Annotated in this window: 53 protein-coding genes (1 of these 53 cut by a window edge); 27 read left to right on the top strand and 26 right to left on the bottom strand. The window is 65.1% G+C overall.

What is annotated here, in order from left to right:
- Nucleotides 1-1,079, top strand: partial view of an FAD-binding oxidoreductase gene (locus tag ACP159_RS07775; protein WP_425099099.1) — the 3' portion only. Its footprint begins 340 nt before the window's first position; 1,079 of the gene's 1,419 nt are visible here — the last part of the coding sequence; its start codon lies beyond the left edge, outside the window; the stop codon is at nucleotides 1,077-1,079.
- Nucleotides 1,080-1,141: 62 nt separating this feature from the next.
- On the opposite strand, the gene ACP159_RS07770 is transcribed toward ACP159_RS07775, so the two are convergent.
- Complete coding sequence (locus tag ACP159_RS07770) at nucleotides 1,142-1,876, bottom strand: glutamine amidotransferase (RefSeq protein ID WP_425099098.1); 735 nt, start codon at nucleotides 1,874-1,876, stop codon at nucleotides 1,142-1,144.
- A gap of 120 nt (nucleotides 1,877-1,996) precedes the next feature.
- Between ACP159_RS07770 and ACP159_RS07765 the strand changes: the two genes are divergently transcribed.
- Complete coding sequence (locus ACP159_RS07765; protein WP_425099097.1) at nucleotides 1,997-2,746, top strand: YebC/PmpR family DNA-binding transcriptional regulator; 750 nt, start codon at nucleotides 1,997-1,999, stop codon at nucleotides 2,744-2,746.
- 57 nt (nucleotides 2,747-2,803) lie between these two features.
- On the opposite strand, the gene ACP159_RS07760 is transcribed toward ACP159_RS07765, so the two are convergent.
- From ACP159_RS07760 to ACP159_RS07695, 14 genes are all read right to left on the bottom strand, one after another.
- A complete protein-coding gene (locus tag ACP159_RS07760) occupies nucleotides 2,804-3,172 on the bottom strand; it encodes a hypothetical protein (RefSeq protein ID WP_425099096.1) in 369 nt (122 codons plus the stop codon).
- Entirely contained in the window at nucleotides 3,120-4,091 is a 972-nt protein-coding gene (locus tag ACP159_RS07755; RefSeq protein ID WP_425099095.1) for a hypothetical protein, read from the bottom strand. Before ACP159_RS07755 ends, ACP159_RS07760 begins: the two co-directional genes overlap by 53 nt.
- A gap of 145 nt (nucleotides 4,092-4,236) precedes the next feature.
- Nucleotides 4,237-5,466: a hypothetical protein gene (locus ACP159_RS07750; RefSeq protein ID WP_425099094.1), complete on the bottom strand. Its 1,230-nt coding sequence runs from the start codon at nucleotides 5,464-5,466 to the stop codon at nucleotides 4,237-4,239.
- Nucleotides 5,467-5,596: 130 nt separating this feature from the next.
- Nucleotides 5,597-6,802, bottom strand: a complete 1,206-nt coding sequence (locus ACP159_RS07745; protein WP_425099093.1) for a hypothetical protein — start codon at nucleotides 6,800-6,802, stop codon at nucleotides 5,597-5,599.
- 112 nt (nucleotides 6,803-6,914) lie between these two features.
- Entirely contained in the window at nucleotides 6,915-8,243 is a 1,329-nt protein-coding gene (locus ACP159_RS07740) for a hypothetical protein (protein WP_425099092.1), read from the bottom strand.
- A 139-nt stretch (nucleotides 8,244-8,382) separates the two neighbouring features.
- Nucleotides 8,383-9,639, bottom strand: a complete 1,257-nt coding sequence (locus ACP159_RS07735) for a hypothetical protein (RefSeq protein ID WP_425099091.1) — start codon at nucleotides 9,637-9,639, stop codon at nucleotides 8,383-8,385.
- Between the two features lie 87 nt (nucleotides 9,640-9,726).
- Nucleotides 9,727-10,911 (bottom strand): hypothetical protein, encoded by a 1,185-nt coding sequence (locus ACP159_RS07730; protein WP_425099090.1) that lies wholly within the window; start codon nucleotides 10,909-10,911, stop codon nucleotides 9,727-9,729.
- A 337-nt stretch (nucleotides 10,912-11,248) separates the two neighbouring features.
- A complete protein-coding gene (locus ACP159_RS07725; RefSeq protein WP_425099089.1) occupies nucleotides 11,249-12,460 on the bottom strand; it encodes a hypothetical protein in 1,212 nt (403 codons plus the stop codon).
- 141 nt (nucleotides 12,461-12,601) lie between these two features.
- Nucleotides 12,602-13,819 carry a hypothetical protein gene (locus ACP159_RS07720; RefSeq protein ID WP_425099088.1) on the bottom strand — a complete coding sequence of 406 codons (1,218 nt, stop codon included), beginning with the start codon at nucleotides 13,817-13,819 and terminating at the stop codon, nucleotides 12,602-12,604.
- 286 nt (nucleotides 13,820-14,105) lie between these two features.
- Complete coding sequence (locus tag ACP159_RS07715; protein ID WP_425099087.1) at nucleotides 14,106-14,438, bottom strand: hypothetical protein; 333 nt, start codon at nucleotides 14,436-14,438, stop codon at nucleotides 14,106-14,108.
- Nucleotides 14,439-14,581: 143 nt separating this feature from the next.
- Entirely contained in the window at nucleotides 14,582-15,283 is a 702-nt protein-coding gene (locus tag ACP159_RS07710) for a hypothetical protein (RefSeq protein WP_425099086.1), read from the bottom strand.
- On the bottom strand, nucleotides 15,280-16,572 hold the full coding sequence (serS, locus tag ACP159_RS07705; protein ID WP_425099085.1) for a serine--tRNA ligase: 1,293 nt from the start codon (nucleotides 16,570-16,572) through the stop codon (nucleotides 15,280-15,282). Before serS ends, ACP159_RS07710 begins: the two co-directional genes overlap by 4 nt.
- Before the next feature lie 83 nt (nucleotides 16,573-16,655).
- On the bottom strand, nucleotides 16,656-17,285 hold the full coding sequence (locus ACP159_RS07700) for a trypsin-like serine peptidase (protein ID WP_425099084.1): 630 nt from the start codon (nucleotides 17,283-17,285) through the stop codon (nucleotides 16,656-16,658).
- A gap of 264 nt (nucleotides 17,286-17,549) precedes the next feature.
- Nucleotides 17,550-18,269: a DUF6073 family protein gene (locus ACP159_RS07695; protein WP_425099083.1), complete on the bottom strand. Its 720-nt coding sequence runs from the start codon at nucleotides 18,267-18,269 to the stop codon at nucleotides 17,550-17,552.
- 472 nt (nucleotides 18,270-18,741) lie between these two features.
- Between ACP159_RS07695 and yajC the strand changes: the two genes are divergently transcribed.
- The 11 genes from yajC (at nucleotide 18,742) to ACP159_RS07640 (ending at nucleotide 26,802) form a co-directional block, all read left to right on the top strand.
- Entirely contained in the window at nucleotides 18,742-19,029 is a 288-nt protein-coding gene (gene yajC, locus ACP159_RS07690; protein WP_425099082.1) for a preprotein translocase subunit YajC, read from the top strand.
- Nucleotides 19,030-19,035: 6 nt separating this feature from the next.
- On the top strand, nucleotides 19,036-20,697 hold the full coding sequence (gene secD / locus ACP159_RS07685) for a protein translocase subunit SecD (RefSeq protein WP_425099081.1): 1,662 nt from the start codon (nucleotides 19,036-19,038) through the stop codon (nucleotides 20,695-20,697).
- Between the two features lie 10 nt (nucleotides 20,698-20,707).
- A complete protein-coding gene (gene secF / locus ACP159_RS07680; protein WP_425099080.1) occupies nucleotides 20,708-21,682 on the top strand; it encodes a protein translocase subunit SecF in 975 nt (324 codons plus the stop codon).
- Nucleotides 21,675-22,427 carry a TSUP family transporter gene (locus ACP159_RS07675; protein WP_425099079.1) on the top strand — a complete coding sequence of 251 codons (753 nt, stop codon included), beginning with the start codon at nucleotides 21,675-21,677 and terminating at the stop codon, nucleotides 22,425-22,427. The genes secF and ACP159_RS07675 overlap by 8 nt, the downstream gene beginning before the upstream one ends.
- 10 nt (nucleotides 22,428-22,437) lie before the next feature.
- Entirely contained in the window at nucleotides 22,438-22,791 is a 354-nt protein-coding gene (locus tag ACP159_RS07670) for an Mth938-like domain-containing protein (RefSeq protein WP_425099078.1), read from the top strand.
- A 154-nt stretch (nucleotides 22,792-22,945) separates the two neighbouring features.
- Entirely contained in the window at nucleotides 22,946-23,560 is a 615-nt protein-coding gene (ccmA, locus tag ACP159_RS07665; RefSeq protein ID WP_425099077.1) for a heme ABC exporter ATP-binding protein CcmA, read from the top strand.
- A complete protein-coding gene (gene ccmB, locus ACP159_RS07660; RefSeq protein ID WP_425099076.1) occupies nucleotides 23,557-24,213 on the top strand; it encodes a heme exporter protein CcmB in 657 nt (218 codons plus the stop codon). The genes ccmA and ccmB overlap by 4 nt, the downstream gene beginning before the upstream one ends.
- Before the next feature lie 34 nt (nucleotides 24,214-24,247).
- On the top strand, nucleotides 24,248-25,309 hold the full coding sequence (amrS, locus tag ACP159_RS07655) for an AmmeMemoRadiSam system radical SAM enzyme (protein WP_425099075.1): 1,062 nt from the start codon (nucleotides 24,248-24,250) through the stop codon (nucleotides 25,307-25,309).
- Between the two features lie 67 nt (nucleotides 25,310-25,376).
- Nucleotides 25,377-26,105: a heme ABC transporter permease gene (locus ACP159_RS07650; protein ID WP_425099074.1), complete on the top strand. Its 729-nt coding sequence runs from the start codon at nucleotides 25,377-25,379 to the stop codon at nucleotides 26,103-26,105.
- A complete protein-coding gene (gene ccmD, locus ACP159_RS07645) occupies nucleotides 26,102-26,254 on the top strand; it encodes a heme exporter protein CcmD (protein ID WP_425099363.1) in 153 nt (50 codons plus the stop codon). The genes ACP159_RS07650 and ccmD overlap by 4 nt, the downstream gene beginning before the upstream one ends.
- 26 nt (nucleotides 26,255-26,280) lie before the next feature.
- Entirely contained in the window at nucleotides 26,281-26,802 is a 522-nt protein-coding gene (locus ACP159_RS07640) for a DsbE family thiol:disulfide interchange protein (protein ID WP_425099362.1), read from the top strand.
- 163 nt (nucleotides 26,803-26,965) lie between these two features.
- Here ACP159_RS07640 and purB read toward each other — a convergent pair whose 3' ends face one another.
- Entirely contained in the window at nucleotides 26,966-28,273 is a 1,308-nt protein-coding gene (purB, locus tag ACP159_RS07635) for an adenylosuccinate lyase (RefSeq protein ID WP_425099073.1), read from the bottom strand.
- Between the two features lie 102 nt (nucleotides 28,274-28,375).
- Between purB and ACP159_RS07630 the strand changes: the two genes are divergently transcribed.
- Together ACP159_RS07630 and ACP159_RS07625 are read left to right on the top strand one after the other, a co-directional pair.
- Nucleotides 28,376-28,780 (top strand): DUF6314 family protein, encoded by a 405-nt coding sequence (locus tag ACP159_RS07630; protein ID WP_425099072.1) that lies wholly within the window; start codon nucleotides 28,376-28,378, stop codon nucleotides 28,778-28,780.
- 143 nt (nucleotides 28,781-28,923) lie between these two features.
- A complete protein-coding gene (locus ACP159_RS07625; protein ID WP_425099071.1) occupies nucleotides 28,924-30,225 on the top strand; it encodes a DUF3422 family protein in 1,302 nt (433 codons plus the stop codon).
- A 126-nt stretch (nucleotides 30,226-30,351) separates the two neighbouring features.
- Here ACP159_RS07625 and ACP159_RS07620 read toward each other — a convergent pair whose 3' ends face one another.
- From ACP159_RS07620 to ACP159_RS07605, 4 genes are all read right to left on the bottom strand, one after another.
- A complete protein-coding gene (locus ACP159_RS07620) occupies nucleotides 30,352-31,395 on the bottom strand; it encodes a YeeE/YedE family protein (RefSeq protein WP_425099070.1) in 1,044 nt (347 codons plus the stop codon).
- 206 nt (nucleotides 31,396-31,601) lie between these two features.
- On the bottom strand, nucleotides 31,602-32,582 hold the full coding sequence (locus tag ACP159_RS07615; protein ID WP_425099069.1) for an ABC transporter permease: 981 nt from the start codon (nucleotides 32,580-32,582) through the stop codon (nucleotides 31,602-31,604).
- Nucleotides 32,575-33,582 carry an ABC transporter permease gene (locus ACP159_RS07610; protein WP_425099068.1) on the bottom strand — a complete coding sequence of 336 codons (1,008 nt, stop codon included), beginning with the start codon at nucleotides 33,580-33,582 and terminating at the stop codon, nucleotides 32,575-32,577. The genes ACP159_RS07615 and ACP159_RS07610 overlap by 8 nt, the downstream gene beginning before the upstream one ends.
- 118 nt (nucleotides 33,583-33,700) lie before the next feature.
- The gene (locus ACP159_RS07605; protein ID WP_425099067.1) at nucleotides 33,701-35,401 is read right to left on the bottom strand and encodes a peptide ABC transporter substrate-binding protein; all 1,701 of its coding nucleotides are present in this window, start codon (nucleotides 35,399-35,401) and stop codon (nucleotides 33,701-33,703) included.
- Between the two features lie 258 nt (nucleotides 35,402-35,659).
- Here ACP159_RS07605 and ACP159_RS07600 point away from each other — a divergent pair, with 258 nt between their 5' ends.
- The 4 genes from ACP159_RS07600 (at nucleotide 35,660) to ACP159_RS07585 (ending at nucleotide 41,540) form a co-directional block, all read left to right on the top strand.
- Nucleotides 35,660-37,492, top strand: coding sequence for a dipeptide ABC transporter ATP-binding protein (locus tag ACP159_RS07600; protein ID WP_425099066.1), 1,833 nt, complete (start codon nucleotides 35,660-35,662; stop codon nucleotides 37,490-37,492).
- A 3-nt stretch (nucleotides 37,493-37,495) separates the two neighbouring features.
- The gene (argE, locus tag ACP159_RS07595) at nucleotides 37,496-38,650 is read left to right on the top strand and encodes an acetylornithine deacetylase (protein WP_425099065.1); all 1,155 of its coding nucleotides are present in this window, start codon (nucleotides 37,496-37,498) and stop codon (nucleotides 38,648-38,650) included.
- A complete protein-coding gene (locus ACP159_RS07590; RefSeq protein ID WP_425099064.1) occupies nucleotides 38,647-39,990 on the top strand; it encodes an NAD(P)/FAD-dependent oxidoreductase in 1,344 nt (447 codons plus the stop codon). The genes argE and ACP159_RS07590 overlap by 4 nt, the downstream gene beginning before the upstream one ends.
- A 389-nt stretch (nucleotides 39,991-40,379) precedes the next feature.
- Nucleotides 40,380-41,540: a M20 aminoacylase family protein gene (locus tag ACP159_RS07585; RefSeq protein WP_425099063.1), complete on the top strand. Its 1,161-nt coding sequence runs from the start codon at nucleotides 40,380-40,382 to the stop codon at nucleotides 41,538-41,540.
- A gap of 165 nt (nucleotides 41,541-41,705) precedes the next feature.
- Here ACP159_RS07585 and rsgA read toward each other — a convergent pair whose 3' ends face one another.
- Together rsgA and ACP159_RS07575 are read right to left on the bottom strand one after the other, a co-directional pair.
- Nucleotides 41,706-42,722 (bottom strand): ribosome small subunit-dependent GTPase A, encoded by a 1,017-nt coding sequence (rsgA, locus tag ACP159_RS07580; protein WP_425099062.1) that lies wholly within the window; start codon nucleotides 42,720-42,722, stop codon nucleotides 41,706-41,708.
- A gap of 420 nt (nucleotides 42,723-43,142) precedes the next feature.
- Nucleotides 43,143-43,556 carry a hypothetical protein gene (locus tag ACP159_RS07575; RefSeq protein ID WP_425099061.1) on the bottom strand — a complete coding sequence of 138 codons (414 nt, stop codon included), beginning with the start codon at nucleotides 43,554-43,556 and terminating at the stop codon, nucleotides 43,143-43,145.
- A gap of 47 nt (nucleotides 43,557-43,603) precedes the next feature.
- On the opposite strand from ACP159_RS07575, the gene ACP159_RS07570 reads away from it, so the two are divergent.
- The 4 genes from ACP159_RS07570 (at nucleotide 43,604) to mltG (ending at nucleotide 47,838) form a co-directional block, all read left to right on the top strand.
- Nucleotides 43,604-44,404: a glycosyl transferase gene (locus tag ACP159_RS07570; RefSeq protein WP_425099060.1), complete on the top strand. Its 801-nt coding sequence runs from the start codon at nucleotides 43,604-43,606 to the stop codon at nucleotides 44,402-44,404.
- A gap of 124 nt (nucleotides 44,405-44,528) precedes the next feature.
- Complete coding sequence (locus ACP159_RS07565) at nucleotides 44,529-45,245, top strand: VPLPA-CTERM sorting domain-containing protein (RefSeq protein ID WP_425099059.1); 717 nt, start codon at nucleotides 44,529-44,531, stop codon at nucleotides 45,243-45,245.
- Nucleotides 45,246-45,422: 177 nt separating this feature from the next.
- Complete coding sequence (fabF, locus tag ACP159_RS07560; protein ID WP_425099058.1) at nucleotides 45,423-46,685, top strand: beta-ketoacyl-ACP synthase II; 1,263 nt, start codon at nucleotides 45,423-45,425, stop codon at nucleotides 46,683-46,685.
- Nucleotides 46,686-46,689: 4 nt separating this feature from the next.
- On the top strand, nucleotides 46,690-47,838 hold the full coding sequence (gene mltG, locus ACP159_RS07555) for an endolytic transglycosylase MltG (RefSeq protein ID WP_425099057.1): 1,149 nt from the start codon (nucleotides 46,690-46,692) through the stop codon (nucleotides 47,836-47,838).
- Nucleotides 47,839-48,187: 349 nt separating this feature from the next.
- Here the strand turns inward: mltG and ACP159_RS07550 are convergent, their stop codons facing one another.
- Nucleotides 48,188-48,532 (bottom strand): MmcQ/YjbR family DNA-binding protein, encoded by a 345-nt coding sequence (locus ACP159_RS07550; protein WP_425099056.1) that lies wholly within the window; start codon nucleotides 48,530-48,532, stop codon nucleotides 48,188-48,190.
- A 222-nt stretch (nucleotides 48,533-48,754) separates the two neighbouring features.
- Between ACP159_RS07550 and cysS the strand changes: the two genes are divergently transcribed.
- The 4 genes from cysS to ACP159_RS07530 are packed head-to-tail and all read left to right on the top strand — an operon-like array spanning nucleotide 48,755 to nucleotide 53,334.
- Nucleotides 48,755-50,209 carry a cysteine--tRNA ligase gene (gene cysS / locus ACP159_RS07545; protein ID WP_425099055.1) on the top strand — a complete coding sequence of 485 codons (1,455 nt, stop codon included), beginning with the start codon at nucleotides 48,755-48,757 and terminating at the stop codon, nucleotides 50,207-50,209.
- The gene (cimA, locus tag ACP159_RS07540; RefSeq protein WP_425099054.1) at nucleotides 50,206-51,831 is read left to right on the top strand and encodes a citramalate synthase; all 1,626 of its coding nucleotides are present in this window, start codon (nucleotides 50,206-50,208) and stop codon (nucleotides 51,829-51,831) included. The genes cysS and cimA overlap by 4 nt, the downstream gene beginning before the upstream one ends.
- Nucleotides 51,832-51,844: 13 nt before the next feature.
- Entirely contained in the window at nucleotides 51,845-52,564 is a 720-nt protein-coding gene (locus ACP159_RS07535) for an SAM-dependent methyltransferase (protein ID WP_425099053.1), read from the top strand.
- Complete coding sequence (locus tag ACP159_RS07530) at nucleotides 52,561-53,334, top strand: squalene/phytoene synthase family protein (protein ID WP_425099052.1); 774 nt, start codon at nucleotides 52,561-52,563, stop codon at nucleotides 53,332-53,334. Before ACP159_RS07535 ends, ACP159_RS07530 begins: the two co-directional genes overlap by 4 nt.
- Here ACP159_RS07530 and ACP159_RS07525 read toward each other — a convergent pair.
- From ACP159_RS07525 to ACP159_RS07515, 3 genes are all read right to left on the bottom strand, one after another.
- The gene (locus tag ACP159_RS07525; protein ID WP_425099051.1) at nucleotides 53,331-54,023 is read right to left on the bottom strand and encodes a VPLPA-CTERM sorting domain-containing protein; all 693 of its coding nucleotides are present in this window, start codon (nucleotides 54,021-54,023) and stop codon (nucleotides 53,331-53,333) included. The two genes, ACP159_RS07530 and ACP159_RS07525, sit on opposite strands and share 4 nt — an antisense overlap.
- 182 nt (nucleotides 54,024-54,205) lie before the next feature.
- On the bottom strand, nucleotides 54,206-54,547 hold the full coding sequence (locus ACP159_RS07520) for a DUF427 domain-containing protein (RefSeq protein WP_425099361.1): 342 nt from the start codon (nucleotides 54,545-54,547) through the stop codon (nucleotides 54,206-54,208).
- Nucleotides 54,548-54,649: 102 nt separating this feature from the next.
- A complete protein-coding gene (locus ACP159_RS07515; RefSeq protein ID WP_425099050.1) occupies nucleotides 54,650-56,419 on the bottom strand; it encodes an aminopeptidase P family protein in 1,770 nt (589 codons plus the stop codon).
- Nucleotides 56,420-56,587 lie beyond the last annotated feature (168 nt).

The raw sequence follows: 56,587 nt of genomic DNA, 5'->3' as shown, positions 1-56,587 counted from the left end.
CGGGCTGCATCCTTGCGGATGTGCAGGTCGCGGCGGACGGCGCGGGCAAGCTGTTTCCCCTGTCGCTCGCCTCCGAAGGCTCGGCCCGGATTGGCGGTCTGCTTTCGACCAACGCCGGCGGCGTGAACGTGCTGCGCTACGGCAACACGCGCGATCTGGTGCTCGGGGTGGAGGCGGTGCTGCCGGACGGGCAGGTCTTCCACGGGCTGAAACGGCTCCGGAAGGACAATACCGGCTATGACCTGCGGCATCTGCTGATCGGCGCGGAGGGCACGCTCGGGGTGATCACGGCGGCCTCGCTGAAGCTCTCTCCGAGACCGGCAGAGATCGGCACCGCGCTGCTCACAGTCCCGGGGCCGGCGGCGGCGCTGTCGCTGCTGTCGATGGCACAGGACCGGATCGGCGAGGGGGTGAGCGCGTTCGAACTGATGCACCGGACCGGCTTCGACTTCCTGCGCGAGACGCTGCCGGAGATTCGCTTGCCTTGGGAGGACGCGCCGGAGTGGTGCGTGCTGATCGAACTGGGCTTCTCCGCCGGGCAGGACCCGCAAGCCGCTCTGGAAGGGCTGTTCGAAGCGGGGTTCGAGGCCGGGCTGGTGACGGACGGGCTGATCGCGCAATCGCTGCAACAGGGGCAGGACTTCTGGAACCTGCGCGAGCATTTTCCGGAGGCGAACAAGCGCATCGGCGCGGTGGCGAGCCACGATATTTCCCTGCCCCTGTCGGAGGTTGCGGGGTTCATCGCGGAGGCAACACAAGTCTTGGGGCAAATCGGCGACTGGCGGATCAACTGCTTTGGCCACCTGGGTGACGGCAACCTGCATTTCAACGTCTTCCCGCCCGCGGGCGTGGCGAAGGCGGCGTTGAAAGGGCGCAGCGCGGAGGTGACGGCGCTGGTGCACGATCTTGCGGACGCGCGCGGCGGCTCGGTCAGTGCGGAGCATGGCATCGGGCGGCACAAGGTCGGCGACCTGGAGCGCTACGGCGATCCGGCGAAACTGTGGGCGATGCGGGCGATCAAGGATGCGCTCGATCCTTGCGGCATCATGAACCCCGGGGCGGTGCTGCGCGAGCGGTGAGGCGGGAGCGATTTCTTGAAAAGAAATCGGATCGGAAACTTTGCAAGTTTCCGGGCCTGTCCTCACCGATACCGCTGAACGAAGCCTTCGAGGATCCGCGCGGGCCAGGTCACATCCGCGGCGCGGCACATGGCGATCAGGTCGTCTGCGGTTTCCGGCGGAAAATAGCCTTTGTCCTTGTAGATCCGGATGCGCGTTTCGAACCCCGCCGCGTCCGCTTCCGGATGGAACTGCGTGGCATAGACGTTCTCGCCGTGGCGGATCATCTGGAACGGGCAGGCCTCCGACGACAGCAGGTGCACCGCGCCTTCCGGCAGGACTTGCAGCGCCTCCTTGTGGCCGACGAAGGCGTCGAAGCGCTCCGGAAGGCCCGCCAGCAGCAGATCGGCCAAACCGGCCTCCGTCTTGACGCAGGTCGATGGGCCGACCGGCTCGCCGAACCGGGCCTTGGACACCTCCGCCCCGAGGTGGTGGCCCAGAATGCCGATGCCGTAGCAACAGCCCATGAACGGAACGTCATGCGCCGTGATCGCGGGCATCAGCGACAGGCACGCCGCCTCGATCCTTGCCTCAACCGGCGTCTTGTCCCGCGGCGCGTCGGACACACAGCCTGGACCGCCACCGACGATCACCCCCGCGTAATCCAGCGGCGAGAGCCCGTCTGGCAGGTCCTCGCAATCGAGCCGGAGACGATGCACCTCGGCCTCGCGCAGCCCGCCCTTGGCAAGGATCGCGCGGTATTCATCATCGCTGGCCTCGGGTTCGGGACGCAGCTGGAGGAGGAGGAAACGGGCCATGGCCAAGGCTTAGGCATGCGCGCGACGAAAGCCAAGCCCACCCTTGGCAAACGCCCCCCGCATGACCTATAGAGACGCAGATTTTTCCACACCGAGACCACCCGAGAAGAGGCATTCACCATGGCCGGCCACAGTAAATGGGCAAACATCCAGCACCGCAAGGGCCGTCAGGACAAACTGCGGGCCAAGCTGTTCTCCAAGCTTTCCAAGGAGATCACCATCGCTGCGAAGATGGGCGATCCCGATCCGGACAAGAACCCGCGCCTGCGCCTCGCGGTGAAGGAAGCACGCGGCCAGTCCATGCCGAAGGACAACATCGAACGCGCCATCAAGAAGGCCGTCGGCGGTGAGGGCGAGGATTACGAGGAAATCCGCTACGAGGGCTATGGCCCGAACGGCGTCGCGGTGATCGTCGAGGCGATGACCGACAACCGCAACCGCACCGCGTCCAACGTGCGCTCCACCTTCACCAAGAACGGCGGTAACCTCGGCGAGACCGGCTCCGTCGGCTTCATGTTCGAGCGCAAGGGCGAGATCATCTATCCGGCTTCCGTGGGCGATGCCGACACCGTCATGATGGCGGCGATCGAGGCCGGGGCGGAGGATGTGGAATCGTCCGAAGAGGGCCACGTGGTCTACTGCGCCGATACCGACCTCGGCGAGGTCTCCTCGGCGCTGGAGGCGGCCCTTGGCGAAAGCGAGAGCACCAAGCTGATCTGGAAGCCGACCACCACGACGGAACTCGACCTCGAAGGTCTGCAAGGGCTGATGAAGCTGGTGGACGCGCTGGAAGACGACGACGACGTGCAGCGCGTGACGACCAACTTCGAGGCCTCCGACGCCGTCATGGAACAGTTCGACGCCGCCTGAGTTCGGAAGCATGATGCGATGTAAAACGCCCGGCGGGAGACCGCCGGGCGTTTTGTTTTACTGCGTGAGGCTCTCGACCAGCGCTTCGAGCTTCGCCAGCCGGGCGGCGAGGGCGGCGTTCTCGGTCTTCGCGTCCCGCGCTTCGGCGCTCAAACTGGCCAGCGCCTGCGCCTGCGCAGCGTTTTCCTCATGCAGCTGACCGATATAAAGGTGCGCCTTCTCCAGTTCATTGAGCATCCCGCCGGTCATGGCGGTCAGGTTGAACGGCCCATCCTCCGGCGTCGGACCGACATTCGGCAGGTGCTTGAGCGTCTTCATCAGCGCCGCCTGTTCCGCAATGCTCGGCAGCGGGTAGTCCTCGTCGAACACCCGGTCACAGCCCGCCGAGCAGCTTCCGGCGGTGAAGAGCTGGCCTTCGATGGTCATGTTCCCCGCCGGGTCCAGCGCCATCTGCCGCCCGCCACTGGAATGGTTGACGAAGAACCGCCCCGCCGCGGCGTTCTCGTGGACGAAGTGCGAGGGTGAAATAGCTGCCGCCGTTGTTCGACATCTTGAACATCTCGCGCGGGGCAGCGGGGCTTGCGGCAGTGTTTTCCACGAGAACACGAGCGGTGCCATTCGTGCGGCTGACGTGCAAGGGGGCGAGGGGGACGCTGACACCCGCGCCGATGTTGCCGCTGCCGTCGACGAGCAGTGCTCCATCGGGCGCGGCGACATCGACGATCAGGGGGTAATCCAGCGTATCCGCATTGCCGAGATAGAAGGCCTCTTCGTTTCCGGACAGCGTCCAGCGCTGGTTCCCGTTGGAGCCGACCTGGTCGAACAGGATACCGGGGCTGTCGGCGGCGACCATGTGTATCCGGTTCTGCGGAATGGAGGTGCCTAGGCCAAGCCTGCCCTGGCTGTCGAGCCAGAAGGAATTCGCCGGCGCTCCGCCGACGATGCTGAACGGGATGACTTCGTCGGAGTTTTCCCAATCGGTGCCTTCGTCCATGATCATGAAGACGCGCGCCGAGCCGCTGCGCGCCGGCCCGATCCGCCAGTCGCGGTCGTTGAAGGTGGCGCTGCTGGTATCGTCCATGATGATCTGCGGCTCGGACCACTTCAGCTTGATGGCCGGGTTGCCGAGTCCGTTGGCCTCGGTTGTAAGGCAGCTGTTGCCCACGCACATGGAGCCATTGAAGGACGAATAGCTGCCTTCGAAGTAATTCGTGCTCGTCCCGTTCTGCGTGATCTTGCCCGTCAGGGTCAGGTTGGCGCCGCTGATATCCTGCGCCAGTGCCGGAGACAGGAGGCCGGTGAAAAGGCAGGTCAGGGCTGTGGCGGAGGCTGTCGGAAATTGCATGGCATGTCTCTCGTCTGGACTGAAAAAATCTGGATGAAGCGCGCAAAGCGTAGCCGGAAATGGTCAAGCGGTCCATCTCCCGGACAGTGTCGGCGGGTCCACGGATGGCCAGCCGCCCCGACCCGCCGCGCACGACCGCTTCGGGCTATTGCAGACTCAGCGCCGCCTCGATCCGGTTGATGCGCTCCAGGAGCGCCGCGTTCAGACGCTTCTGTTCAGCCAGGTCTTCGCCTTGCGCCTGCAACGCGCCGTGCAACTGCTCGATATAAAGATGCGCCTTTTCCAGTTCATTGAGCATCCCGCCGGTCATGGCGGTCAGGTTGAACGGCCCATCCTCCGGGGTCGGTCCGACGTTCGGTAGATGTTTCATCTCCCGTATCATCGCCGCCTGCTCAGCAATCGTCGGCAGCGGGTAGTCCGCGTCGAACACCCGGTCACAGCCCGCCGAACAGCTTCCGGCGGTGAAGAGCTGGCCTTCGATGGTCATGTTCCCCGCCGGGTCCAGCGCCATCTGCCGCCCGCCACTGGAATGGTTGACGAAGAACCGCCCCGCCGCGGCGTTCTCGTGGACGAAGTACCAGTCCTTGCCGCTCGCCGTGTTGGCGAGGGTGAAGTAGGAGCCGCCGTTGTTCGACATCTTGAACATCTCGCGCGGGGCGGCGGGGCTGGCGGCGGTGTTTTCCACGACCACCGATGCGCTGCCGTCATCGCGCTGGATGTGCAGCGGCGCGACGGGCGAGGGCAGGCCGAGACCCAGGTTTCCGGTGTTTTCTTCAAGCACGAAAGAGCGGGTTGGCACGTTCCCGCGGACCTCGAAGGGGATGGTGCTCTGCGTCACGTCATAGATGTAGAACCCCCCCTCGTTGCCGCGCAGATCCCAAGTATAGGGCACGCCGCCGGTGTCCTGAAACCGGATGGCTGCCTCCCCGGCTTCGACGATGTGCAAGTTCTTCTGCGGCAAGGAGGTGCCCAGGCCCAGATCGCCGTTGGCGGCCAGGTAGAAGGCATTGGTCGGCGCGCCGCCCCGGATCAGGAACGGCACCGTCCCGGCGCTTTCGTCCGAGATGGCGAAATACTCGAGGCCGCCGCCGGCGATGCTGAGACTGGGTTCATTGAACTCGATTCCCCAGTTCGTGTTAGGAAAGCTGCTGGTCGACGCGTCGATATAGTCGATCCGGCCGCGAAAATCGCGCAGTTCGAGTCCGGTGCCGTCGACATCGGCCACGAAATTCGGCGAAGGGTCGTCGGCGCATGAGCCGCCGAGGCAGAGCCGGTTGCGGATGGTGGCGTCGGAGCTGGCTTCTAGCACCTGCGCGTAGGCGCCGGAGGCGGGGCCGAGCAGGAGCAGGGTGAGAAGGGCGAAGGGTCTGGTCATGGTATCCTCCAATGGAGACGGGTTGCGCCGGGTCCTGGCGAGGTGATCCTGTTGACCAGTGTACGAACGGCCGGGTTTTCGGCAAGGCCGGTCGACGGCGGTTGTCCCCGTCCCTGTCCGGGAAGCCGGCTCAGCGGCCCTCCAGCGCCTCCAGCCGCGCGACGATCCCGGGGAGCTCGGCCAGTTCCGCACGCAGGGCCGCGATCTCCGCCGCCTGCGCGGCGTTTTCCTCGTGCAGCTGTCCGATATACAGATGTGCCTTCTCCAGTTCATTGAGCATCCCGCCGGTCATGGCGGTGAGGTTGAACGGGCCATCCTCTGGCGTCGGCCCGACGTTCGGCAGATGCTTGTTCGCCTTCATCGACGCCGCCTGTTCCGCGATGCTCGGCAGCGGGTAATCCGCGTCGAACACCCGGTCGCAGCCCGCCGAACAGCTTCCGGCGGTGAAGAGCTGGCCTTCGATGGTCATGTTCCCCGCCGGGTCCAGCGCCATCTGCCGCCCGCCGTCCGAATGGTTGATGAAGAAACGCCCCGCCGCCGCGTTCTCGTGGACGAAATACCAGTCCTTGTTGCTTTGAGAATTGGCCAGCGTGAAGTAACTCCCGCCATAATTGTCCATCCTGAACATCTCCCGCGCGGCCTGCCCGCTGGCGGCGGTGTTCTCGACCCTGATCGTCGCAGTCCCGTCCGTGCGCAACAGGTGCATGGCATAAAATGGCAAGGAGGTACCGAACCCGATATTGCCGTTGCTCCCAATGGTCATGGCATTGCTCGGTGCAGACATGGACATTCTGAGCACGGCGTTTCCCAGGTCAAAATCCGAGAAAAGCAACGCCGACCCCGTGTAGCTCATCAGCATCTTGGAAACACTCGGAACGTCCGCCTGCAAGACCAGACTGACGGTTCTGCTTACCGGATCAACGATATGCAGTTCGCCTTGCGGGATGGTCGTGCCGATCCCGACGTACCCGTTGCTGCCCACGTAAACCGCCGACTCCGGTGCGCCACCGGCGATCTGGAACGGTTTGGCGCCCGTTGTCTCATCCTCGATCACGAACTCTTCGGAAGAGGTCAGGTTGGTCTGGATCGACCAGTCCCGATCCGCGGCCGTCGATGCCGAAGTGTCGTCGAAGAGCACCTTGAGAAAGGTCGACTTCAGCGTGAGCGTGTCGTCGTCATAGGCCTCGGTGCCATTGCATCCGGTCCCGACGCAGAGCTCGTCGTTGATGTAGGAGTCGGTGGACGACAGTTGCGTCACCTGCGCCGCCGCTTGCGCCGCCAGCAGCATCAGTCCCGCTGCCAAACCAACCCCGAGCATGCCGCTCCGGTCTGTCATTCGATTGAAGATCATTGAAACTCATCCTTTTCCTGAAATTGGACCGCCGGACGGCGACGGCCGAGCGGATGACACCGCATTGTTATCCAAAAGGCAGGCCCGCCGCCTCGCCTCACTTCTCCGGCAAGAGCGCCTCCAGCGCCGCTTCAAGCCGGGCGAGACGGGCCTCCATCGCGGCGTTCTGCCGGCGAAGGCTGGCCACATCCTGCGCCCGCGCAGTATCGCGCTCTTCCAGCTCGGCAATATACAGATGCGCCTTTTCCAGCTCGTTCAGCATCCCGCCGGTCATGGCGGTCAGGTTGAACGGACCGTCCTCCGGAGTCGGCCCGACACTCGGCAGGTGTTTCAGCGCCCTTATCTGCGCCGCCTGCTCGGCAATGGTCGGCAAAGGGTAATCCGCGTCGAACACCCGGTCACAGCCGGCCGCGCAGCTTCCGGCAGTGAAGAGTTGCCCCTGGATGGTCAGGTTCCCCTCCGCCGTCAGCGTCATCTCCGGCCCGTCGGCCACGCCATCGGTGATGATGAAGCGGTTGGGCGCGGCTTGCTCATGGGTGAAATACCAGGTCGTGCCGCTCTGGGTGTTGGCGAGGGTGAAGTAGCTGCCGCCCTTGTTGGTCATGTTGAACATCTCGCGCACGCCGGTGGGACTGGCGGTGGTGTTCTCGACCTTGATCCTGGCATTGCCGTCGGTGCGCTGGACGTGCAACTGCGAGTCCGGAAAGAATGTCCCGAGGCCCACATACCCGAACTGTCCGTTGACATAGAGCGCATAGGGATCGGAGAAGCTCTTGACCGTGAAGTCTGCCGCCGTGCTGTAGGCGTTCACGGTCACACCCAGTTGGGATATGTCGACGCCGCCCGTCATCGCGTCCTTGTGGATCATGAAGTTGGCGACACCGTCCACTCGCTGGCTGATGGCGAGGGTTCCGTCCTGGTAGATCAGGAGGTTGTAGAACGTGCTGCTGACATCGGTGTTCGACCGGTTCAGGCGCAGCGCATAGCCATCGTTGGCTTCTACGGAGACTTTCCCTCCCGGCAGCGTGGTCCCGAAACCGACACGGCCATCCGACGCGACGTAGAGCGAATTTGCGGGCGCATCGCGGTCGAGCCGCAGGATCGTCCGGTCCGCGTCGGCGTTGCGGATGGCGAAATACTCCGGCCCGGTGCCTGGATCGTTGGCCCGAAGTTCCCAGTCGGTCGTCGCGACGCCGGTGATCGTGGAGGTGTCCTCGAACAGCAGGCGCGGATCGGACTCCTTGATCTTCAGATCGGCGTCTCCGGGGAAGGTTTCGGACGAGGTGCAGTGAAAGCCGACGCAGAGCGCGCCATCGACGCTGTGATCGCCGGCGAGCACGGTGGTCTGGGCATGGGCCGCAGTAGAGAAAGACATGACGAGGAAGGCCATCGGAACGGAGAAGGCGCGGGGCGCGGATCGGGTCATGGGAAGCTCCGGACAGGGAACGGGTTCAATAGGTGCTGTGTGCAAAATGGTCTCGGGAAAGACGGCGCAGTCTTTTCCGGTCACGCGGTTCCGTCAAGACCCCGGTTCTACCTGCGCCGCCTTCGCCCGATCGCTGCCGTCACTGGTCCGAGGCAGCGGACCGGGCCTGAACGAGGTCGCGCAGCGCCGCCAGGTCCTGTCTCAGTGCGGCGATCTCGGACGATTGCGCCGCGAGCGCCGCTGTCTGCGCCCGCACAGTCGCGGCCTGGGCATCGTGAGCGGTCTGCAACTGGTCGATGTAGAGATAGGCCTTCTCCAACTCGTTCAGAATGCCGCCGGTCATGGCGGTGAGGTTGAACGGACCGTCCTCGTCGGTCGGGCCGACGTTGGGCAAGTGCCCCGCCTCGCGGATCGCGGCCATCTGTTCGGGCAGGCTGGGCAGCGGGTAATCCGCGTCGAACACCCGGTCACAGCCCGCCGAACAGCTCCCGGCGGTGAACAACTCGCCTTCGATGGTCATGTTCCCGGCCGCATCCAGCGCCATCTGTCGCCCGCCGCCCGAGTGGTTGATGAAGAACCGCCCCGCCGCGGCGTTCTCGTGGACGAAGAACCAGTCCTTGCCGGATGCGGTGTTGGCGAGGGTGAAGTAGGAGCCGCCGTTGTTCTCCATCCGGAACATCTCGCGGGCGGCGGCGGGGCTTTCGGACGTGTTCTGGACAAGCACACTCGCGGTGCCGTCCCTGCGCAGGATGTGCAGGGAGGCGGCGAGGCTTTCGTCGATACCCAATCCCACCGCGCCGGTCTCGGACACGGCAAACGCATTGTCGGGGGCGCCTCCCTTGATCTCGAAGGGGATACGGACAATATCGGGGCTCGGCACTTCGCGCACGTAAAAGCCTACGTCGTTGGCCGCAACCTTCCACAGACTCTCATTACCTGTCCGTGCATCCTCAAGATAGAATTCCGGCGTGTGGCTCGAGTCCACGAGGTGCAGCGCCCCCCTCGGGATGGTCGTGTTCAGACCGACATAGCCGCTATCCGTGACAAACAGGCTGTTGGCCGGAGCGCCCGCTTCGAGTTGGAGGATATTGTTGCCGGTGTCCTGGTCGATGATGGCGAAATAGTCGCCGGAGGAGGGACTCTCGCCATTGGCCTCGAGCAGCCAGTCGTTGGCCGGGAAGCCGCTGGTGGTGGAGTTGTCTTCAAAGAGAATGCGCGTATTGTTCGCTTTCAGCTTCAACGGGCCTTCGGGGTAGCTCTCGGCGTCGCCGCAGCCGCCGCCGACGCACAGGGTGCCAGAGACGCTGTGATCGCCGGTCAACACGGTCTGAGCGCCAACAGCAGGCGGCAGAGCGCATAGCGCGAGTACGGCAAGGGCGCGGAAGGGACGGGTCATGGAGTTCCTCATCGAAAGGGAGCTTGAATCAATCCGAAAAGGTTAACGCGGCCCGCCCCGTTCACCAAGCCGTTTCCGCCCGGCCTCTCACCGCGCCGCCTGCGCCGCCTCCAATCGGGCCAGACGGGCCTCCAGCGCCCGGTTCGTCGCTTCGAGATCCAACGTGTAGAGCGTCAGCTCCTCCACCTTCCGCAAGAGCCGCATCTGCATGTCGGTCATGTCGAGGCCCGTGTCCGCGATCTCGGCCGCCGAGGGGATGTCCGGCAGGTGACGGTTCTCGGCGATGAAGTCCCTGACCTCGGTCAGCGGGCGCAGGGCGTACTCCGGGCCGAACACGTAATCGGGCACGTTCAGCGTGGTGCTGCCCGAGATGAAACGTCCCTGCACGGTCAGATCCCCGTCCGCCGTCAGAGTCATCTCCGGCCCGTCCGCCACGCCATCGGTGATGATGAAGCGGTTGGGCGCGGCCTGTTCGTGGGTGAAGTACCAGGTCGTACCGCTGTCGGTGTTGGCGAGGGTGAAGTAGGAGCCGCCTTTGTTGCTCATGTTCAACATTTCGCGCACGGCGGAGGTAGACGCGCTGGTATTCTCCACCTTGATCGCGGCGGTGCCGTCGGTACGCCGCACGTGCAGCGCGGCGCCCGGACTGCTCGTGCCGAGTCCGGCGTTGCCGGTGCCGCTCTCCAGAACCAGGGAATGCTCCGGTGCGCCATTTTCGAAAATCACGACTTTGGGCCTTGTGACGGTCTGACCATATGTCGTCGAGTAGTCCAGGAACTGGAGGCCGAGGGAGCTTTGCCAGAGGTCCCATCGCCGCGCACCATTGGGATCGTCGATGGCGAGCCCCGGCACCGAGCCAACCAGATGCAGGTTTCTTTGCGGGAACTGGGTCTGCGCACCGATGTAGCCATTGTTATCGACGTAAAGAGCGAAAGGCGGGGCCTCGCCTTCGATCTTGAACACGGTGTTGCTCGCCGTCTCGTCCCGGATCGCGAAATACTCGCTGCCCGAGGACGAGGGATCGTTGAGAATGATGGACCAGTCGCGCTGTGGGACATCCACCGCGGTCGAGGTGTCGTCGAACTTCAGGCGCACGTTGTTGTCCTTGAGCCGCAGCACCGCGGTGTCGGTGAAGGTTTCGGTGCTGGTGCAGGATTCCCCGACGCACAGATTGCCTTCGATGCTGCGGTCTCCGGAGAGAAAGGTGGTTTGAGAGAAAGCCGGCAAAGGCGCAAGCAGCGCAAGGGCGAAGGCGGAGGAGCGCAGGGACACGGAGAGATTCCTTTTGGGCAGGATGGATTGACAAACAGTGGCTTGACACAATGGCGAAACGATATGGCCACGCCCGGTTCCGATCAAGCGCGCCCGATGCCGGGCAACCGGGCGTTGGGCAGGGGATCACCTGCGGGTCCGCCCACCGTTCCCGGCGCGATCTGCAGGAACGCCAGCCCGCCGCGCCGGATGAAACCTGGAAACGCATGCCCGCCGTCAAGGCGGGCTGCAATGTTCCATGGCCTTTGCGGTTTGCATTGGACCAAGTGCATCACCCATGTCTTTGATGCGCAGAGCGCGGCGGAGCATGGGTGATCCTCCTATAGCTGGAAAGCCTTTATCGGTCGGCTGGTGCCGCGAGAAGGACCTGCATCGCGGCAACAGTCTCGCGCATCGTTGCCATCTCCGCTTCGAGCCGGGTCAGGCTCTCGGCACGCAGCCGGTCACGCTCTTCCAGTTCGGCAATGTAGAGATGCGCCTTCTCCAATTCATTGAGCATCCCGCCGGTCATTTTCGTCAGGTTGAACGGGCCGTTCTCGGGTGTCGGTCCGACGTTGGGCAGATGCTTCAGCGTCTTCATCAGCGCCGCCTGTTCTGGGATGCTGGGCAGCGGATAATCCGCATCGAACACCCGGTCGCAACCCGCCGAACAACTCCCGGCGGTGAAGAGCTCACCCATCAGAGTCATGTTCCCCGCCGCATCCAGCGCCATCTGCCGCCCGCCATCGGAATGGTTGATAAAGAACCGCCCCGCCGCGGCGTTCTCGTGGACGAAGAACCAGTCCTTGCCGGATGCGGTGTTGGCGAGAGTGAAGTAGGAGCCGCCGTTGTTCACCATCCGGAACATCTCGCGGGCGGCGGCGGGGCTGGCGGCGGTGTTCTCGACCCGGAGGGAAGCGGTGCCGTCCGCACGCCGGACATGCAGCGGCGCGGAGGGGGTGTCCGTGCCCATGCCGATGTTCCCGGAGGCGACAATCGTGAGGGACGTGTCCGGCGCTCCGTTGCGGATGTCGACGGGAATGGTACCGCTGCCGGACGCGGAGCTGAAGAAGTACAGGCCAACCGAGTCCGCCGCGACATCCCATTTCCGGGCTGAGTTGGTCACCTCCAGCCGGACCGCCGAGACGAGGGGCCTCGCGATGTGCAGGTCCTTCTCGGGCAGGAAGGTCCCGAGGCCGATGTTGCCGGTGGCGCCGATCACGAGGCTGTTCTGCGGCGCGCCGCCCATGACGAAGAAGGGGCGCAGTCCGCTGTCCGCATCGCGGATGGCAAAGTAATCGCTGCCGAAGGAGGCGTTGTCATTGATGTCTATGGCCCAGTCCCGTGTCGGGATGTTTGCCGAAATGGAGCTGTCTTCGAACAGCATCCGGACGTCCTGATCCTTGACCTTGAGGTCGAGACTGCCGGTGAAATTCTCGACGCCGGTACAGCTCAACCCCACGCAGAGAGAGCCGTTGATGCTGTGGTTGCCGTTCAGGAGAACCTGAGCGAAGGCGGGGGCGGCGACCGGGAGCAGGAGAAGGGACAGGCGCAGGGCAGAGATGAGCATGGCAATGCAACTCGTGGGGCGGGCGCGGGGCGGGTCCGCGCGGGCCGGTGAGCCTTGAAACAATGCCTGCCGCCCGACCCCGCCCGGCGGCATGTCGCCACTGTTCTGTGACGGGCAAGACCTGTCAAGCGCCTGATTTTCCTACTGCGCCGACGCCGCGAGCAGCGCCTCCATCCGGGCCATCCGCTCGGTCAGCGCCGCCAGCGCTTGCGCCTGCGCGGCGTTTTCCTCGTGCAACTCGGCGATATAGAGATGCGCCTTTTCCAGCTCGTTCAGCATCCCGCCGGTCATGGCGGTGAGGTTGAAGGGGCCGTTCTCGGGTGTCGGTCCGACGTTGGGCAAATGCTTGTTCGCTTTCATCAATGCCGCTTGCTCGGGGATGCTCGGCAGCGGGTAATCCTCATCGAACACTCGGTCACAACCCGCCGAACAGCTTCCGGCGGTCATCAGTTGCCCTTCGATGGTCATGTTCCCGGCCGCATCCAGCGCCATCTGCCGCCCGCCATCGGAATGGTTGATGAAAAACCGCCCCGCCGCGGCGTTCTCGTGCACGAAGAACCAGTCCTTGCCGGATGCGGTGTTGGCGAGGGTGAAGTAGGAGCCGCCGTTGTTCACCATCCGGAACATCTCGCGGGCGGCGGCGGGGCTGGCGGCGGTGTTCTCGACCCGGAGGGCAGCGGTGCCGTCCTCGCGCTTGACGTGCAGCGGCACATCCGGATTGCCGCCAAGGCCGAGGCCCCCGGTCGAGATGAGGTTGAACGCGTTGTCCGGCGCGTCGACCGAGAAGCGGACCGGAAAGGTGCCGGTGTTGCGATGCAGGTAGAAATTGCTGAGCCCGAACCCCGTGGAGAATTCCAGCGTACCGGTCTTGACCTCGGTTGCATTGAGGAAGCTGAAGGTGGCTTCCATCTTGATCTGGGACCGGCCGCCATTGACTGCGCTGTCGCGGATGTCCAGCTCCGCCGTCGGGATCGAGGTGCCGAGCCCGATCGCGCCGGTGTCGTCCACCAGCAGCGCCGAGGTCCGCGCTCCGCCGTTCACCCGGAACGGCTCGGTCGATGCGGCCACGTCACGGAACTTGATATAGGGCTCACCGCCCGCACTGGTGTCGTTGAACTGGATGATCCAGGGATTGGTAACGTAATTCGGGTCCGTGGTCGTGTCGATGTACTCGATGGCCGCGTTCCGCGACTTCAGGCGAAGCAGGCGCAGATCGGAGGCATAGGTCTCGACCGCCTGACAATCGGCGCCGATGCACAGGCGGTCATGGATCGAGGTGTTCTGCGAGATCAGGTTCTGCGCCAGGGCCGGAGAGGCCATCAGCAACAGGGCGGCAGCAAGGCCGGTGAAATGGGTCATGGTATGTTCCGAAGCAAGACAGGTCGGGAATCCGGACGTGTCCGCCCGGCACGTTGCGCTCTCCCGCCGAAATTCACCGGGTGGGCGAAGAAAAACGGTACAGGCATTCGGAAAATTGTTAAGACGGAATCCGTGGCGTCGTTTGAAAATCTGTGCGGCCGGGGAAGGTGCGGGGCGCGTGGTCGCGGTCTTCACAAGGCGCCCGGAGGCATGATCCGCGCCCGGACGGACGCCATTGCCGCTAAGACAGAGCGTGCCAGCGCAGGCGCCGAACGCGCCCCGGGTCTTACTCCGGCGTCGCCTTCTCCAGCGCCAGCCCGTCGGCCCAGGTGCCGTGCAGCGTGCCGTCCGGCATGGTGACATAGACCACAGGCGCCTGTCCGGGCGCCCAGTTGATCGTCAGCACCCGGCCTTCGAGCGGGCCATAGCCGGAATAGGCGGTGCCACCCACGAGCCAGTCCGCCGCCACGGTATCGCCTTGCTGCATCAGCGTCAGCCGACCATCATAGGCGGAGCCATCGGCATTGCGGCCCTGCACGTAGTAGGTGCCGGTGACATCGGCGAGGCTGGCGAAGGGCAGGGTGCTCAGGACAAGCGCGGACAGCGGGCGGTGGAACATGGCGGGACCTTCAAAGGGTTTCGGGGAAATCGGCCGCGGGCAGCCTAGAGCGAAGGGGAAGCGGCTGGCAATTGGTATTCGCAGCGGGGCGGGCGCGGTCTGGACGGGACGGCGTCACACCAGGGTCCCCTTTTGCGTGCGCCCTATTCCGTGTCGGTGCCCCGCAGCCCCAGGATCGTCACGATCCCCAGCGCTGCGAGCCCGGCCACCGCCGCGTTGAGCGGCGAGGAGTTCGCCACGATCACCCCGACCAGCGCCCAGATCACCGTGATGCCGTATTCCGGGGCCCGGTGCAGGCGGTACTGCACCACCACCGCGATCACCAGCGCCAGCGCCAGCGAGACCAGCGCCGCCGGGGTCGGCGGCAACCAGCCATAGCCGCCAAGCACCACGCCGAGCCCGACGCAGGCCGCCGCCGTCAGCCAGCCGGCATAGATCGCCACCGGCGCCTGCTGCAGCCAGCGGTCGGTGTCTCCGGTGCGGAAGACCGCGACGAGCGCGCCCGCGAGCATGACGAAGATCATGACGGTCGCCGCGACCGGGTAGACGGAGGCCACGGGCAGCCAGTTGATGCCGACCGCGAGGCTGACGAAGAGCGGCAGGCGGGCCGGGGTCCAGTCCGGATCGTCGCTGCGCCGGACCATGCCGAAACCGGTCCCGATCACCAGCCAGGCAAAGATCAGCCCCCAGATCGAGAAGGCATAGCCCGCCGGCTGCACCGGCGGCTCCTCGATCAGGACGGGGAACTGCCCGGCTTCATAGCCGTTGAAGCCGGGCGCGAGCAGCGGCGAGGCGGCAAAGGCCACCGCTGCCAGGAAGCACAGGATCGCCCAGAGGCGCGTCATGCCAGCACGCCCTCCGCGGTCAGCGTGGTCTTGCCCCCGAGCCAGGGATGCAGCGCCTCGGGCAGGGTGACCGAGCCATCGGCGTTCTGGCCGTTCTCCAGCACCGCGATCAGGCAGCGCCCGACCGCAAGGCCGGAGCCGTTCAGCGTGTGGACAAACTGCGGTTTGCCACCATCCACCGGCTTGAACCGCGCGTTCATCCGCCGCGCCTGGAAATCGCCGCAGGTCGAGACCGAGGAGATCTCGCGATAGGTGTTCTGCCCCGGCAGCCAGACCTCGATGTCATGGGTCTTCACCGCGCCAAAGCCGATGTCGCCCGAGCACAGCACCACCGTCCGGTACGGCAGCCCCAGCTTCTGCAGGATGGCCTCGGCGCAGCCGGTCATCCGGTCATGCTCTTCCATCGAACAGTCCGGATGCACAACCGAGACCATCTCGACCTTCTCGAACTGGTGCTGGCGCAGCATCCCGGCGGTGTCCTTGCCCGCGCTGCCCGCCTCCGAGCGGAAACACTGGGTGTGCGCGACATAGCGGCGGGGCAGGCTGACCTCCTCCACCGTCTCGCCATGCACGATGTTCGTCAGCGTCACCTCCGCCGTCGGCACCAGCCACCAGCCATTGGTGGTCTGATAGGAATCCTCGCCGAACTTCGGCAACTGGCCCGTGCCGAGCATCATCTCTTCCTTGACCAGCACCGGTGTCCAGGTCTCCCGCAGCCCGTGCTCGCCCACATGCGTGTCGAGCATGAACTGCGCCAGCGCCCGGTGCAGCCGCGCCACGCCGCCGCCCAGCACGACGAAACGCGAGCCGGACAGCTTCGCCGCCGTCTCGAAATCGAGCCCGTCCTGCACCGCCGCCAGCTGGTAATGCTCGCGCGGCGCGAAATCGAAGCTGCGCGGCTCGCCCCACCGGCGGATCTCCACGTTGCCGGTCTCATCCGCGCCATCCGGCACATCGCGATGCATCACGTTCGGCAGCGTCATCAGCACGTTCGTCAGCTCGGCATCCAGCGCCTTCGCCTTCGCCTGCATCTCCGCAACTTCGGCCTTCTTCGCAGCCACGATGCCGCGCAGCCGCTCGAACTCCGCCTCGTCGCCGCTGGCCTTCGCCTTGCCGACATCCTTCGCGGCGCGGTTCTGCTCCGCCTGCGCGGTCTCGGCGGTCTGGATCGCGGCGCGGCGGGCCTCGTCCAGTGCGAGAATAGACGGCGACTGCGCCTCCATCCCACGGCGGGCCATCGCCGCGTCGAAAGCGGCGGGATTGTCGCGGATGGTGCGGATGTCGTGCATCGTATCCTCCTGATAACACGGTTGAGAAAGACCTGAGTCGGAGGCCTTATGCCCGATCTTGGTAAAGGAGTGTAGACCGGCTCTTACGGCTTCTCCACCTCGGCCGCGCCAACCGCCTCCGGCGCCGCCATCACCCAGTCGTCCACCGGCAGCGCCAGCGCCAGCCCGCCCTGCCGCGCCACGATCACCGCGACCAGCGCCTCGCCGCTCAGCACCGCGCCGCCCGATTGCCCCGATGTGACCCGGCAGCCCAGCCGCCAGAACGGCAGCGCCTCCGAGCCGTAACAGAAATCCTGCCGCACCTGCGCCTCCGGGGCCTCGCGCCGGTAACTGACGAAACTCAGCGGCCCGCCCGGTCCGGCCTCCGCCAGCGCCACAGGCGCGGCGTCCAGAGGGCTGTCCAGCATCGCCAGCGCCATGTCCTGCCCGGGGCTCAGCCGCGTGCCGAGGGGGCGAATGCCCGGATGCAGCACGACACGCCCGATGGCCGAAACGCCCACCTCCGGCAGGACAAAGACCTGCCCCTCCAGCACCCGGATTCCGGCCCCCTCGGCTTTCGCCACACAATGCGCGGCGGTTAGCACGAGGTCGGGGGAGATGAGCGTGCCGGAGCAATGGCCGCCGTCGGGCTGACTGGCCGAGGTGATCCGCCCGACGCTCTGCGCATGGGCGGGCAGGGCGAGAAGGCCCAGCAAGACTAAAACTGCTCTCATGCCGGTCATCCCCTTCGCCGGCTCGTCCCCCGTGGGTCAGGAAACCCCGGAAAGGGGTGGCGGGTCAAGGGGTTGGGTCGGTTTCAGAGGAGGGATTGTCCGGATCGAAGCCGATGGAGGCCTGCCAGTCGCGGATTTGAAACCGGACAGTTCCGAAAGGGCGGCGACCAGACGGCCAACGGCGATCGGTCCCATCTGCGGGCGCTCCGCCGTGCCGCGATCGTCCGGACCGCTGCCGCAGCCGGTTTCGGGTTATCCCGCGGTCTACATCCGAAGCCCGCGTTCGGCAGAGAGTGCTTTGAATTCACTCATCTTCGTTGCCTCACGCATGGTTTCGACTTCCAATTCCCGGGCGTAATCCAGTACCTGATAATTCAGCTCTTCGACATAGCCAAACAACTCACCGTTGGGACGCTCCCAATCGTAAAGCGGGAGGGACGCGACATGCGCCTGGCCGCCTTCGCCGATGGTGGGTATGCCCTGCACGTCTTCGTTCATCAACTGGATGGGCGTCTTGTTGAAGAACGTCTTCCCGAGACGCTCGACGTGGAAGCGGGCCGCGACGTTGATCCGGCAAGCAACCGTTTCGCGCCTTCCGGGAAAGGTGTTTCCGGCGCTGACGACATTGGGATTGAGATCAACGGAAATCTCCCCGAGCTGGTCATGTTCTCCGAAAAGTTTGAGTTCCAGAAAGTTGACGTAAACGGTCGCGGTCTTCCAGTCTTCTGTGCTTGGATCGCTACGGATGACTTTGAAGAACCCGGAAAAGTCGACGTCGAATTCTCCCATGCCGGGTATCCGGAATACATCCGTTGTCTTCAGCCGCATGTGGTCAATCCCGGCGGGCGGGTGGATGCCCCGCACGTGCCGGGCAGGTGCCCCGGAGTCTTTGAACAGGTCTGCCTTGTTCACAGGAGACAAGACGCGCCCCCAGGCTTCCTTGCCAAGAGGTTTCATGTCGGTGTCGAGAATATCGTCAATCATGCAATGGCTCCCTTTTGGAAAATCTCTGGTTAAAGGTGGTGGCAAAAAGTGTGACACAACCGACGGGAAAGATGCTTCTCGAAAATTTCAGCCCGTTCTGATTGCCTGTCTTCGCCTCGTTAACCAAAATAAACCGAAATTAACCGGAATTTTCGGGGCCGGAGCCTGCGCCAGGGCAAATCTGTACGAAACTCGGCCCGAATCGTACCAAACGCCAAAATCGCCCCCGCCGGAGCCCTCCCGGCGGGGGGTAATCTGCACGAAAATCGGCCCTTTTTGTACCGAACTTCGGGCTTCACACCCCTTGCGGGGCTGATCCGGGGGGCGGGACTGTGCGTTAACGCCACCGGACGCTGCTTTTGTTGACAGTGACGCAGGACCGTCGCCTTGCATCCCGCCCCCGCCGCGCATAGGTTCCGCGCAATCAAAAATCCGGCGGGTGCCCCGCCATGAGAATGACAGGAGCATCCCGATGGACCCCGCACAGCTTGGCCAGTTTCTTCCGCTGATTTTGATCTTTGCGATCATGTATTTCCTGCTGATCCGGCCGCAGCAGAAGAAGATGAAGGAACACCAGAAGATGGTCGAGGCGCTGCGCCGGGGCGACCAGGTGGTGACCCAGGGCGGCCTCATCGGCAAGGTGTCGAAGGTCAAGGAAGGCAATGAAATCGAAGTGGAAATTGCCGAAGGCGTGAAGGTCCGCGTGGTCCGCGCGACGATTGCGCAGGTGCTCTCTAAGACCGAACCGGCAGAGAGCTGATCCCTGATGTTGCAGATCGAAACATGGAAGCGCGTGCTGATCTGGGCGGTGCTTGCGCTCGGTATCGTGCTGTCGCTACCCAACGCCTTCTACACCCGGGTCGAACAGCATAACGATGCTGTGGCGGCCATCGAGAAGGGCGCGGACACCGAGGAAAATCAGGGGCTTGCGGCGCAGTGGCCGGATTTCCTGCCGTCGGGTCTCGTCAACCTCGGTCTCGATCTGCGCGGCGGTGCGCATCTGCTCGCCGAGGTCAAGGTGGCCGACGTCTACGCCGCCCGGATGGAGGCGCTCTGGCCCGACGTGCGCGACGTGCTGCGCCCGGAACGCGAGACCGTCGGCACCATCCGCCTGCTGCCTTCCGAGCCGGGCGAGCTGCGCGTGCGCATCTCCGAACCCGCGGGCATGCCGCGGGCGCTGGAACTGGTGCGCGGGCTGGCCCAGCCGGTGGTCTCGCTGACCGGCGCGGGCTCCACCGACATCCAGGTGCGTGCCGAGGGCGATCAGATCGTGGTGACGCTTTCGGAGGCCGAGCAACTGGCCACCGACGAGCGGACCATGCAGCAAAGCCTTGAAATCATTCGTCGCCGTATCGACGAAGTCGGCACCCGCGAGCCGACGATCCAGCGCCAGGGCGAGGACCGCATCCTGATCCAGGTGCCGGGCATCGGCTCCGCGCAGGAGCTCAAGGACATCATCGGCACCACGGCCCAGCTGACCTTCCAGCCGGTCGTCGGCAGCACCGACAACCCGGACACCGCGCCGGGTGTCGGCAACGAGATCCTGCCGTACCTGGACCGCGAGGGGACCTACGCGATCCTCGAACAGGCGCCGGTGGTGACCGGCGAGGAACTGGTGGACGCGCAGCCGTCCTTCGACCAGAACGGCCGCCCGGCGGTCAACTTCCGCTTCAACCCGGCAGGCGCGCGCAAGTTCGGCGACTACACCGCCGACAACATCGGCTCGCCCTTCGCCATCGTGCTCGACGGCGAGGTCATCTCCGCGCCGGTCATCCAGAGCCATATCGCGGGCGGGTCCGGCATCATCACAGGCAATTTCACCATCGAGGAAAGCACCAACCTCGCGGTTCTGCTGCGGGCCGGGGCGTTGCCGGCGGGGATGAATTTCCTGGAAGAACGGACCATCGGGCCGGAACTGGGGCAGGACAGCATCGACGCGGGCAAGGTGGCGGCCACGGTCGCCATGGTCGCGGTGGTGCTCTTCGTCATCGCCAGTTACGGCTTCTTCGGTTTCGTGGCATCGGTCGCGCTGACCTTCAACATGCTGCTCATCATCGCGATCCTCTCGCTGATCGGTGCGACGCTGACGTTGCCGGGCATCGCGGGCATCGTGCTGACCATCGGCATGGCGGTCGACGCCAACGTGCTGGTCTTCGAACGCATCCGCGAGGAAGCGCGCACCGCCAAGGGCCCGGCGAGGGCAATCGAACTGGGCTACGACCGCGCCATGTCGGCGATTGTCGACGCCAACATCACCACCTTCTTCGGGGCGGCGATCCTGTTCATGCTGGGTTCCGGCCCGGTGCGCGGCTTTGCGGTCGTGCTGATGATCGGCATCGTCACTTCGGTGTTCACCGCGATCTACGTGACGCGGCTGTTCATCGTGATGTGGTTCGAGCGCAAGCGTCCGCGCAGCATCGAGATCTGAGGGGAAGACCATGGCATTCAGACTGAAACTCGTCCCCGACCACACGGAAATCGACTTTTTCCGCTGGCAGTCGGTGACCTTCGGCGGCTCCATCGCGGTCGTTGTCGCCTCGATCCTGCTGACGATCTTCATGGGGCTGAACTTCGGCATCGACTTCCGGGGTGGCACCACGATCCGCACCGAGAGCCCGCAGCCGGTTGACGTGGGCGCGTACCGTCAGGCGATCCAGCCTCTGGGGCTCGGCGACATGCTGATAACAGAGGTCTTCGATCCGACCTTCGGGCCGGACAAGAACGTCGCGATGATCCGCGTCGAGGCACAGGACGGCGAGGAGGCGATCACACCGGAAGTGATCCGCTCCATCGAGACGGCGCTGCAGACCGCTGACCCGAGCATCGCCTTCACCTCCGTCGAATCCGTCGGTCCCAAGGTGTCCGGCGAGTTGATCTGGTCCGCCGTCATGGCGATCGGCGCGGCGAGCCTCGCCATCGTGGTCTACATCTGGCTGCGGTTCGAATGGCAGTTTGCGCTCGGGGCCGTCGTGGCGCTGATCCACGACATCGCCATCACCATCGGCATTTTTGCGCTGTTCCAGATCAAGTTCGACCTGTCGATCATCGCGGCACTGCTGACCATTCTCGGCTATTCGATCAACGATACCGTGGTGGTCTTCGACCGGCTCCGCGAGAACCTGATCAAGTTCAAGTCCACGCCGCTGCGGGACCTGTGCAACCTTTCGGTGAACGAGACGCTGAGCCGCACGGTGATGACCTCCGGCACCACGCTGATTGCACTGATCGCGCTGCTGGTGCTGGGCGGGGACGTGATCCGGGGCTTCGTCTTTGCCATGACCCTCGGCGTCGTGGTCGGCACCTATTCGTCGGTCTACGTGGCGAAGAACGTGGTCCTGCTGCTCGGAACCAAGCGCGACTGGTCCAAGCCGAGCGGAACCACGGGCACCCAATTCGGCGACGTGGATGCCTGACATCATCGCCGGGGTCCTCGCTACCGAGGGCCTCGGCTGGATCGTCTTCGCGGCGTTTCTGGGCGGGCTGGTCCGGGGCTTTGCAGGCTTCGGGACAGCCCTTGTCTTTCTGCCCTTCGCGGCGCAGGTCCTGACGCCGTTCCAGTCGATCCTCGCCCTGACCTTCATGGACCTGATCGGCCCCTTGCCGATTTTGCGAAAGGCCTGGCCGAAAGTGGAACAGGGCGACCTCTGGCGGTTGCTGCTGGGCACAGCGGTCATGCTGCCGGTGGGGCTTGGCGTGTTGACGCTGGTGGCGCCGGAGGTGTTCCGCTACGCGGTGAGCGTTCTTGCGCTGGGGATGCTGGCGGTGCTGGCCGGCGGCCTGCGCTATCCCGGAGCGGTGACGCGGCGCATGGTGCTGGGGATCGGCGGTGCGGCGGGGTTCCTCGGCGGTGTCGCCGGGTTGCCGGGGCCGCCGGTGATCCTGTTCTACATGGCCCGCCCGCTGGAAGCGGCAGTGATCCGGGCGACGACGCTGTATTTCCTGTTTGCCTTCGACGTGATGATCATTCTCGGCATGGGGTTGTTCGGGCGCTGGGAAAGCGGGGCGACGCTGATCGGCCTCGGTATCGCGCTACCCTGCATGGCGGGAAACTGGCTCGGTGGGTGGATGTTCAGACCAGCGCTGGAAAAACCCTATCGGGCGGTTGCCTATACGCTGATCGGATTGTCGGCCTTGTCGGGCCTGCCGCTCTGGGGTTAGAAGGGCCTCCATGCGGATCAACGAGATACCCTTTACCGATGCGGTGCCGGTGGATGGCTATGGTCCCGGGTATTTCCGGGTGCAGGGTCAGGTGCATTCCGGCCCGATGCTGATGGCCGGGGGCGGCGCGATGGCTTGGGACGGGCTGTCCGATACGGCTGCGCTGCTCGACCTGGCGGGGCGGGTGGACGTGCTGTTCGTCGGCACGGGCGCCGAGATCTTTCACCTGCCTGCGGAGTTGCGGACCGAACTGGAGGCGGCGGGGCTGGGGGTCGAAGTGATGAACTCTCCCTCTGCCTGCCGGACCTACAACATCCTTCTGAGCGAGGGGCGACGCGTCGCATTGGCGGCATTGCCAGTGTGACGGGGACGGCGCTCGTCCTTCGGACATCGCCCCGCCCACCGTCCCGTCTCGCCCGGCTTCGCCGGGTCTGCCTCCGGCGGGGATATTTGAGGCAATTGGAAGACGTGCGGTTTTGCCGCTTTTCCGCCGTCGCGGCACGGGGTAAGCCTCCGGCATGAATTTGACTGTGACCGATCTTGCGGTGGCCCGGGGCGGCGTGCCGGTTCTGGAAGGCCTTGGCTTTGCGCTGGTCCCGGGGCGGGCGCTGGTGCTGCGCGGGCCGAACGGGTCGGGCAAGACGACGTTGCTCAGGACGGTGGCAGGGCTGCAGCCTGCGTTTTCTGGCACCGTGGAGGGCGCCGGAGACCGGATCGCCTATGCCGCCCATGCGGATGGGCTGAAGTCCATGCTGAGCGTTGCGGAGAACCTGCGGTTCTGGGCTCAGGCCTTTGGCACATCCGACATTTCGGCGGCTCTGGCGGGTTTCAACCTCGAGGGTTTGCAGGGGCGGCTGGCGGGGACGCTTTCCGCCGGGCAGAAGCGGCGGCTTGGGCTGGCCCGGCTGATGGTCACCGGACGGCCGGTCTGGGTGCTGGATGAGCCGACGGTCTCTTTGGATGCGGCTTCGGTGCAGCTGTTTGCGGAAGCTGTGCGCGGGCATCTGGCCGGTGGCGGCAGTGCTCTGATGGCGACGCATATCGACCTCGGGCTGGCGGATGCGGATGTCCTTGACGTGACGCCGTTCAAGGCCGTGCCAAGGGTCTCCACCGCCGACGAGGCCTTCCTGTGATCGCGCTCCTGATCCGGGACCTGCGGCTGGCGGTGCGGGCTGGCGGCGGCTTCGGCCTTGGGCTGGCGTTTTTCCTGATCGTCACGGTGCTGGTGCCGTTCGGGGTCGGGCCGGAGACCGGGCTTCTGGCCCGGATCGCGCCTGGGGTGCTGTGGATCGGGGCGCTCCTGGCCTGCCTTTTGTCGCTGGACCGGATTTTTGCGCTCGACTGGGAGGATGGCTCGCTCGACCTGCTGGCCACGGCGCCGCTGCCGATGGAAGGCATCGTCAGCGTCAAGGCGCTGGCGCATTGGATCACCACGGGCTTGCCGCTGGTGCTGGCCGCCCCGGCGCTCGGCGTGCTGCTGAGCCTGCCGCCGGGGGGCTACCTCTGGGTCGTCGTCAGCCTGGCGCTTGGCACACCCGCGCTGAGCGTCATTGGCACCTTTGGTGCAGCGCTCACCGTCGGGCTGAAACGCGGCGGGCTGCTGCTGTCGCTGCTTGTCCTGCCGCTCTACGTGCCCACGCTCATTTTCGGCGCGGAGGTGGCGCGGCGCGGGGCCGAGGGGCTGGCGGTGCAGACGTCGCTTCTGATGCTGGCGGGTATCAGTTTCGGAGCCATGGCCCTGCTGCCGTTCGCCTCCGCGGCGGTGCTCCGGATCAACCTTCGGTAACGCATCCGCAAGGAAAATGGTGCATGATCGCGCCATGACACACCCGGCCCGCTATTGGGAAGGATCGGGCGACGGCCGAATCCTCTGTACGCTCTGCCCGCGCCTGTGCGCGCTGCGCGAGGGGCAACGCGGGATGTGCTTTGTCCGCAAGCGCGAGGGCGACGCCCTTGTGCTCGACACCTGGGGCCGGTCCTCGGGCTTCTGTGTCGATCCGATCGAGAAGAAACCGCTGAACCATTTCTACCCGGGGACACCGGTGCTGAGTTTCGGTACCGCCGGATGCAATCTTGCCTGCAAGTTCTGCCAGAACCACGACATCTCGAAATCACGTGACATGGACCGGATCGCGGTGGAGGCGACGCCGGAGCGCATTGCGGAAAAGGCGGAGGCGCTTGGCTGCACGTCCGTGGCCTTTACCTACAACGATCCGGTGATCTTCATCGAATATGCCGTGGATGTGGCGGCGGCGGTGCGGGCGCGGGGGATGAAGACCGTCGGTGTGACCGCCGGATACCTGACCCCCCGGGCGCGGGCCGAGTTCTTCGGCGCGATGGATGCGGTGAACATCGACCTCAAGGGGTTCACGGATCGGTTCTACCAGAAGCTCACCGGCTCGCGGCTCGCCCCGGTGCTCGACAGCATCACCTTCGCCGTGCATGACGCGGCCTGCTGGGTGGAGCTGACGACGCTGGTGATCCCCGGCGAGAACGACAGTGCGGCGGAGCTGCGCGCGCTGGCGTCCTGGGTGCGGTGCAACTGTGGGCCCGACGTTCCGCTGCATTTCACGGCGTTCCACCCGCAATTCCGCATGATGGAGACACCGAAGACCTCCCTCGCGGCGCTGCTCAGGGCGCGGGACATCGCGCGGGGGGCGGGGCTGAATCACGTCTATGTCGGCAACGTCCACCATGAAGCCGGGCAATCCACATACTGTTCCGGCTGCCGTACGAAGGTGATCGGGCGCGACTGGTACGCGCTCGGCGACTGGCACCTCGACGAGAAGGGCCATTGCCTGACCTGCGGCACGGCGCTGCCGGGGCGCATCAGCGGCCCGCCCGGCACCTGGGGGCGCAAGCGGCAGCCTGTCGCGCTCTGACCCCCACGTATTGCGCCCCACGCATATTTGATGTGTAAAGCGCCTGAAACGGAGGTAGCCACGCGTCATGTCGATCTGGGAATACGCCAATCCGGTCAGGTTCATCCGGACCACGGACCGCCTGCTGCCCTGGCTCAGCGCGGGCGCAGTGGTCTGCCTGATCGTGGGCCTCGTCTGGGGGTTCTTCTTCACGCCGGAGGATTACCGGCAGGGCAGCACGGTGAAGATCATCTACCTGCATGTGCCCTCGGCGCTGATGGCGATCAACGCCTGGATGATGATGCTGGTCGCCTCGCTGATCTGGATCGTGCGCCGCCACCACGTCAGCGCCCTGGCCGCGCGCGCCGCAGCCCCCGTGGGCGCGACCATGACGGTGATCGCTCTGGCGACCGGCGCGATCTGGGGCCAACCGATGTGGGGCACCTGGTGGGCCTGGGACCCGCGGCTGACGTCCTTCCTGATCCTCTTCCTGTTCTACCTTGGCTACATGGCGCTCTGGTCGGCGATCGAAAACGATGACACGGCGGCGGATTTGACCTCGATCCTCTGCCTCGTCGGATCGGTCTTCGCGCTGCTGTCCCGCTACGCCGTGAACTTCTGGAACCAGGGCCTGCACCAGGGGGCCTCCCTGTCGCTCGACAAGGAAGAGAACGTCGCGGACGTCTTCTACTTCCCGCTGCTGGTCTGCATCGGCGGGTTCGTACTCCTGTTCATCGCGCTGGTCTTCCTGCGCACCCAGACGGAAATCCGGGCCCGCCGGGCACGGGCGCTGCTCGCGCGGGAGAGGGTGGTCTGATGCCGGATCTCGGGAAATACGCCCAGGCGGTGCTGTCGTCCTACGCGGTGTCGATCCTGCTGATCGTGGCGCTGGTCGCGATCTCCATCCTGCGTGCGCGGCGGGTCAAGGCGGAGCTGCACCAGATCGAGGAAAGGTTGAAGAAGTGAGCGAACGCAAGGGCATATCGCCACTGATGCTGCTGCCGCCGGTGATCTTTCTGGCGCTCGGGACGATGTTCTTCTTCGGCCTCTGGCGCGAGGGGGCAAACGAGCTGGAATCGAAATTCACCGGCAAGCCGCACCCGGCCATGACCGCGGAGGCGCTGCCGGGGTACGACGCGGTGACGCCGGAGATGCTGGCGGCCGGTGAGGTCACACTCGTCAACTTCTGGGCCAGCTGGTGTCCTCCGTGCCGGGCCGAACATCCGCGTCTGCTGGAGATGCAGGCGCAGGGGGTGCGGATCGTCGGCGTGAACTTCAAGGATCAGGAAAAGCAGGCACTCAAATACCTCGAAGAGGAAAGCAGCCCGTTCCTTGCGGTGGCTTTCGACCCGGCGGGGCGCACCGCGATCGACTGGGGCGTGACCGGTCCGCCCGAGACCTTCATCCTCGACGGTGACGGGGTGGTGGTCTTCAAATTCGTCGGCCCGCTCGTGGGTTCCGACTACGAACAGCGCTTCCTGCCGGCACTCGAAGCGGCCCTGGCGGCGCAATAATCGCCCGTCAGGCCGGAGAGAAAGCCGTCTTTCCCGAGCCCGCGCCTTTGCTTCTTTGGTCCCCAAATACCCTCGGGGGAGCCCTGACAGGGCGTGGGGGCAGAGCCCCCAACCGTGGCGCAGCCACGGGCGAGTCGCCCCGGCGCAGCCGGGGCGAAATCCCTCAGTCCTCGTGGAACACCCGGGCAAAGATCGTGTCGACATGCTTGGTGTGGTAGCCGAGGTCGAACTTCTCGTTGATCTCCTCCTCGGACAGCGCCGCCCGCACTTCCTCATCCGCCAGCAGCTCCTCGCGGAAATCGGTCCGATGATCCCAGACCTTCATGGCGTTGCGCTGCACCAGCCGGTAGGCATCCTCGCGGCTCACGCCCGCCTGCGTCAGCGCCAGCAGCACGCGCTGCGACATAACCAGTCCGGGGAACTTGTTCATGTTGTCGAGCATGTTCTGCGGGTAGACCAGCAGCTTGTCGATCACCGAGGTCAGGCGGGACAAGGCGAAGTCCAGCGTGATCGTGGTGTCCGGCCCGATGTTCCGCTCCACTGAGGAATGCGAGATGTCCCGCTCGTGCCACAGCGCGACGTTCTCCATCGCGGGGATCACCGCCATGCGGACAAGGCGGGCAAGGCCGGTGAGGTTTTCGGTCAGCACCGGGTTTTTCTTGTGCGGCATGGCGGAGGAGCCTTTCTGCCCCATGGAGAAGAATTCCGCCGCTTCCAGCACCTCGGTGCGCTGCATGTGGCGGATCTCGATGGCGATGTTCTCGATCGAGGAGGCGATCACGCCAAGGGTGGCGAAGAACGCCGCGTGGCGGTCACGCGGGATCACCTGCGTGGAGATCGGCTCGGGCACGAGGCCGAGCTTGTCGCAGACATGCTCCTCGACCGCCGGGTCGATGTTGGCGAAGGTGCCGACGGCGCCGGAGATGGCGCCCGTGGCGATCTCCGCCCGCGCATCGCGCATGCGGGAGAGGTTGCGGTCCATCTCGGCGTAGAAGCGCGCGAAGGTCAGGCCCATGGTGGTCGGCTCGGCGTGGATGCCGTGCGAGCGGCCGATGCGCACCGTGTCCTTGTGTTCGTAGGCGCGGCGCTTGAGCGCGGCGAGCAGCCCTTCGATGTCCTTGATGAGGATGTCGGAGGCGCGGACCAGCTGCACGTTGAAGCAGGTGTCGAGCACGTCCGACGAGGTCATGCCCTGATGCACGAAGCGGGCTTCCTCGCTGCCCACATGCTCGGCGAGGTGGGTGAGGAAGGCGATGACGTCATGCTTGGTTACGGCCTCGATTTCGTCGATGCGGGCCACGTCGAACTCCACGTCCTTCGCCTTCCAGACCGCCTCGGCATTCTCGCGCGGGATCACGCCCAGATCGGCCATCGCGTCGCAGGCATGGGCCTCGATCTCGTACCAGATCTTGAACTTGGTTTCCGGGGACCAGATGGCGACCATCTCGGGACGGGAATAACGGGGGATCATCGGCAGACTTTCGCGTTGAGTTCGGGGATTGGGGGCCTCATAAACCCTGCTGCACCAGCGAACAAGAGGAAGGGGCGGGCCGCGATGACGCAAGGGCCGGGCTTGGCAGACTTCGAAGGACAATGGACCTACATCCGGCAGATCGACGACCGGACCGGGCTTGGACAGGGGCAGGGCGCAGGCGAGGCAGTCTTCACGCTGGATGCCGCCGGGCTGCGCTATGACGAAAGCGGTACCATGGCTTTCGCCACCACGCCCCGGATGAAGAACACCCGCAGCTATCTCTGGCGTCTCGCCCCGCGGGGGATCGCGGTCTTTTTCGAGGACGGGCGCCCGTTCCACACGGTCGATCCCGGGCAGGGGCAGCCCCGGGCCGAGCATTGGTGCGACCCGGATCAATACGATGTGACCTACGACTTCTCGGCCTGGCCGGCGTGGTCGAGCACCTGGCGGGTTCGGGGGCCGCGCAAGGATTACGCAATGTTCACCTGGTACAGCCGAGCTTAAGACTTTGAAAACCAATCGCTTTTCTCCCGGAGGGCAGGCGGTATACATCGGTATTCCTGTAACGCTTTGAAAATATTGATCTTTTACCCTTTACTCGGAGCAACCCGCGCGTATTTTGCACGCGACTCACAAGGATTACGCCCATGGCGCCCATTGCCGACCACCCGCTGCGCTATCCGCTCGCCAACGAACTGCACGCCCGGCCGTTCCCGTCGCTGACGCCGCCCTGTCGCGCGGTCTATCTGGCGATCAAGAAGGCGGAAGGCGCCGCGAGCCGGGACAAGCGCGAGGACCTGGCGCATCTGATCGACCTTCTGAGCCGTTTCGGCACCGCGCACCCGCAGCCGGGCGCCACGCATTTCTCCACCCGCATTGGCCAGCACACGTTGAAATGGGAGCAACACACCGAATTCGTGACCTATACGGTCTTCCTGAACGGTCTTGGGCACCGGCCGTACGATCCGGCGGATTTCGAGGTGTTTCCGGACGATTGGCTGGAGAATGCGCCGGGGGTGCGCGTCACCTCGGCCATGATCCGCGTCGCCCCGCGCCCCGAGCATGACGAGGAACTGCAGGAAAAGATCGACGACTGGATGGTGCCGGAGAGCGTGGCGGTCAGCCGGGTTCTGGATGACGACGCGATGATTGCCGGCGATTTCCGTATCGACACGGCAGGGCACACGCGGTTCGCCGTCTTCACCGCCCCGGGCGTCGGAGAACGGCGCGTCGGGCGGATCGTGCAGCGGCTGTGTGAAATCGAGACCTACAAGACCATGTCCATGCTCGGCTTTTCCCGGGTGCGCGAGATCGGGCCGCGGATGGGCGAGATCGACCGCGAGCTGTCGCGGCTGATGGAGGCCATGACAAGCCGCTCGGATGCGGAGGAGGAGACGCTGAAGGCGCTTCTGTCAGTCTCGGCGGAGCTCGAAAGCCTGTCGGCGCACTGCTCCTTCCGGCTCGGGGCGACCTTTGCCTACGAGGCGCTGGTGCACAAGCGCATCGAGGTGCTGCGCGAGATGCGGTTCCGCGGGCGGCAGACCTTCGCGGAGTTCATGACGCGGCGCTACCAGCCCGCGATGCGGACCGTCAAGAGCAGCGAAGGCCAGCTCGGCAGCATGGCTGACCGGGCGATGCGGGCCGGGGATCTCCTGCGGACGCGGGTCGAGGTCCAGCGCTCGGCGCAGAACCAGCAGCTTCTGGAGAGCATGGACAAGCGGGCGGAGGCGCAACTGCACCTGCAGAAGACGGTGGAAGGGCTGTCGGTGGTGGCGATCAGCTACTACGCGGTCTCGCTGGTCAGTTACCTGCTGTATCCGGTGTCGGAGCCGCTCGGGTTGTCGAAGGGCACGCTGACGGCTCTTGTGGTGCTGCCCGTGGTGGCGGTGGTCTGGCTGATGATCGGTCGTATCCGGTCGTCCATGGATGACCCCGGCCGGCATTTGTAGGACTTTTCCCGGAGCGGAGCGCCTGCGGCGCGCATGGCGTTTTGCGTTCGGGCCACGCAGGCCTTGAGGAGGGCTTTGCCCTCCTCAAACTCCTCCCAAGGTATTTTCAGACCAAAGAAGACGCGGTCACTCCGCCGGGACGGCGGTGAGGCGCCCTGAGGACCGTCGGCTGAGTACCCAATTGGTGACGAGGGTGCCTGCCGCGATGGATGCCAGTGCAAGGATTGCGGCAATGGAGAGCGTCGGTACGCCGGAGAGGCCTGCGCCCACGGTGCAGCCGCCGGCGAGGACGCCGCCCACGCCCATGAGCACTGCGCCGGTCATGTAGCGTCCGGTCTCGGCCGGGCTGGAGAAGCTCTGCCACTGGAAGCGCCGGGAGGCGAGGGCGGAGAGCAGGGCGCCACCCAGCACGCCGCCGATCAGGCCGACGCCGAAGCCAGCGGGGATCGAGGTGGAGGCGATGGACCAGAACAGGGTCTCCGACCAGGGCGAGGTGAAGCTGAGGCTTTCCAGCGTGATCGGGTCGAAGTCGTCGTAGAGGAGGAAGCCGGTACCGACCCAGCCGAGCGGGACCAGCAGGCCGAGCGATGCCGCGAGGATCAGCGACACCGGGCGCGCGCCGGAGCGGGCGGCGAAGGCCAGCGCGGCCAGGGCGAGGATCGCGGTCCAGATCAGCGCATTGCCGGGCAAGGCGGCGTTGTCCAGGGCCACCGTCTGCGCCGCCAGCGTGGTGCGGATCGGGGCGAGGGTGCCCTTGAGCGTGGCATGGGCGACCACCGCGAAGACGGCAAGGACGGTCAGCGCACGCAGGTTGCCGGAGCCGGTCAGCACCGTCAGCCGAGAGGCGCAGCCCCGGGTCAGGACCATGCCCGCGCCGAAGATCAGACCGCCCACGACGATGGCCAGCCAGGGCAGGTCGGCGTTCATGAAGCGGTGGTCGTCGAAGCTGATCCAGCCTTGCCAGACGGCAGCCTGCGTGCCGATGAGCGCCGCGGCGAGCGCGGTCAGCCAGACACCGGAAGCGGCACGGCGGTCCTCGCCGATCAGGGCGCGGCGGAAGCAGAACTTCGTCTGCTCGGCAAACACGCCATAAAGCGCGCCGAGGATGAGGGCGAAGTAGACCGCCACTTGCGGTGCCGTGAGCTCTTCGAAGCCGAGGGATTCGAACATGGGTTTGCCTCCGGAATGGGAACAATGTTCCAATGAAGGACTGCATGGGGCTTTGGCAAGCACATGCCTTATGGGAGGCAAGACTCCCAGTGGAACGATGTTCCGGATTCCGGGGTCATCCGGTCCGACTGTTCTTTTGCCGCAAAAACAGGCGGCGCTTGTTCCGCCGCCGCGCAGGGCCGTACCGGACTTGTCCTTATTTGCGCTCAGCGTCCGCGGATGCGTGGATCGAGCGCGTCGCGCAGGCCGTCGCCGATGTAATTGACCGAGAGCACGGTCAGCGAGATGGCGAAACCCGGCAGCAGCACGCGCTCCGGGTATTGCTCCATGCGCACCACCGCGTCGGCCAGCATCTTGCCCCATGTCGGGAAGTCGGAGGGGAACCCGACGCCGAGGAAGCTGAGGGCGCTTTCGGTGATGATGGCCGTGGCGAGGCCGAGGGCGGCGGAGACCATGATCGGCGAAAGCACATTCGGCAGCAGGTGACGGCGGATGATCTTGCCGTTGGAGGTGCCGATGGAGCGGGCGGCGAGCACGAACTCGCGTTCCTTGATCGCCAGCACATCGCCGCGCACGATCCGGGCGGTGGGCATCCAGGAGGTGATGGCGATGATCGTGACGATCAGGATGAACATGCCGCCTTCAGGGCCTGCAAGCGTGCGCAGAGGCTGACGAAACAGCGTCACGGCGAGCAGCAGCAGCGGCAGGATCGGCAGGGCGAGGAACAGGTCCGTGGTGCGCATCAACAGCCCGTCGATGCGTCGGTAGAAGCCCGCCAGAACGCCGATGGCGGTGCCGATGACCAGGCTGAGCACCATCGCGGCCCAGCCCACGGCCATGGAGGCGCGGCCCCCGGCGATCAGCTGCGCGAGGTGGTCCCGGCCCAGCTGGTCGGAGCCGAGCGGCTTGGCCCAGGAGACCTTGGCATCGCTGTCCCAGAGCGCGGTATAGATCGGCCGCATGTCCTTGGCGCGGATGTCTGTCTTGCCCGGATCGACGGTCCAGAGGTACGGCCCGATCAGCACCGCGAGGGTGATCAGCACGAGAAACGCCAGGCCGACCATGGCGCCCTTGTGCTTGCGGAACTGGTGCCAGACGTCCTGCGCACGCGACGTGGGCGGGGCCATCGGCCCGCTGTCCTTCAGCGCTTCGATGGGGGTCGGTGAGGCGGGGAGGGGCTCAGTCATAGCGGATCCTCGGGTCAAGGACACCGTAGAGGATGTCGGCGATCAGGTTGAACAGCACGATGAGCACCGCGAAGATGAAGGTCAGCGTCATCACGCCCGGCAGGTCGTTGGCGAAGAGCCAGCTGAGCAGCAATTGCCCGATACCATTCACGCCGAAGACGTTCTCGGTGATGATGGCACCGCCGAATATGGACGGAATGCCAAGCGCAATGACGGTGACCACCGGGATCATGGAGTTGCGCAGGACGTGGACCATGACGACCACCGCTTCTGAAAGGCCCTTGGCGCGGGCGGTGCGGACGTAATCCTGACCGAGGTTGTCGAGCATGGTGGCCCGCATGTAGCGGCTGAGCTGGGCGGTGATCTGCAAGGCGAGGACCATGACGGGCATGACCATCTGCATCAGCTGCACCTTGAAGCTCTCCCAGTCGGTGACGACGTGGGTGGTGTCATAGACGGAGGGCAGCCAGCCGAGCTGCACGGAGAAGATCACGATCAGCAGCGGGCCGGTGAAGAACGGCGGGATGGAGAAGCCGATCATGGTGACGAAGGTGCCGGCCTGGTCGAAAACGGAATACTGACGGTAGGCCGAATAGATCCCCACCGGAATGGCGATCAGGATGGCGACGACATAGGCGACACCGACCACGGCGAGGGTCTGCGGGATGCGCTGGACGATGGTGTCCATGACCGGGGCGCGGTTCTGCCAGGAGATCACGCGCTGCTTGCCTTCGGAAAAATCGGTGCCGAGGAGCCAGTCGAGGAAGACCTGCGGCTCGATCCAGAAGACCTGGACCAGCCATTTCCAGTATTGCACCAAGGCGGGCTCGCCCACGCCGAGGGCCTCCCGCATCTTCTGCTTGACCTCGTCGGGCACGGTGAGAGGCACGTCGGCCATGGGATCGCCAGGGGCGAGTTGCAGGAGCATGAAGATGACGAAACTGATGAACAGAAGCGTCGGGATCGACAGGATCAGACGTCGCACGGCGTAGGATAGCATCGGCGCCTCGGGTCAGAAGTTTCTTGTTGGTCTTTTTCTGGACGCAAGGCGGGGCATAGCCCCGCCCTACGCGATGTCGGACTGTAGGGCGGGGCTGTGCCCCGCACCCCTGCCGGGATCACTTCACCCGGTACCAGTCCGCCACGTTCCAGAGTTCGCTGTCCCAGGCGTTCATCACGACGCCGCCAAGCGCGTTGGATGCCGCGGCGATCCGGCCGCGGTGGACCAGCGGGATCATCATGCCGTTCTCGATCGCCATATCGTTCAGCTTGACGCCGATCGCGCCACGCGCCTCGGTCCCGACCGTGCTGGCCAGTTCCTTGTGCAGCGCGTCGTACTCCGGCATGCAGAAACGCGAGATGTTCTCGCCCTGCCACTGGCTGTCCGGGCCGGGCGCCTTGTCGCACAGGCCGTTGCCGAGATAGGCCTGCGGGTCGGTGCCCGGGAAGGTGTTGGCGTACATCTGCACGTCGGCATAGAACTTCTGGAAGGTGTCGGGCGAGCCCGCGTCACCGCCGAAGAACACGGAGGAGTCGACGTTGCGCAGCTCGACTTCCATGCCGAGGTCGGTCCACCATTCCTTGATCAGCGCCTGGAAGTCCTGGCGCACAGCATTGGTGGAGGTCTGGAACAGGATCGACAGCGGCACGCCGTCCTTCTCGCGCACGCCGTCGCCATCGGTGTCGACGATGCCCGCCGCGTCAAGCATGGCCTTGGCGCCGTCCATGTCCTGTGTCCCGCAGTCGAAGGTCTTGGAATCGAACCAGTCCGGCGCGGGCACCCAGTTGCAGGTCACCTTGCCTGCCGCGCCATAGCCGATCTCGACGAGGAGCGGGCGGTCGATGGCCATGGACATGGCCTTGTACACCGCCGGGTCGCGCAGGAACGGGTGCGGATGGGCGGAGGTCGACCGCTCGCCTTCCGGCAGGTCCGGCGACGGATCGGTCCAGTTGATCTGGACACGCTCCACGGTGCCGCCGAAGTCGGCGACGAAGGTGCCCTTGCCGGCCTCCAGCATCTTTTCCATCACGTCCGGAGCCAGCTGCTGGTTCCAGGCATAGTCGAACTCGCCGGTCTCCAGCACCGCCCGCGCCGCCGAGGCCGCGTCGCCGCCGCCCTTGAGTGTAACCTTGGCGAAGGACGGCTTGGAGGCATCGCGGAAGTACTCGTTGATCGAGTAGGTCACGACGTCGTTGGTCTTGAACTCGTCGACCTTGTAGGGCCCGGTTCCGATGGGGCCGAAGTTCTGGTCGGTGCAGGTGGAGGCCGCCGCGCCGAGGCAGGCCTCGAATTGCGCCTTCTGCAGGATCGGGCTCTCGGCGCCGACGAAGGGCAGGTAGGGATTGGGGGTCGGCTGATCGAAGGTGATCTTGACGGTCAGGTCATCCGGCGTCTCGACGCTTGTGATGCCCTCGAACTTGGTCGACTGGGCGCAGCCGCCTTCGGGGTGGGTGCAGTATTCATAGGTGAACAGCACGTCGGCGGAGGTGAAATCCGAGCCGTCCGACCATTTCAGACCCGGTGTGATCTTCCAGGTGATCTGTGTCAGGTCCTCGGATACGCCGCCGTTCTCGACGGTCGGGATCTCCTCCACGAGCCAGGCCGTCAGCGCGCCGGTCTCGTCATAACGCGCCAAAGGTTCGATGATCAGCGAGGCCGCCTCGACATCCTTGCGGCCGCCGCTGAGAAAGGGATTCAGCGTCGACGGCGCCTGCCAGTAGATGATGCGCACCTCGTCGTCCGCTCCGCGCTCGGCAAAGGCGGCGGGGGCGAAAGCCATGGAGGCAGCGGCCCCGAGCAGCAGTGTCCTGAGTTTCATCTCACTCTCCTTGTTGGTCCGGGGTTGGCCCGGAAATCTATTTTTTTCATGGGGATGGATGACAGTTTCGGCGCTTCGGTCTCATCCGGGCCAAGCCGTAGACGTCCGAAACCCAAGTCACCTGCGCATCCCCACACTACCCCCATCGAAACAGGATTTGCGCAAATTGCAAGCATTGCCTTGGGGTTAATCAAGGCGGGGTTTGACACTGCTGAAAACATGGCCTTACCGTCAGGAGAACCGAACGGGAGACCCGCCATGCTCGATGATACCCAGGCCGCGCCGATCGCCCGGATCGAAAACCTCCGGGTGGAATTTCAGACCAAGTCCGGACCGGTGGTCGGTGTCGAGGACATCTCCTTCGAGATCGGCCCCGGCGAGACGGTCTGCGTCGTGGGGGAATCCGGCTCGGGTAAATCCGTGTCGTCGCTGTCGCTGATGCGTCTGGTGGAGTACGGCGGCGGCGAAATCGCCCGTGGACGGCTGCTGTTCGATCGGCGCGAGGGCGGCGAGATCGACCTTGCCACGGCGGGTGACAGCCTTATGCGCACCATCCGTGGCAACGAAATCGGCATGATTTTTCAAGAGCCTATGACGGCCTTGAACCCCGTCTTCACCGTTGGACGCCAGTTGACGGAGGGGCTTCGGGTGCACAAGGGGCTCTCGCAGAAGCAGGCGCAGGAGCGGGCGCTGGATCTGCTGCGGCAGGTCCGCATCCCCGAACCGGAGCGGCGTTTGAAGCAATACCCGCACGAGTTGTCAGGGGGCATGCGCCAGCGGGTGGTGATCGCCATGGCCCTCGCCTGTGAGCCGCGCCTGTTGATCGCGGACGAGCCGACGACAGCCCTCGACGTGACGATTCAGGCGGAAATCCTCGCACTCATCGACAGGTTGAAACGCGAGACGGGAACCGCGGTGATGTTCATCACCCACGATATGGCCGTCGTGGCCCAGATGGCGGACCGCGTGGTGGTCATGTTCCGCGGCAACAAGGTCGAGGAGGGGCCGGTGCGGCAGATTTTCGAATCGCCGCAGCATCCCTATACGCAGGCGCTGCTGGCTGCCGTGCCGAAGCTTGGCGAGATGACCGGCAAGGCACTGCCGGAGCCGATGAAGCTGCTGGGCGCGGATGCGAGCCTCGTCAAGCCGATTGCCGGGCAGGACACGGTCCTCTTGGATGTTCAAGGGCTTACAACGCGGTTTCCGGTTCGTGGCGGGTTCTTCCGGCGGCACATTTCCAACGTGCACGCCGTGGAGGACGTGTCATTCCGGATCAACAAGGGCCAGACCCTGAGCCTTGTCGGCGAGTCCGGTTGCGGTAAATCCAGCGCTGGCCGCTCGATCCTGCGGCTGGTGGAACCGGTCGCCGGGAGCGTGGTGCTCGACGGCGTGGACGTGATGGCCCTGTCGCCCGCGAAACTGCGCGAGGAACGGCGGGAAATGCAGATGATCTTCCAGGACCCCTTCGCCTCGCTCAATCCGCAGTTGCAGTTGGCCGACCAGGTGGCGGAGCCGATCCACAACTACCGCATCGAGACCGGCAGTGCGGTGATGGACCATGTGGCGCAGCTCTTCGACCGGGTGGAACTGCCGCGCAGCTTCATGCGCCGCTATCCGCACGAACTCTCCGGTGGCCAGCGCCAACGTATTGCAATCGCCCGCGCTTTGGCGCTCCGGCCGAAACTGATCGTGGCCGACGAGGCGGTCAGCGCGCTGGACGTGTCTGTGCAGGCACAGGTGGTCAACCTGATGATGGAACTGCAGGCCGACCTCGGCCTGTCTTACCTTTTCATCAGCCACGACATGGCAGTCGTGGAACGCGTCAGCCATATGGTCGGGGTCATGTACCTTGGCCGGATCGTGGAGATCGGTCCTCGGCAGGCGGTCTTCGAGAACCCGCAGCATCCGTATACCCAGGCGCTCATGAAGGCCGTGCCGATTGCGGACCCGACTCAAAGAAAGTCCGAGAAGGATTTGAATTTCAAGCCAATTCCCTCTCCTATCCATCCGGTGGATTATCAGCCTGCGCGCTCCGAATACCGCGAGATCACACCGGGGCACCGCGTGCTGGTTACGGACAGCGGGTACTGAACGATGGACCGCCTTTCGCCGCGCGAAATCCTCGAACGCCTGATCGGCTTTCCCTCGGTGAGCCGCGACAGCAATCTTCCCTTGATCGACTGGGTTGAGTCCTACCTGGTCGGGCACGGTATCGAGTGCTTCAAGACATTCAAGCAAGGCGAGGAAAAGGCTGCACTTTTTGCGCATGTTGGCCCGCCGGACGAGGGCGGCGTGGTGCTCTCCGGTCATACGGACGTGGTGCCTGTCGACGGGCAGGCCTGGACCAGTGATCCGTTTACCCTGACCGAGCGGGACGGTCGGCTTTACGGGCGCGGAGCGACCGACATGAAAGGTTTCGATGCGCTGGCCATCTGGGCGCTGGTCGAAGCACGCTACAAGGGCGTTCAGCGGCCCCTACAGATAGCTTTGAGCTATGACGAGGAAGTGGGCGTGATTGGCGTGCGTGATCTGATCAAGGCTATGGAAACCTTGCCAAAAGCCAGCGATGTGATTGTTGGCGAGCCGACCATGATGAAGGCGGTGACGGGGCACAAGGGCGGCATCGTGTTCTGGGTGCATGTGCACGGCTTCGAGGTCCATTCGTCGATGCTTCATACCGGCGTGAGTGCGGTGATGTGGGGGGCGAAATTGATTGATTGGGCCAACCAGGTGAACGCGGCACAAATGGCAGCGGAACCGACTGGAATATCACGGTTTTTCGATCCGCCTTATACGAACCTACACGTCGGAATGATTAACGGCGGCACCGCGCATAACATAACGGCGAAGGACTGTGAATTCGGGTTCAGCTTTCGTATCGTGCCCGGTGACGATCCCCAGGTTTGGAGAGAAGCGTTCTTATGCAAGATCAAGGCGTTGGAGGCGGACATGAAGGTGATCCGGCCCGAGGCATGGATCGAGGTGACCGAACGCTCGAGCCTGCCACCCTTCGCGCCGACCGGGACCAACAGCGCGGAGGCACTGGTTCGGCAACTGACCGGCGATAATTCCGAGAATTTCGTGAGTTACGGCACGGAAGCCAGCCATTTCCAAGCAGCCGGCTATGCCGTCGTGGTCTGCGGGCCGGGCAGCATCGCGGTGGCGCACCAACCGGACGAGTACATCACGCTGGAGCAATTCGCCGAAGGGCAGCGGTTCATGGAGCGGCTCGTGGAGACACTGGCGTGACCTTTCCGATCCGCGACGACGGGCCGGTGGAGCATATGAGCTCCCTGCCGCAAACCGTTGATCTTGTTGTGATAGGCGGCGGCGTGATCGGCATTTGCACGGCCCTCTACGCGGCGCGGCAAGGGATGTCCGTGCTGGTTCTGGAGAAGGGCCGCGTGGCGGCGGAACAGTCGAGCCGCAACTGGGGCTGGATCCGGGTGCAGGGTCGTGACCTGGCCGAAGTGCCTATCGCACTGGAATCGCAGGATCTTTGGCAAGACCTGGACCGCATGTGCGAGGGGCGCCTCGGGGTGCGGCAAGTGGGGGTGACATACCTTGCCCGAACCGAGCGCGAGATGGCCGCCTTCGCGGACTGGCTTGCAGAGGCGTCTACTTTAGGTGTGTCGTCCAAGATATTGAATAAGAAGGAAACCTTGTCTCTCCTTGGGCAGCCCGGCGCGCCCTGGATCGGGGCCTTGCACACGCCCACCGACATGAAGGGCGAACCCTGGGTCGCCGTGCCGGAACTGGCGCGGCTGGCGCGTGCGGAGGGGGCGCTGATCCGGGAGCGCTGCGCGGTGCGGGGTTTGCAGGTTCGGGATGGTCGCGTGACCGGCGTCATCAGCGAGGAAGGACTGGTCAAGGCAGGGCGCGTGGTGCTGGCAGGCGGGGCTTGGTCGAGCCTGTTTCTGCGACGTCATGGCGTTGATATTCCACAGCTTTCGGTCCGATCTACGGTCATGGCCTCCAAACCCCTGCCACAGGTTGTGAGCACCGCTGCGGTCGATGACCGGATGGCGTTCCGGCCTCGGACGGATGGTGGCTATACGCTGGCTCCGGCTGCCTTTGCGGAGCTTTTCGTCGGGCCGGATGCGGTGCGGCATCTGCGGCGCTACCTGCCGCTGGCACTGTCGGGCGAATTCGACGTGGCGCTGCGCGGTCCGGCGCCCAAGGACTGGCCCGATGCGGTCTCGACGAAGCGGCACTGGGCCGACGGCGAGCAGAGCCCGTTCGAGCGGATGCGGGTTCTGGACCCGGCCCCGAATGCAAAGAAAATCAAGGAGTTGAAAACCGGCTTCGAAGCGATTTACCCGGCAGTCCGCAAAGTGCAGAGCGCGGCGGAATGGGCCGGACTGATCGACGTTCTGCCCGACGTGGTGCCTGTCGTGGACGAGGAACCGACCCTGCCGGGGCTGATCGTGGTGACCGGCATGTGCGGCCATGGCTTCGGCATCGGACCGGCCTTCGGGCGCATTGCAGCGGATCTCGCAGCGGGCAAGGACCCGGGGCATGACTTGAGCCGGTTCCGGATCACGCGGTTCCGCGATGGCTCGAAACTGGTGCGGGGGCCGAACCTGTGACGCGTTGGCCTTCGCGATCATGGCCAATCGTAAACAGTCCGGACGCTGGGGTTAACGCGGTCGGAAAGCGAAAACCGCACAAGATGGTGTGGTCGTTTTCCTGGCGTCCACAATTGCGAGACAACGGCAGCCTCCGTCCCCTGCAAAATCGGCGGCGTTTGGTACGATTCTGTCCGAGTTTCGTACAGATTTGATACTCGGTCCTGTCCATGGTATCGATACCATGGCCATTTGGCCCGTGACGCTGCGTCGTGATCCGTTAATCCGGCGCGTTCGTGGCATAGGGCAACCGCTTGCGGCACAGGCCGCCGCCGCGCGACACACCTTGCAGCCCGCCTGCGCCGATGGCAGGGTTTGATCAAATTCCACGCCAGACCGAGGAGCACCCCATGCCCGTCAAGAACCGCTTTGCCGAGTTGCACGATGACATCACCGCCTGGCGCCGGGACCTGCACGCGCATCCTGAGATCCTGTTCGAGACGCACCGCACAAGCGCATTGGTGGCCGAGAAGCTGCGTGCCTTCGGCTGTGACGCGGTGACGGAGGGGATCGGGCGGACCGGGGTGGTCGGCGTGATCAAGGGCAAGTCGGACAAGAGTGGCAAGGTGATCGGCCTGCGCGCCGACATGGATGCGCTGCCGATCCACGAACAGACCGGGGTGGACTATGCGTCCAGGACCGACGGGGCGATGCACGCCTGCGGCCATGACGGCCACACGGCGATGCTGCTGGGGGCGGCGCGGTACCTGGCGGAGACGCGGAATTTTGACGGCACCGTGGTGGTGATCTTCCAGCCTGCCGAGGAGGGCGGCGGCGGCGGCCGGGAGATGTGCGAGGACGGGCTGATGGAGCGCTGGGGCATCCAGGAGGTCTATGGCATGCACAACTGGCCGGGCGTGCCGGTGGGGTCTTTCGCCATACGGCCCGGCGCGTTCTTTGCCGCGACGGACCAGTTCGAGGTCTTTCTGGAAGGCAAGGGCGGCCATGCGGCGAAACCGCAGGAGACGGTGGACACGACGGTGATGGCGGCGCAGCTGGTGCTCGCCCTGCAGACGATCGCCAGCCGGAATGCCGATCCGGTGGACCCGCTGGTGGTCTCGGTCACGTCCTTCGAGACCTCGTCGAAGGCGTTCAACGTGATCCCGCAGCGGGTGCATATCAAGGGGACGGTCCGGACGCAGTCGGCCGAGATGCGCAAGCTGGCAGAGGAACGGCTGACAGCGATCTGCGCCGGGGTGGCGGCGACCTTTGGCGGGACGGCGGATGTGCGCTACTACCACGGTTACCCGGTGATGGTGAACTCCGAGGAGCAGACGGAGTTTGCAGCGGACGTGGCGCGGTCGATTTCCGGGCAATGCGCCGAGGCGCCCCTGGTCATGGGCGGTGAGGATTTCGCCTATATGCTGGAGGAACGGCCGGGCGCCTATATCCTCGTCGGCAATGGCGATACCGCGCCGGTTCATCACCCGGAGTACAACTTCAACGACGAGGCCATCCCCGCAGGGTGCTCATGGTGGGCGGAAATCGTCGAGCGCCGGATGCCGGCCTGAGCCCGGAACGGCGGAGGCGCTCCCGGCCCTGCGGGACCAGTCGTCCCTCCCACCGTCCCGCAACCCAAGCCCACGGGGGTGCGCCCCTGTCTTCTTTGGTCTGCAAATACCGCGGAGGGAGGCTCGTCAGAGCCGTGGGAGGACGGCCCGCAGGGGCGTTCCCCCTTACTTCCCGCGCTTCGCCTTCTTCGCGTTCTTGACCATCTTGGCAAAGGCCTTGCCCCGGGCCCGCTGTCGCGCGATGGAGGCGGTGTTGCGCGCATCCTCCGCCTCCAGCTTCCGCCAACGGTCGAGCCGTGCCGCATCGAGCGTGCCGTCGGCGATGGCCGCCTGCACCGCGCAGCCCGGCTCACCTCCGTGCTCGCAGTTGCGGAACTTGCATTGGCCCGCCAGCACCAGCAGGTCGTCGAAGACCTCCTCGATGCCATCCGCCATGTCCGCCAGCTGCAACTCGCGCATCCCCGGTGTGTCGATCAGCCAGCCGCCGGTCAGCGTCGGGACAAGGCTGCGGTGTGTCGTCGTATGCCGCCCCTTGCTGTCGTCCTCGCGGATCGCCTGCGTCGCCGCACTCTCGCCGGTGAGACGGTTGCGCAGGGTGGTCTTTCCGACGCCCGACGAGCCGAGCAGGGCGAGGGTGCGGCCGTCGGAGGCATAGGGCGTCAACTGCGCCGTCTCCGCCTCTTCCTTGGCATTGAGCGCCAGCACGGTGACGTCCCCAAGCGTCCGCGCGTCGTCGACGTACCGTTGCGGATCGTCGGACTTGTCCGGCTTGGTCAGCAGGATCAGCGGCTGGCACCCGGCGGTGGCGGCGAGTGCCAGATAGCGCTCGATCCGGGCGAGGTTGAAGTCGTCGTTGCAGCTGGAGACGATGCCGAGCGTGTCGACATTGGCGGCGATGCGCTGGGTGTAGGCGACATGGCCCGCGGCCTTGCGGGTCAGCGCGGTTTTCGCGTCGAGGATGCGCAGCGCCTGCGTGCCGTCGGTCAGCACCCAGTCGCCCACGGCATAATTCCCCGCCGCCTCGGTGGGGATGAGACGGAGCGGCCCGTCCGTGGTCAGCACGCGGATGCGGTCGCGCTGGACTTCGGTGACGCGGGCGGGGGTGAGCAGGGTTTCGGCGGGGGCAAGCTGGCTTGCGAAGAAATCCGACCATCCGAGGTCGGTCAGTGTGGAAGCTGTCAATGGATCAATCCCGTTGAGACATGGCAAAAGGCCCCGCGATTGGCGGGGTGTGCAGGGGTCTCGGGCCTCATGCCCTGTGGCGGGCGGCCCGGAGGATTGAGGCAAGCTCCATCAAATCTCCGGCGTTCGATTGCCGAGGCAGGATAGAGGGGCGATGGCAGTGGTGCAAGGGGCGGGTTATTCGTCGAGGGTTTGCAGGGCGAGGGTTTCTGCGGTCAGCCTGTCCACAGCGCTGACACCCGCTGCGGCCTTGACCAAACCATCGCTAATCCACTTTTCCCAGACGTTTCCTATTCGTCGCTCAATATTACCCGGTTCGTGTCCTGGCCGGGCAAGACGGGAATAGACATCTGGGGCGTGCCCGAGGCACTAGGCCAACTCAAAATCGTCGAGTGCCGCAGTGGGCTTGCCAAAGAACCCTTAAGCGGCGGCCTCCAACCCGATGTGGTCACGGCCAAAGCGGCCAAAACCCACAAGCGCGCCTCTATAGGCGTCGGGCTCTCCAAGTTGCCGCGTTTCCCGCCAGATGCGGTAGGAAATTGCGCTGTTGTCGGGGTCCAGTTCCGGGAACCGCAGATCCATCAAGGCTCTTCGTGCCAGTGTCACGATACCACTTTCGAGAAACAGGCGCTGATCGCCAAGAACAACAAGTCGCGCACCGAGGCCAACCAGAATCTTCTTTTGCATCTCCACCGGCAGACTGCGAAAGAACGCGGCGCCTTCGGTCAACTCTTCCGTGAAATGCAACCCGCCGGTCATGAACTCTTCAAACGTCATGTCTTCCGCCGAGGCAGGCGAGGCAACGATCAGCAAGGCAATGAGCAGCTGTTTCATCGGTCTTTCCACTGGTCATGGCACATCCTGCGCAGTAGAGAGCAGCCATGAGCGATCCCGTCAACATCATGTGCATCAAATGGGGCACCCTCTTTGGCCCCGAATACGTCAACCGCCTCTACTCCGGCGTGCGGCGCAACATGGGCCGTCCCGTGCGGTTCCTGTGCATGACGGAACATGCGGAGGGGCTGCATCCGGACGTCGAAGTGCTTGACCTGCCGGTGGAGCCTTTTGCGAAACCGATGGCGGAGGCGCTGGCGGTGGCGAACCGGCAGGGTGCGATGCGCAAGGTTTCACTCTTTCGCCCCGGGCTGGTGCCGGATCTGGTTGGGCCGGTTCTGGGGTTCGATCTCGATGTGGTGATTACCGGATCGCTGGACGAGATCGTGGACCTCGCACCGGGCACGGTGGCGATGCGCCACGACTGGACGGAAAAGCGCAAGGGCCGCCCCACGGGGCATGGCTCGGTCTTCCGGTTTGATCCTTCTTTGCACGGGTTCTTGTACGAGGACCTCGCGGCGAATGCCTATGCGGAGGTGGAAAAGGCGCGGGGTTCGGAGCAGCGCTATACCTCGCACAAGGCGATGGACCGGGGGTGTTTTACCTATATCCCGGGGGAGTGGGTGGTCTCGTTCAAATACGACTGCAACCCGTTTCCGGGGAACTGGGTGCATCCGCCACGGCTGCCCGAGGCGGCGAAAGTGGTGTGTTTTCATGGGCGTCCGAAGATGACGGATGCTTTGGAGGGGTGGAACGGGTCGTTCATTCGGCACTCGAAGCCGTGTGACTGGCTGCGGGAGCATTGGATCGAGCGGGCGAAGGGGGATTTGGGGGAGAGGTGGGCTTGAAACATTGCTCAGGCCGTCGGGTAGCTGTCCAAACGCGGAAACCCGCCGAGCGGCGCGCAATTCATGAGTGAAATTTCCCTGTTGTGATACCGTGAGCCGGTTCACTTTGCGCAAGGACCCTTTCATGCCCATGTCCCTTTCCAGACTTTTCGGCCTTTCGGCCCTTATCATGACCTGCGCCTTGCCGCTCGACGCGGCGGTTCTTGCGCCCGGTGGAACGGTGTTTCCCACGGGCATAACATCACTCGCCGATCCGGAATTGGCGGGGGGAGTGGTGCAGGAAGAACTGTTGCCTTTTCAGGCTCAGAGTCCGACTCCCGCGTTCCTGGATGTCCTTGGCAACGTCCAGAACCGTGCGATTGCCTCGAACCTGACCGGCAATATCATTCTCGCGTATCAGTTGCGCGAGTTGAGCAGCACCTACCAGCCCAGCGGCATCCAGATCACCGGGATGAGCCTGAGCGGCTTTGCCAGCTATGGGCTCTTTTCGCTGGACGTGGATTATCGGACGGATTCGACGGGGAACCGGGGGCTGACCTCGGTCAGCCGGTCCGGGGATGGCAACGTGTTGACCTTTGCCTTTGATCCGATTGCCGTTTCCGGCCTGTTCGGTGTGCCCTCGGACAGCAGCTACCTGCTCTCGCTCAAAACCGACGCATCGACGTGGTCGAACACCGGCATCCTGACGGTTTTCGGATTTGACACGGTGGAAGGCCGCAGCTTCTCGACCACGTTCGGCGGGCTGGCCGTACCCGGCGCGGCGGAGGTACCTATCCCGGCAGGCGGAGCGTTGCTGATTGGCGCCTTGATGGTGCTCGGGATCGTGCGTCGGCGGCGTTGAGCGCGGTCTGAAGCAGGTTACTGTGGGACAGGATCGGCTTGTCTCGCCGCAACTCGGCGTGTCCTGTCATCACAATGCTCCCGGCACCCTCCCGCCGCTCCAAACACCCGCACCCTTGCCCCCCGAGCCCCCGACAGGCTATAGGCACCAAAAGGATACACCAAGAAGGGCAGAGCCATGGCGCGCAGGGTTGTCGTTACAGGACTGGGACTGGTCACACCGCTCGCAAGCGGGGTGGAGGAGACGTGGAGCCGTCTGCTCGACGGGCAGTCCGGGGCCGGGACCATCACCAAGTTCGATGCCAGCCATCTTGCCACCACCTACGCCTGCGAAGTGCCGTATGGCGACGGGACGGACGGGACGTTCAACCCGGACGACTACCTCGACAAGAAGGAACAGAGGAAGGTCGACGAGTTCATCATGTTCGGCATGGCCGCCGCGGCGCAGGCGGTGAAGGATGCCGGCTGGATGCCCGAAAGCGAAGAGGATCGCCTGCGCACCGGCGTGATGATCGGCTCCGGCATCGGCGGCCTCAACTCGATTGCCGAGACCGCGATCCTGATCAAGGAGAAGGGCCCGCGCCGGGTGTCTCCCTTCTTCATTCCCGGTGCGCTGATCAACCTGATCTCGGGCAACGTTTCGATCAAATACGGCTTCAAGGGCCCGAACCACGCGGTTGTCACCGCCTGTTCGACCGGCGCCCATGCCATCGGCGACGCGGCGCGGCTGATCAAGTATGGCGATGCGGACGTGATGCTGGCGGGCGGCGCGGAGGCGGCGATTTCGGAGATCGGCATCGCGGGCTTCAACGCCTGCAAGGCGCTCAGCACCAAGCGCGGCGACGAGCCGACCAAGGCCAGCCGCCCCTATGACGCGGACCGCGACGGGTTTGTCATGGGCGAGGGCGCAGGCGTTGTCGTACTGGAAGAATACGAACACGCCAAGGCGCGGGGCGCGAAGATTTACGCCGAGGTTTGCGGCTACGGCCTCACGGGCGACGCCTACCACATCACCGCGCCGTCCGAGACAGGCGAGGGCGGTGAGCGCTCGATGCGGGCGGCGTTGAAGGACGCCGGGCTGGATGCGAGCCAGATCGACTACATCAACGCGCATGGCACCTCGACCATGGCCGACACCATCGAGCTTGGCGCGGTTGAGCGGCTGCTGGGCGATCATGCGGCGAAGGCGACCATGTCCTCCACCAAATCCGCCACCGGGCATCTGCTCGGTGCGGCGGGGGCGATCGAGGCGATCTTCTCGATCCTCGCAATCCGGGACCAGGTCGCGCCGCCGACGATCAACCTCGACAACCCGGCGGTTGCGCCGAAGCTGGACCTCGCGCCGAACACCAAGCGCGAACGCCGGATCGACTACGCGCTGTCGAACAGCTTCGGTTTCGGCGGCACCAACGCCTCGGTGATCTTCGGCAAGGTGAGCTGAGCCCATGTGGCGGAACATCGCGTCGAACGCGCTGACCTTCATGGTCGTCGCCTTCTTCCTGCTCGGCGGGGTGCTGCTCTGGGCGCAGCGCGAATACCGGGCGGAGGGTCCGCTGGATCAGGCGATCTGCCTCGAGGTGCCGCGCGGCAGCACCATGAAGCGGGTGTCCGAGGATCTTGCCTCGCGCGGGGCGGTCTCCAGCGCGATGATGCTGCGGCTGGGGGCGGATTACACCGATCGGACGCAATCGCTCAAGGCGGGCAGCTACCTCGTGCCGGATGGCGCGAGCATGGCGGATATCGTTGACATCGTGACCAAGGGCGGCGCGAGCACCTGCGGCACGGAGGTGGTCTACCGGATCGGCATCGTGCGCGCGCAGGTGCAGGTGCGCGAGATCGACCCGGCAACCGGGCGCTACGAGGAGAAGGCCGAATTCACCCCCGGCGAGGGCGACATTCCGCTGGCCTATGCGCAGGTGCGCGAGAAGCGGGATACGCGCTATCGCGTGGCGCTGGCCGAGGGCGTGACGAGCTGGCAGGTGGTGCAGGAGCTTGGGCAGATCGACGTGCTCGAGGGCACGGTGGAGGTTCCGCCCGAGGGCAGCCTCGCACCCGACAGCTACGAGATCGTGCCTGGGGACACCCGGGCGAGCGTGATCCAGCGGATGCAGGAGGCGCAGGAGTTGATACTCGCGCAAGCGTGGCAGGATCGCGCGGACGGTCTGCCGCTGGACACGCCGGAGGAGGCGCTGATCCTTGCCTCCATCATCGAGAAGGAAACCGGCGGGCCGGACGAGCGCTTCGACGTGGCGTCGGTGTTCGTGAACCGTCTGGAGCGCGGCATGCGGCTGCAGACCGACCCGACGGTGATCTACGGCCTGACCAAGGGCGAGGGCGTGCTGGGCCGGGGGCTGCGGGCGTCGGAACTGCGGCGCGAGACACCGTGGAACACCTACGTCATCAACGGCCTGCCGCCGACTCCGATCGCAAACCCCGGGCGGGCGAGCATCGAGGCGGCACTGAACCCGGCGAATACGGACTACATCTACTTCGTGGCGAAGACGCTGGACCCGCGAGACGGGCACAACTTCGCCGAGACGCTGGAAGAGCATAACGCCAATGTGGCGGCCTACCGGAAGCTGGAAGGCCAGTAGCGGCGCGGCTTCCGGGCGCCCCGACTGAACCTGCGGTTCAGCGGCCCACCCTCCAGCCAACGCGCCGGATGAGACAGGACCATCGCCCTGGTGTGGTGGTCTTCCGTCCGAACGCGTTGCGCGAACCGCCGGAGACATCGGCGTGGGGGGCGCTTCTTTGGTCTCCAAATACCCTTGGGGAGCCCGAAGGGCGGGGCAAAGCCCCGACAAAATTTTGCCCCGACAAAATTTTCTTGCCCCTCGGGGAGGGTCGCTGGGGTGACGGCCGGCCAAGGTCCGCTCTCGCCCCGAGCCGATCCAAGCCGATCCAGTGGCGTGTCTCGGGCAAGCGGGCGCAGGGCGAGCGGAGTCATGCTTCGGTGATGGCCTTTTGCGTCTTTTTCGGCAGGCTGGCGAAGATCAGGTCATAGGAGGTGCTGATACGGTCCCGGAGTTCGTCTTCGGGGATCGCGTCCCAGTCCAGCAATACCCAGGAGCGGTGGAAATAGGGGGCCTTGAGGGCGCGGCCCATGTCGATCAGGAGTTCGGCATCTTCGATGGAAGGGGTCTTGACCGAGACCCCTTTCTGCACCGCGCCAATGCAGGCGAACATCTTGCCGCCGACCTTCCAGGCGTCGTGCCCGCCGCCCCAGGGGTCCGAGACTTCGGCGCCGGGCAGGGGCTGGCAGAGGGCGTTGACGATGGCGCGGGTCATGCCCGGAAGGATGCGAGCGGCGCGGCCGTGGGTCAAGGGGAAGACCCCCGCGAAAGCGGCTTCCCGGGGCGCGGGTTTCGTGCTATCCGCGATCCCATGAAGAGCCTGCGCATCATTACGATCTGCTGCATTCCCCACTGACATCTGTCGGCGGGCCGCTCTTCTATTCCAATCCTTTTGTGAAGTTGCTAAGCCCGCCGCGACCCTATGCCGGAGCGCGCCATGGAAATCCGTCTCACCAATTCGATGACCCGCCGCAAGGAGCGGTTCGAGCCTTTGGACGAGAAAAACGTGCGGATGTATGTCTGCGGGCCGACGGTCTATGACCGGGCACACCTTGGCAATGCGCGGCCCGCGATTGTCTTTGACGTGCTGTTCCGGCTGCTGCGGCAGGTCTATGGCGCGGATCATGTGACCTATGTGCGCAATTTCACCGACGTAGATGACAAGATCAACGCGCGGGCGGCGGAGTCGGGGCGGTCGATTGGCGAGATCACGGCGGAGACGACCCAGTGGTATCTCGACGACATGGCTGCAGTCGGGGTGATGGAGCCGACCCACATGCCGCGCGCGACGCAGTTCATCCCGCAGATGGTGGCGATGATCGAGGGGCTGATCGCGGCGGGTCACGCCTATGCCGCTGAGGGGCACGTACTGTTTTCCGTCGGCAGTTACGACGGTTACGGGCGGCTCTCGGGGCGGTCCGTGGAGGACATGATCGCCGGGGCGCGGGTCGAGGTCGCGCCCTACAAGCGCGATCCGATGGATTTCGTGCTGTGGAAGCCATCTTCGGACGATTTGCCCGGTTGGGACAGTCCCTGGGGCCGGGGGCGGCCGGGCTGGCATATCGAGTGCTCGGCGATGGCGGACGATCTGCTCTGGAAGAAGCCGCTTGAAGAGGGGCGTCTGTCCGAGGCCGCCCTGAGCCGTCCTCATGTCTTTGACATCCATGGCGGCGGCAATGATCTGTCCTTCCCGCACCATGAGAACGAGATCGCGCAGAGCTGCTGCGCGAACCACTCCGATGTCATGGCGAATGTCTGGCTGCACAACGAGATGTTGCAGGTCGAGGGCAAGAAGATGTCCAAATCGCTCGGCAACTTCTTCACCGTGCGCGACCTGCTGGATCAGGGCGTGCCGGGGGAGGTGATCCGGTTCGTCATGCTCTCCACGCATTACCGCAAGCCGATGGACTGGACGGCGGAAAAGGCGCGGGAGGCGAAAAAGACTTTGCAGAAGTGGCGGGCACAAACCCGTGGTCTTCCCACGACCGCACCGCATGCTGGCGTGGTCGCGGCGTTGGCCGATGACCTGAACACGCATGGAGCGATTGCTGAGCTACACAATTTGTCGAATTCAGGAGATTTCGTTTCGTTGCTGAGTTCCGCCAAGCTTCTCGGCCTTCTGACCGATAGTCTTTCCGGCTGGGAAAATGACCGTCCTGCTGACGGCGGCGATATGTTTGTCTTGAAAACGCTTGAGAAAAACCTGCAGGCGATGCGTGTGCGGGCCATGCAAACCAAGGATTTCTCTGGCGTAGATTCCATGAAATCGGCGCTCATTGCGGCGGGTGTCGAAGTGCGCATGTCCAAGGAAGGCGTCTCACTCGAACCGACCGAAACTTTCGATAGCGACGCGTTGTCGAAAATCGAGCGCCAAAGAGAGGCTGAACAATGACACGGGAGCGGCTGTATCTCTATGACACGACCCTGCGCGACGGGCAGCAGACGCAAGGTGTGCAGTTCTCGACCAATGAGAAGCTGCGGATCGCGGCGGCGTTGGACGCGCTTGGCGTCGACTACATAGAGGGCGGCTGGCCCGGGGCGAACCCGACGGATTCGGCCTTCTTCGAGGCGGTGCCGCAGACGAAAGCCGCGTTGACGGCCTTCGGAATGACCAAACGCGCGGGGCGCTCGGCGGAGAACGACGACGTGCTGGCCGCTGTCCTGAATGCCGGGACCGGGGCGGTCTGTCTGGTGGGCAAATCGCATGACTACCATGTGACCAAGGCGCTTGGCGTGTCGCTCGAAGAGAACCTCGAGAACATCCGCGCCAGTATGGCACATCTGGTGGCCTCCGGCCGCGAGGCGCTGTTCGATGCGGAGCATTTCTTCGACGGCTACAAGGACAATCCCGGTTACGCTCTGGAGTGCCTCAAGACCGCGCTCGACGCCGGGGCGCGGTGGGTGGTGCTCTGTGACACCAACGGTGGGACTTTGCCGCATGAAATCGGGCAGATCGTGCACGAAGTCATCGAATCCGGGGTCGATGGTGCACGATTGGGGATCCATACGCACAATGACACCGAAAACGCCGTAGCCGGGTCTCTGGCCGCGGTTCTGGCCGGGGCGCGGCAGGTGCAGGGGACGCTGAACGGGCTTGGCGAGCGCTGCGGCAATGCCAATCTGACATCGCTGATCCCGACCTTGCTGCTCAAGGAGCCCTTCGCGAGCCGTTTCGAGACCGGAGTGAGCAAGGAGGCGCTGACCGGGTTGACGCGGGTGGCGCGGATGCTCGACGATATCCTGAACCGGGTGCCGATGAAGCAGGCGCCCTATGTCGGGGCCTCGGCCTTTGCGCACAAGGCGGGGCTGCATGCCAGCGCCATCCTGAAAGACCCGTCCACCTACGAGCATGTGGAGCCGAAGCGCGTCGGCAACGAGCGCATCATCCCGATGTCCAACCAGGCTGGGCAATCGAACCTGCGCCGCCGTCTCTCCGATGCCGGGCTGGAGGTGGACAAGCGCGATCCGGCTCTGGCCCGCATTCTGGAGCGGGTGAAGGAGCGGGAGTCGGAGGGCTATTCCTACGACACCGCGCAGGCGAGTTTCGAGCTGCTGGCGCGGGATGAATTGGGCGTGCTGCCGGAGTTCTTCGAGGTGAAGCGCTACCGGGTGACGGTGGAGCGGCGCAAGAACAAATACAATCGCATGGTCAGCCTGTCCGAGGCGGTGGTCGTGGTGAAGATCGACGGCGAGAAGAAGCTGTCAGTGTCGGAGTCCATGGATGAGGAGGGTTGCGACCGCGGCCCGGTCAACGCCCTGTCGAAGGCGCTGGCGAAGGATCTCGGGCGCTATCAGGCACTGATCGACGACATGCGGCTGGTGGATTTCAAGGTGCGGATCACGCAGGGTGGCACCGAGGCCGTCACGCGGGTGACCATCGACAGCGAGGACAGTCTCGGTCGGCGCTGGTCGACTGTGGGCGTCAGCCCGAACATCGTCGACGCCAGTTTCGAGGCGCTGCTCGACGCGGTGCGCTGGAAGCTGGTCCGCGATGCCGGAACGGTGGCGGCCTGAGGGAGCGGACGGCATGGACAGATCGGCGTTTTTCGAGGTGCACAAGGACCTGCCGCGCGAAGGGCCGGGGCGGCCCGAGGACGTGGCCTGGGCACTTGGCGCGGCCGGGGTGAAGCCCGGGGCGCGGGTGTTGGACGCGGGCGCGGGGCCGGGGGCGGACATCCAGGCGCTGCTGCTGGCCACGGCGCCCGGCGGGCATGTGACGGCGGTGGAAGCGCATGCGCCCTTCGTGGAGCAGGCCGCGCGGCGCTGGGGCCGGGATTCGCGGGTGACGCTGGTGACCGGGGACATGCGGGAGGCCGAGGGGCCGTTCGACGTGATCTGGTGCGCCGGGGCCTTGTATTTTCTCGGGCTGCGCGAGGGGCTCGAGCTGATGCGCGGCAAGCTGGCGCCGGGCGGCGTGCTCTGTTTCTCCGAACTGGTGTTCCGGGTGGCCGAGCCGGCGACTGAGGTTCGCGCACCGCTGGAGGCCGAGTATCCGGCGATTGGCACCGTGGAGCGGCTGAACGGAATCGTGGAGGCCGAGGGCCTCGGGATCGTGGCGCAGAAGATGCTGCCCCGCGCGTCCTGGGAGGCCTATTACCGGCCCCTGGAGGCGCAGGTGGCACAACTCAGGCCGGGGGCCGATGCCGCGCTCGCTCAGGTTCTGGACGAGACCGAGGCGGAAATCGCGCTCTGGCGGGAGCACAACGAGGCATTCGGCTATGCGCTCACCGTGGTGCGCCCCCGTTGAGCGATCCCTTTGCCGAGAACCCGGACCTGATCGCCTGCGCGAAGCTGGTCGAACAGGGCGACCCGGAGCGCTTCGCCGCCGTCATGGCGGCGCCGGTTCAGGCGCGGGCGGTGCTCTTTCCGATCTACGCCTTCAACGTCGAGGTCAGCCGTGCGCCCTGGCTCACGCAGGAGCCGATGATCGCGCAGATGCGGCTGCAATGGTGGTGGGACGCGCTGGAAGAGATCCGCAACGGCGGCATGGTGCGCCGGCACGAGGTGGTGACTCCGCTGGCGCTGGTTCTGGATGGAGAGGCGGCGCTCTGGTTGCAGGACCTGGTGGAGGCACGGCGACTGGACGTGGAACGCGTGCCTTTCGCGGACGAACCGGCGCTGTGGGACTACCTGGAAAAGACCGGCGGCGGGCTGATGGCGGCGGCGGCAAGGGGCCTTGGCACTCGGGACGTGGCAGCGGCGTGGCGGATTGGCACGGCGGCGGGCCTCGCCGGGTATCTGCGGGCCGTCCCGGACCTGGAGGCGCGGGGAAGGCAGCCTTTGCCAGATGGCAGGCCCGAGACGATAGCAGCCTTGGCGGAGCGGGGGCTGGCGCGGTATGCCGAAGGCCGCCGCAAAGGCCGCCCCGATGCAGGTAAACCCGCGCTACTGGCTGCATGGCAGACCAGAGCGTTGCTCACACAGGCCGCACGACATCCTGCCCGTGTTGCTGACGGCACGCTTGCCCTCAGCGAGTTCGGCAAACGCTGGCGGCTGCTGCTGGCGGCGCTGCGTTAGACCGCGCGCCGCCGCAGGACGGCGAGACCGGCCAGCGCCCCGGCAAGCAACGGCAGACCGGCGGGCAGCGGCACTTCGGCACTGCCAAGGCTGTAGCTGATGCTGTCGACCTGCATGGCTTCGCTGGCGTTGTTCTTGCCCAAGAGGAACGTCATCGGCTGGCCAGTATCGAACCCCGGCTTGAAGGTGCCGTTCAGGGTGTACGTGCCATAGGTCAGGTCATAGGTGCCCGCGACGAGGTCGAAGGCGTAGGTGATCGTCCCGATGGGGCCGGTGGGAAAGACGGGTGTGACATTGGAGGTGGTGAGACTGCCCCAGCCATAGCCCGTCCCGTCGAATGTCCCGAGGCCGGGGCTGCTGAGCAGCAGTCCCTGATCGGCAAGACCCACCCAGTCGAAGACCGTGCCGTAGCTCAGCCCGAACGTCACATCCATGTCACTAGTCGTGCGCGTCAGATCCATGGCGATGGTGCCGGAGGTGGCACCGCCAAGATCGAGCGTGACCAGCACCACGTCCTCGAACGGTCCGGTGCCGAAGGCCATCGACGTGCCGGTGACAGCTCCCGCGCCATTCGGCAGGCCGAAGCCAGGCGCGGTGCCGAGGTCAGCGCCGTTGACGGTTACAGCCAAGGCAGGGGTCGCGAGGCCAAAGGCGAGGGCGGTGGACAGGATGGGGACGAAATGGGACATGAAACTCTCCGGATGGTCTTGAATGTCTGGACAGAATGGCTCGGGTCACAGGCTAGGGAAAAAGGATGCCCATTTCAACCGCCGGAGGCTGTTGGCGAGAGTCGCTTCGGTGCGCCGGACAAGGCAACGGACGGCCCGGCCAGACCGCCCGTATCGTGTTCAACCGGGGCGCGCAGCAGTCCTCAGACCTGCTCCACTGTCACGCCTTCCTGGACGTAGAACGCCAGGTGATCCTTGATCGCCGCGACGTCCGGGTTCGGGTTCTCGTAGGACCACACCGCGTTTGTGTAGGTCTTCGACTTCGACATGATCGAGAAGTAGCTCGCGGTTCCCTTGTACGGGCAGGTGGTCTCATGTGTCGTCCGGTCGAGGAAGGCCATGGCGATGTCGCCGCGCGGAAAGTAGATCACGAAGGGCAAATCACCCTCCGTGAGTTCCAGGGCGTTGGCGCTCTCGCCGATGACCGCGCCGCCCGCGCGCACGACCCAGGTGCCCTCTGCCGGTGTAATCGTGATCTTGCTCATCGTCCTGTCCCCCTGTGTCATGGTCATCTGTTCTCCCAAATCGGGATAATTTTATTGCGCGGTGTTCCGGTCCAGAGACACCTTTCTTGTGACACTATAATGTCAAATCGCGGCGCATGCCTCTGCCAACCATGCCCCTGCGACATCATCGACCAGAGGCGCAACGCGGGTCCGCACCTCGGCGTGGTAGGCGTTGATCCAGTCGCGCTCCGCACTGGTCAGCATCTCCGGCACGATCAGCCTGCGGTCGATCGGTACCCATGTGAGGGTCTCGAAGCGGTATTGCTGCGGGATCGTCTGGCCGGGCAGGGCCGCGGCCGCCTCGACCACCACGAGGTTCTCGATGCGGATACCATAAGCGCCCTCGCGATAGAACCCCGGCTCGTTGGACAGGATCATGCCGGGCTGGAAGGCAACCTTCCCGGCGCGGCTGATGCGGGCGGGGCCCTCGTGCACGCAAAGATACGATCCGACGCCATGCCCGGTGCCATGGCCATAGTCGAGCCCCGCCTGCCAGAGCGCATGGCGGGCAAAGGGGTCGATGTCCTGCCCGGTCATGCCCTTCGGGAAACGCAGCATGGAAATCGCGATCATGCCCTTGAGGACGCGGGTGAAATTCTGCCTCTCTTCCTCGCCCACAGCGCCGATCGCGATGGTGCGGGTGATGTCCGTCGTACCATCCACATACTGCCCGCCGCTGTCCACCAGCAGCAACTCGCCGTCTTGCAGGGGCCGGTCCGTGGCCTCCGTCACGCGGTAATGCACGATGGCGCCATTAGGGCCGGAGCCGCTGATGGTGTCGAAACTGATGTCGCGCAGGGCGTTGGTGGCGCGGCGCTCCTCTTCGAGGCGCTTGACCACGGTGATCTCGGTCAGGTTTCCCGGTGCCTCCCGGTCCAGCCAGCACAGGAAGCGCACCATCGCCGCCGCATCGCGCAGATGCGCCGCGCGGGTGCCCTCCAGTTCGGTGGCGTTCTTCATCGCCTTGGGCAGGACACAGGGATCGTCCCCCTCGACGATCTCGCGGCCTTCGAGCGCGTCGTTGACAGCAACGGGACAGCTCGCCGGGTCGATCTGAACCGGACCCTGAAGCGCCCTCAACGCGTCTTCGAACGCCGCCACCGGCTGTATCGTGACGCTGACGCCGAGATGGTCGCGCACATCCCCCAGTTTCTCCTCCGCCATGAACAGCGTCACCGTCGCATCCGCATGCAGGACGGCAAACCCCTGCGGCACCGGGTTCTTCGGAATGTCGCTGCCGCGGATGTTCAGGAGCCAGGCAATGCTGTCGGGCAGGGTGATGACCGCCGCCCGCGCCTTGCCGAGGCCCTTGGCCAGCCGCGCGATCTTGGCCTCATGCGCCTCGCCCGAAAGCGCCACCGGCTGCGCGAAGACCTTGCCCAGAGGCGGGGCGGGGCGATCCTCCCACACCGCATCCACAAGGTTCGCCACCGGCCGCAGGGCGACGCCCTTCTCCTCCAGCCCGCGCTTCTGCTCGACCGTCAGCAGCCAGGGATCGAAACCGGTTTGCCCCTCCGGCAGGGCCGCCTTGATCCAGTCGGCCAGGGACGTCTCCGGCCAGTCGACCTTCTCGAAGACCTCCGCCACCTGCCGCTTCACCTGCACCCGGTAGCGCCCGTCCACGAAGACCGCCGCCCGGTCCGCCAGGGCCACGGCCCAGCCCGCCGAGCCGGTAAACCCGGTCAGCCAGGACAGCCGTTCATCCGCCGGGGCCACGTACTCCCCCTGCCAGGCATCCGCCCGCGGCACGAGAAACCCGTCAACGCCCGCGTCCTGCATGGCCTTGCGCAGCGCCGCAAGGCGGGCGGGTCCGGTATCCGGCGAGGCGGACTCGGTGAAAGTCTGGAACATCGGGGAACTCCTGTCTTGGCGCGGAGCAGATCACGATTGCCCGGAGCCTGCAAGCAGGCAACAATCCCGCCCCGCGTCTCCTGTTTCTTCTCTTTGCAAATACCTCCGGGGTCGCCCCGCAGGGGCGTAGGGGCAGCGCCCCTGCACGCGTGCGCCGCACGCGTTCCC

The sequence above is a fragment of the Tropicibacter sp. S64 genome (assembly GCF_049803835.1).
GTDB lineage: Bacteria > Pseudomonadota > Alphaproteobacteria > Rhodobacterales > Rhodobacteraceae > Pacificoceanicola.
Note: the sequence above shows the minus strand (reverse complement) of the source record. Positions and strands in the feature narration are given on the sequence as shown.

Bases quoted from the DNA above. Each gene is read 5' to 3' on its own strand.
- ACP159_RS07670 (WP_425099078.1), top strand. From the start codon at position 22,438: ATGCGGATCAACGAGATACCCTTTACCGATGCGGTGCCGGTGGATGGC.
- ACP159_RS07605 (WP_425099067.1), bottom strand. From the start codon at position 35,401: ATGAAACTCAGGACACTGCTGCTCGGGGCCGCTGCCTCCATGGCTTTC.
- cysS (WP_425099055.1), top strand. From the start codon at position 48,755: ATGGAAATCCGTCTCACCAATTCGATGACCCGCCGCAAGGAGCGGTTC.
- ACP159_RS07745 (WP_425099093.1), bottom strand. From the start codon at position 6,802: ATGACAGACCGGAGCGGCATGCTCGGGGTTGGTTTGGCAGCGGGACTG.
- cimA (WP_425099054.1), top strand. From the start codon at position 50,206: ATGACACGGGAGCGGCTGTATCTCTATGACACGACCCTGCGCGACGGG.
- ACP159_RS07700 (WP_425099084.1), bottom strand. From the start codon at position 17,285: ATGAGAGCAGTTTTAGTCTTGCTGGGCCTTCTCGCCCTGCCCGCCCAT.
- ACP159_RS07610 (WP_425099068.1), bottom strand. From the start codon at position 33,582: ATGCTATCCTACGCCGTGCGACGTCTGATCCTGTCGATCCCGACGCTT.
- ACP159_RS07710 (WP_425099086.1), bottom strand. From the start codon at position 15,283: ATGACGCGCCTCTGGGCGATCCTGTGCTTCCTGGCAGCGGTGGCCTTT.
- ACP159_RS07600 (WP_425099066.1), top strand. From the start codon at position 35,660: ATGCTCGATGATACCCAGGCCGCGCCGATCGCCCGGATCGAAAACCTC.
- secD (WP_425099081.1), top strand. From the start codon at position 19,036: ATGTTGCAGATCGAAACATGGAAGCGCGTGCTGATCTGGGCGGTGCTT.
- ACP159_RS07765 (WP_425099097.1), top strand. From the start codon at position 1,997: ATGGCCGGCCACAGTAAATGGGCAAACATCCAGCACCGCAAGGGCCGT.
- ACP159_RS07615 (WP_425099069.1), bottom strand. From the start codon at position 32,582: ATGACTGAGCCCCTCCCCGCCTCACCGACCCCCATCGAAGCGCTGAAG.
- ACP159_RS07735 (WP_425099091.1), bottom strand. From the start codon at position 9,639: ATGACCCGTCCCTTCCGCGCCCTTGCCGTACTCGCGCTATGCGCTCTG.
- ACP159_RS07720 (WP_425099088.1), bottom strand. From the start codon at position 13,819: ATGACCCATTTCACCGGCCTTGCTGCCGCCCTGTTGCTGATGGCCTCT.
- ACP159_RS07725 (WP_425099089.1), bottom strand. From the start codon at position 12,460: ATGCTCATCTCTGCCCTGCGCCTGTCCCTTCTCCTGCTCCCGGTCGCC.
- ACP159_RS07650 (WP_425099074.1), top strand. From the start codon at position 25,377: ATGTCGATCTGGGAATACGCCAATCCGGTCAGGTTCATCCGGACCACG.
- ACP159_RS07525 (WP_425099051.1), bottom strand. From the start codon at position 54,023: ATGTCCCATTTCGTCCCCATCCTGTCCACCGCCCTCGCCTTTGGCCTC.
- ACP159_RS07695 (WP_425099083.1), bottom strand. From the start codon at position 18,269: ATGATTGACGATATTCTCGACACCGACATGAAACCTCTTGGCAAGGAA.
- ccmA (WP_425099077.1), top strand. From the start codon at position 22,946: ATGAATTTGACTGTGACCGATCTTGCGGTGGCCCGGGGCGGCGTGCCG.
- ACP159_RS07625 (WP_425099071.1), top strand. From the start codon at position 28,924: ATGGCGCCCATTGCCGACCACCCGCTGCGCTATCCGCTCGCCAACGAA.
- ACP159_RS07535 (WP_425099053.1), top strand. From the start codon at position 51,845: ATGGACAGATCGGCGTTTTTCGAGGTGCACAAGGACCTGCCGCGCGAA.
- ACP159_RS07570 (WP_425099060.1), top strand. From the start codon at position 43,604: ATGAGCGATCCCGTCAACATCATGTGCATCAAATGGGGCACCCTCTTT.
- ACP159_RS07675 (WP_425099079.1), top strand. From the start codon at position 21,675: ATGCCTGACATCATCGCCGGGGTCCTCGCTACCGAGGGCCTCGGCTGG.
- ACP159_RS07575 (WP_425099061.1), bottom strand. From the start codon at position 43,556: ATGAAACAGCTGCTCATTGCCTTGCTGATCGTTGCCTCGCCTGCCTCG.
- yajC (WP_425099082.1), top strand. From the start codon at position 18,742: ATGGACCCCGCACAGCTTGGCCAGTTTCTTCCGCTGATTTTGATCTTT.
- ACP159_RS07585 (WP_425099063.1), top strand. From the start codon at position 40,380: ATGCCCGTCAAGAACCGCTTTGCCGAGTTGCACGATGACATCACCGCC.
- ACP159_RS07715 (WP_425099087.1), bottom strand. From the start codon at position 14,438: ATGTTCCACCGCCCGCTGTCCGCGCTTGTCCTGAGCACCCTGCCCTTC.
- ACP159_RS07565 (WP_425099059.1), top strand. From the start codon at position 44,529: ATGCCCATGTCCCTTTCCAGACTTTTCGGCCTTTCGGCCCTTATCATG.
- ACP159_RS07770 (WP_425099098.1), bottom strand. From the start codon at position 1,876: ATGGCCCGTTTCCTCCTCCTCCAGCTGCGTCCCGAACCCGAGGCCAGC.
- ACP159_RS07755 (WP_425099095.1), bottom strand. From the start codon at position 4,091: ATGCAATTTCCGACAGCCTCCGCCACAGCCCTGACCTGCCTTTTCACC.
- ACP159_RS07520 (WP_425099361.1), bottom strand. From the start codon at position 54,547: ATGAGCAAGATCACGATTACACCGGCAGAGGGCACCTGGGTCGTGCGC.
- ACP159_RS07750 (WP_425099094.1), bottom strand. From the start codon at position 5,466: ATGACCAGACCCTTCGCCCTTCTCACCCTGCTCCTGCTCGGCCCCGCC.
- ACP159_RS07550 (WP_425099056.1), bottom strand. From the start codon at position 48,532: ATGACCCGCGCCATCGTCAACGCCCTCTGCCAGCCCCTGCCCGGCGCC.
- amrS (WP_425099075.1), top strand. From the start codon at position 24,248: ATGACACACCCGGCCCGCTATTGGGAAGGATCGGGCGACGGCCGAATC.
- ACP159_RS07740 (WP_425099092.1), bottom strand. From the start codon at position 8,243: ATGACCCGATCCGCGCCCCGCGCCTTCTCCGTTCCGATGGCCTTCCTC.
- ACP159_RS07515 (WP_425099050.1), bottom strand. From the start codon at position 56,419: ATGTTCCAGACTTTCACCGAGTCCGCCTCGCCGGATACCGGACCCGCC.
- ACP159_RS07640 (WP_425099362.1), top strand. From the start codon at position 26,281: ATGCTGCTGCCGCCGGTGATCTTTCTGGCGCTCGGGACGATGTTCTTC.
- mltG (WP_425099057.1), top strand. From the start codon at position 46,690: ATGTGGCGGAACATCGCGTCGAACGCGCTGACCTTCATGGTCGTCGCC.
- argE (WP_425099065.1), top strand. From the start codon at position 37,496: ATGGACCGCCTTTCGCCGCGCGAAATCCTCGAACGCCTGATCGGCTTT.
- ACP159_RS07760 (WP_425099096.1), bottom strand. From the start codon at position 3,172: ATGACCATCGAAGGCCAGCTCTTCACCGCCGGAAGCTGCTCGGCGGGC.
- purB (WP_425099073.1), bottom strand. From the start codon at position 28,273: ATGATCCCCCGTTATTCCCGTCCCGAGATGGTCGCCATCTGGTCCCCG.
- serS (WP_425099085.1), bottom strand. From the start codon at position 16,572: ATGCACGACATCCGCACCATCCGCGACAATCCCGCCGCTTTCGACGCG.
- ACP159_RS07620 (WP_425099070.1), bottom strand. From the start codon at position 31,395: ATGTTCGAATCCCTCGGCTTCGAAGAGCTCACGGCACCGCAAGTGGCG.
- fabF (WP_425099058.1), top strand. From the start codon at position 45,423: ATGGCGCGCAGGGTTGTCGTTACAGGACTGGGACTGGTCACACCGCTC.
- secF (WP_425099080.1), top strand. From the start codon at position 20,708: ATGGCATTCAGACTGAAACTCGTCCCCGACCACACGGAAATCGACTTT.